General features: G+C 44.8%; 56 protein-coding genes (1 of these 56 only partly in view). 25 read left to right on the top strand and 31 right to left on the bottom strand.

Annotated features, from left to right (window positions below):
- On the bottom strand, positions 1-391 hold the 5' portion of the coding sequence (locus MP3633_RS01850; protein WP_176334247.1) for a leucyl aminopeptidase. 1,073 nt of this gene lie to the left of the window's left edge; 391 of the gene's 1,464 nt are visible here — the first part of the coding sequence; its start codon is at positions 389-391; its stop codon lies beyond the left edge, outside the window.
- 163 nt (positions 392-554) lie between these two features.
- Between MP3633_RS01850 and lptF the strand changes: the two genes are divergently transcribed.
- Complete coding sequence (gene lptF, locus MP3633_RS01845; protein ID WP_244959778.1) at positions 555-1,631, top strand: LPS export ABC transporter permease LptF; 1,077 nt, start codon at positions 555-557, stop codon at positions 1,629-1,631.
- 5 nt (positions 1,632-1,636) lie between these two features.
- Positions 1,637-2,698, top strand: coding sequence for an LPS export ABC transporter permease LptG (gene lptG / locus MP3633_RS01840; protein ID WP_176334245.1), 1,062 nt, complete (start codon positions 1,637-1,639; stop codon positions 2,696-2,698).
- A gap of 19 nt (positions 2,699-2,717) precedes the next feature.
- Here the strand turns inward: lptG and MP3633_RS01835 are convergent, their stop codons facing one another.
- The gene (locus MP3633_RS01835) at positions 2,718-3,884 is read right to left on the bottom strand and encodes an aminotransferase class I/II-fold pyridoxal phosphate-dependent enzyme (protein WP_176334244.1); all 1,167 of its coding nucleotides are present in this window, start codon (positions 3,882-3,884) and stop codon (positions 2,718-2,720) included.
- Positions 3,885-4,041: 157 nt separating this feature from the next.
- Here MP3633_RS01835 and dksA point away from each other — a divergent pair, with 157 nt between their 5' ends.
- The 12 genes from dksA (at position 4,042) to MP3633_RS01775 (ending at position 17,011) form a co-directional block, all read left to right on the top strand.
- Positions 4,042-4,476 (top strand): RNA polymerase-binding protein DksA, encoded by a 435-nt coding sequence (gene dksA / locus MP3633_RS01830; protein ID WP_112141493.1) that lies wholly within the window; start codon positions 4,042-4,044, stop codon positions 4,474-4,476.
- A 40-nt stretch (positions 4,477-4,516) separates the two neighbouring features.
- Positions 4,517-5,395 carry a tRNA glutamyl-Q(34) synthetase GluQRS gene (gluQRS, locus tag MP3633_RS01825; RefSeq protein WP_176336697.1) on the top strand — a complete coding sequence of 293 codons (879 nt, stop codon included), beginning with the start codon at positions 4,517-4,519 and terminating at the stop codon, positions 5,393-5,395.
- Positions 5,396-5,494: 99 nt separating this feature from the next.
- Positions 5,495-6,907, top strand: coding sequence for a sigma-54-dependent transcriptional regulator (locus MP3633_RS01820; RefSeq protein WP_176334243.1), 1,413 nt, complete (start codon positions 5,495-5,497; stop codon positions 6,905-6,907).
- A gap of 564 nt (positions 6,908-7,471) precedes the next feature.
- Positions 7,472-8,926, top strand: coding sequence for a polynucleotide adenylyltransferase PcnB (pcnB, locus tag MP3633_RS01815; RefSeq protein ID WP_176334242.1), 1,455 nt, complete (start codon positions 7,472-7,474; stop codon positions 8,924-8,926).
- Between the two features lie 14 nt (positions 8,927-8,940).
- On the top strand, positions 8,941-9,423 hold the full coding sequence (gene folK / locus MP3633_RS01810; RefSeq protein WP_217909076.1) for a 2-amino-4-hydroxy-6-hydroxymethyldihydropteridine diphosphokinase: 483 nt from the start codon (positions 8,941-8,943) through the stop codon (positions 9,421-9,423).
- Positions 9,424-9,426: 3 nt separating this feature from the next.
- Positions 9,427-10,254, top strand: coding sequence for a 3-methyl-2-oxobutanoate hydroxymethyltransferase (panB, locus tag MP3633_RS01805; protein ID WP_176334240.1), 828 nt, complete (start codon positions 9,427-9,429; stop codon positions 10,252-10,254).
- Positions 10,251-11,102 (top strand): pantoate--beta-alanine ligase, encoded by an 852-nt coding sequence (panC, locus tag MP3633_RS01800; RefSeq protein ID WP_176334239.1) that lies wholly within the window; start codon positions 10,251-10,253, stop codon positions 11,100-11,102. The genes panB and panC overlap by 4 nt, the downstream gene beginning before the upstream one ends.
- Before the next feature lie 27 nt (positions 11,103-11,129).
- A complete protein-coding gene (gene pgi / locus MP3633_RS01795) occupies positions 11,130-12,776 on the top strand; it encodes a glucose-6-phosphate isomerase (RefSeq protein WP_176334238.1) in 1,647 nt (548 codons plus the stop codon).
- Positions 12,777-13,106: 330 nt separating this feature from the next.
- Entirely contained in the window at positions 13,107-15,572 is a 2,466-nt protein-coding gene (locus tag MP3633_RS01790) for a P-loop NTPase fold protein (RefSeq protein ID WP_176334237.1), read from the top strand.
- 438 nt (positions 15,573-16,010) lie between these two features.
- Entirely contained in the window at positions 16,011-16,226 is a 216-nt protein-coding gene (locus tag MP3633_RS01785) for an addiction module protein (RefSeq protein ID WP_176334236.1), read from the top strand.
- Between the two features lie 213 nt (positions 16,227-16,439).
- Positions 16,440-16,718 (top strand): type II toxin-antitoxin system RelE/ParE family toxin, encoded by a 279-nt coding sequence (locus tag MP3633_RS01780; protein ID WP_148830867.1) that lies wholly within the window; start codon positions 16,440-16,442, stop codon positions 16,716-16,718.
- Positions 16,718-17,011 carry a HigA family addiction module antitoxin gene (locus tag MP3633_RS01775; RefSeq protein WP_176334235.1) on the top strand — a complete coding sequence of 98 codons (294 nt, stop codon included), beginning with the start codon at positions 16,718-16,720 and terminating at the stop codon, positions 17,009-17,011. The genes MP3633_RS01780 and MP3633_RS01775 overlap by 1 nt, the downstream gene beginning before the upstream one ends.
- 38 nt (positions 17,012-17,049) lie before the next feature.
- On the opposite strand, the gene MP3633_RS01770 is transcribed toward MP3633_RS01775, so the two are convergent.
- From MP3633_RS01770 to MP3633_RS01740, 7 genes are all read right to left on the bottom strand, one after another.
- Positions 17,050-18,186 (bottom strand): Fic family protein, encoded by a 1,137-nt coding sequence (locus tag MP3633_RS01770; RefSeq protein WP_176334234.1) that lies wholly within the window; start codon positions 18,184-18,186, stop codon positions 17,050-17,052.
- A 114-nt stretch (positions 18,187-18,300) separates the two neighbouring features.
- The gene (greA, locus tag MP3633_RS01765) at positions 18,301-18,777 is read right to left on the bottom strand and encodes a transcription elongation factor GreA (protein WP_112136128.1); all 477 of its coding nucleotides are present in this window, start codon (positions 18,775-18,777) and stop codon (positions 18,301-18,303) included.
- Positions 18,777-21,992: a carbamoyl-phosphate synthase large subunit gene (carB, locus tag MP3633_RS01760; RefSeq protein WP_176334233.1), complete on the bottom strand. Its 3,216-nt coding sequence runs from the start codon at positions 21,990-21,992 to the stop codon at positions 18,777-18,779. The genes greA and carB overlap by 1 nt, the downstream gene beginning before the upstream one ends.
- Before the next feature lie 33 nt (positions 21,993-22,025).
- Entirely contained in the window at positions 22,026-23,156 is a 1,131-nt protein-coding gene (gene carA / locus MP3633_RS01755; protein ID WP_176334232.1) for a glutamine-hydrolyzing carbamoyl-phosphate synthase small subunit, read from the bottom strand.
- Between the two features lie 262 nt (positions 23,157-23,418).
- On the bottom strand, positions 23,419-23,970 hold the full coding sequence (locus MP3633_RS01750) for a DJ-1 family glyoxalase III (RefSeq protein WP_176334231.1): 552 nt from the start codon (positions 23,968-23,970) through the stop codon (positions 23,419-23,421).
- A gap of 26 nt (positions 23,971-23,996) precedes the next feature.
- Positions 23,997-24,503, bottom strand: coding sequence for a GNAT family N-acetyltransferase (locus tag MP3633_RS01745; protein ID WP_176334230.1), 507 nt, complete (start codon positions 24,501-24,503; stop codon positions 23,997-23,999).
- 32 nt (positions 24,504-24,535) lie between these two features.
- Positions 24,536-25,447 carry a hypothetical protein gene (locus tag MP3633_RS01740; protein WP_244959776.1) on the bottom strand — a complete coding sequence of 304 codons (912 nt, stop codon included), beginning with the start codon at positions 25,445-25,447 and terminating at the stop codon, positions 24,536-24,538.
- A 105-nt stretch (positions 25,448-25,552) separates the two neighbouring features.
- Here MP3633_RS01740 and MP3633_RS01735 point away from each other — a divergent pair, with 105 nt between their 5' ends.
- Positions 25,553-26,341, top strand: coding sequence for a transporter substrate-binding domain-containing protein (locus tag MP3633_RS01735; RefSeq protein ID WP_176334229.1), 789 nt, complete (start codon positions 25,553-25,555; stop codon positions 26,339-26,341).
- 99 nt (positions 26,342-26,440) lie between these two features.
- Positions 26,441-27,247, top strand: a complete 807-nt coding sequence (locus MP3633_RS01730) for an amino acid ABC transporter permease (RefSeq protein ID WP_176334228.1) — start codon at positions 26,441-26,443, stop codon at positions 27,245-27,247.
- Between the two features lie 32 nt (positions 27,248-27,279).
- On the opposite strand, the gene MP3633_RS01725 is transcribed toward MP3633_RS01730, so the two are convergent.
- A complete protein-coding gene (locus MP3633_RS01725; protein ID WP_176334227.1) occupies positions 27,280-27,720 on the bottom strand; it encodes a DUF6314 family protein in 441 nt (146 codons plus the stop codon).
- A 488-nt stretch (positions 27,721-28,208) separates the two neighbouring features.
- Between MP3633_RS01725 and MP3633_RS01720 the strand changes: the two genes are divergently transcribed.
- Positions 28,209-28,490: a hypothetical protein gene (locus MP3633_RS01720; protein ID WP_176334226.1), complete on the top strand. Its 282-nt coding sequence runs from the start codon at positions 28,209-28,211 to the stop codon at positions 28,488-28,490.
- Between the two features lie 124 nt (positions 28,491-28,614).
- On the opposite strand, the gene MP3633_RS01715 is transcribed toward MP3633_RS01720, so the two are convergent.
- The 10 genes from MP3633_RS01715 to MP3633_RS01670 form a co-directional block, all read right to left on the bottom strand.
- Entirely contained in the window at positions 28,615-28,986 is a 372-nt protein-coding gene (locus MP3633_RS01715; RefSeq protein ID WP_176334225.1) for a VOC family protein, read from the bottom strand.
- Positions 28,987-29,076: 90 nt separating this feature from the next.
- Positions 29,077-29,358 (bottom strand): DUF4872 domain-containing protein, encoded by a 282-nt coding sequence (locus MP3633_RS01710; RefSeq protein WP_176334224.1) that lies wholly within the window; start codon positions 29,356-29,358, stop codon positions 29,077-29,079.
- 218 nt (positions 29,359-29,576) lie between these two features.
- Positions 29,577-30,587 (bottom strand): TIGR03842 family LLM class F420-dependent oxidoreductase, encoded by a 1,011-nt coding sequence (locus MP3633_RS01705; protein ID WP_176334223.1) that lies wholly within the window; start codon positions 30,585-30,587, stop codon positions 29,577-29,579.
- A gap of 100 nt (positions 30,588-30,687) precedes the next feature.
- Positions 30,688-31,380, bottom strand: a complete 693-nt coding sequence (gene npdG / locus MP3633_RS01700; RefSeq protein ID WP_176334222.1) for an NADPH-dependent F420 reductase — start codon at positions 31,378-31,380, stop codon at positions 30,688-30,690.
- A 67-nt stretch (positions 31,381-31,447) separates the two neighbouring features.
- Positions 31,448-32,221 (bottom strand): coenzyme F420-0:L-glutamate ligase, encoded by a 774-nt coding sequence (gene cofE, locus MP3633_RS01695; RefSeq protein ID WP_176334221.1) that lies wholly within the window; start codon positions 32,219-32,221, stop codon positions 31,448-31,450.
- Positions 32,214-32,915 (bottom strand): 2-phospho-L-lactate guanylyltransferase, encoded by a 702-nt coding sequence (cofC, locus tag MP3633_RS01690; protein ID WP_280526393.1) that lies wholly within the window; start codon positions 32,913-32,915, stop codon positions 32,214-32,216. Before cofC ends, cofE begins: the two co-directional genes overlap by 8 nt.
- Positions 32,915-33,874, bottom strand: a complete 960-nt coding sequence (gene cofD / locus MP3633_RS01685) for a 2-phospho-L-lactate transferase (protein WP_176334219.1) — start codon at positions 33,872-33,874, stop codon at positions 32,915-32,917. The genes cofC and cofD overlap by 1 nt, the downstream gene beginning before the upstream one ends.
- The gene (cofH, locus tag MP3633_RS01680) at positions 33,874-35,148 is read right to left on the bottom strand and encodes a 5-amino-6-(D-ribitylamino)uracil--L-tyrosine 4-hydroxyphenyl transferase CofH (RefSeq protein WP_176334218.1); all 1,275 of its coding nucleotides are present in this window, start codon (positions 35,146-35,148) and stop codon (positions 33,874-33,876) included. The genes cofD and cofH overlap by 1 nt, the downstream gene beginning before the upstream one ends.
- Complete coding sequence (cofG, locus tag MP3633_RS01675) at positions 35,145-36,284, bottom strand: 7,8-didemethyl-8-hydroxy-5-deazariboflavin synthase CofG (RefSeq protein ID WP_176334217.1); 1,140 nt, start codon at positions 36,282-36,284, stop codon at positions 35,145-35,147. The genes cofH and cofG overlap by 4 nt, the downstream gene beginning before the upstream one ends.
- Before the next feature lie 259 nt (positions 36,285-36,543).
- Positions 36,544-37,191: a TetR/AcrR family transcriptional regulator gene (locus MP3633_RS01670; protein WP_176334216.1), complete on the bottom strand. Its 648-nt coding sequence runs from the start codon at positions 37,189-37,191 to the stop codon at positions 36,544-36,546.
- Positions 37,192-37,587: 396 nt separating this feature from the next.
- Here MP3633_RS01670 and MP3633_RS01665 point away from each other — a divergent pair, with 396 nt between their 5' ends.
- From MP3633_RS01665 to MP3633_RS01650, 4 genes are all read left to right on the top strand, one after another.
- The gene (locus MP3633_RS01665; protein ID WP_176334215.1) at positions 37,588-38,829 is read left to right on the top strand and encodes a Zn-dependent hydrolase; all 1,242 of its coding nucleotides are present in this window, start codon (positions 37,588-37,590) and stop codon (positions 38,827-38,829) included.
- 121 nt (positions 38,830-38,950) lie between these two features.
- Complete coding sequence (locus MP3633_RS01660) at positions 38,951-40,429, top strand: NCS1 family nucleobase:cation symporter-1 (RefSeq protein ID WP_176334214.1); 1,479 nt, start codon at positions 38,951-38,953, stop codon at positions 40,427-40,429.
- Positions 40,430-40,593: 164 nt separating this feature from the next.
- Entirely contained in the window at positions 40,594-42,033 is a 1,440-nt protein-coding gene (hydA, locus tag MP3633_RS01655) for a dihydropyrimidinase (RefSeq protein ID WP_176334213.1), read from the top strand.
- A 359-nt stretch (positions 42,034-42,392) separates the two neighbouring features.
- A complete protein-coding gene (locus MP3633_RS01650) occupies positions 42,393-43,055 on the top strand; it encodes a DsbA family oxidoreductase (RefSeq protein WP_176334212.1) in 663 nt (220 codons plus the stop codon).
- An 86-nt stretch (positions 43,056-43,141) separates the two neighbouring features.
- On the opposite strand, the gene MP3633_RS01645 is transcribed toward MP3633_RS01650, so the two are convergent.
- The 7 genes from MP3633_RS01645 to ligA form a co-directional block, all read right to left on the bottom strand.
- Positions 43,142-44,446, bottom strand: coding sequence for a TRAP transporter large permease (locus MP3633_RS01645; RefSeq protein WP_176334211.1), 1,305 nt, complete (start codon positions 44,444-44,446; stop codon positions 43,142-43,144).
- Positions 44,443-44,964: a TRAP transporter small permease gene (locus MP3633_RS01640; protein WP_176334210.1), complete on the bottom strand. Its 522-nt coding sequence runs from the start codon at positions 44,962-44,964 to the stop codon at positions 44,443-44,445. Before MP3633_RS01640 ends, MP3633_RS01645 begins: the two co-directional genes overlap by 4 nt.
- A gap of 3 nt (positions 44,965-44,967) precedes the next feature.
- Positions 44,968-45,948 carry a TRAP transporter substrate-binding protein gene (locus tag MP3633_RS01635; RefSeq protein ID WP_176334209.1) on the bottom strand — a complete coding sequence of 327 codons (981 nt, stop codon included), beginning with the start codon at positions 45,946-45,948 and terminating at the stop codon, positions 44,968-44,970.
- Between the two features lie 167 nt (positions 45,949-46,115).
- Positions 46,116-46,580 (bottom strand): nuclear transport factor 2 family protein, encoded by a 465-nt coding sequence (locus MP3633_RS01630; RefSeq protein ID WP_176334208.1) that lies wholly within the window; start codon positions 46,578-46,580, stop codon positions 46,116-46,118.
- 6 nt (positions 46,581-46,586) lie between these two features.
- Complete coding sequence (locus MP3633_RS01625; protein WP_176334207.1) at positions 46,587-47,300, bottom strand: alpha/beta fold hydrolase; 714 nt, start codon at positions 47,298-47,300, stop codon at positions 46,587-46,589.
- 6 nt (positions 47,301-47,306) lie between these two features.
- Positions 47,307-48,161 carry a class III extradiol dioxygenase subunit beta gene (locus MP3633_RS01620; protein ID WP_176334206.1) on the bottom strand — a complete coding sequence of 285 codons (855 nt, stop codon included), beginning with the start codon at positions 48,159-48,161 and terminating at the stop codon, positions 47,307-47,309.
- A complete protein-coding gene (gene ligA, locus MP3633_RS01615) occupies positions 48,161-48,568 on the bottom strand; it encodes a protocatechuate 4,5-dioxygenase subunit alpha (RefSeq protein WP_176334205.1) in 408 nt (135 codons plus the stop codon). Before ligA ends, MP3633_RS01620 begins: the two co-directional genes overlap by 1 nt.
- Positions 48,569-48,775: 207 nt before the next feature.
- Here ligA and MP3633_RS01610 point away from each other — a divergent pair, with 207 nt between their 5' ends.
- A complete protein-coding gene (locus MP3633_RS01610) occupies positions 48,776-49,999 on the top strand; it encodes a LysR family transcriptional regulator (protein WP_217909036.1) in 1,224 nt (407 codons plus the stop codon).
- On the opposite strand, the gene MP3633_RS01605 is transcribed toward MP3633_RS01610, so the two are convergent.
- The 4 genes from MP3633_RS01605 to MP3633_RS01590 all read right to left on the bottom strand — a co-directional run bounded on the left by MP3633_RS01605 (position 49,979) and on the right by MP3633_RS01590 (position 53,502).
- The gene (locus tag MP3633_RS01605) at positions 49,979-50,572 is read right to left on the bottom strand and encodes a Crp/Fnr family transcriptional regulator (protein ID WP_176334203.1); all 594 of its coding nucleotides are present in this window, start codon (positions 50,570-50,572) and stop codon (positions 49,979-49,981) included. The two genes, MP3633_RS01610 and MP3633_RS01605, sit on opposite strands and share 21 nt — an antisense overlap.
- A complete protein-coding gene (locus tag MP3633_RS01600) occupies positions 50,547-51,521 on the bottom strand; it encodes a DMT family transporter (RefSeq protein WP_176334202.1) in 975 nt (324 codons plus the stop codon). The genes MP3633_RS01605 and MP3633_RS01600 overlap by 26 nt, the downstream gene beginning before the upstream one ends.
- A complete protein-coding gene (locus tag MP3633_RS01595; RefSeq protein WP_176334201.1) occupies positions 51,518-52,363 on the bottom strand; it encodes an arylamine N-acetyltransferase family protein in 846 nt (281 codons plus the stop codon). The genes MP3633_RS01600 and MP3633_RS01595 overlap by 4 nt, the downstream gene beginning before the upstream one ends.
- Before the next feature lie 155 nt (positions 52,364-52,518).
- Complete coding sequence (locus MP3633_RS01590) at positions 52,519-53,502, bottom strand: helix-turn-helix domain-containing protein (RefSeq protein ID WP_176334200.1); 984 nt, start codon at positions 53,500-53,502, stop codon at positions 52,519-52,521.
- A gap of 254 nt (positions 53,503-53,756) precedes the next feature.
- Here MP3633_RS01590 and MP3633_RS01585 point away from each other — a divergent pair, with 254 nt between their 5' ends.
- The 3 genes from MP3633_RS01585 (at position 53,757) to eat (ending at position 57,598) form a co-directional block, all read left to right on the top strand.
- The gene (locus tag MP3633_RS01585) at positions 53,757-55,178 is read left to right on the top strand and encodes an ethanolamine ammonia-lyase subunit EutB (RefSeq protein WP_176334199.1); all 1,422 of its coding nucleotides are present in this window, start codon (positions 53,757-53,759) and stop codon (positions 55,176-55,178) included.
- A complete protein-coding gene (gene eutC, locus MP3633_RS01580) occupies positions 55,175-56,104 on the top strand; it encodes an ethanolamine ammonia-lyase subunit EutC (protein ID WP_176334198.1) in 930 nt (309 codons plus the stop codon). The genes MP3633_RS01585 and eutC overlap by 4 nt, the downstream gene beginning before the upstream one ends.
- 99 nt (positions 56,105-56,203) lie before the next feature.
- A complete protein-coding gene (gene eat / locus MP3633_RS01575) occupies positions 56,204-57,598 on the top strand; it encodes an ethanolamine permease (RefSeq protein WP_112136075.1) in 1,395 nt (464 codons plus the stop codon).
- The last annotated feature ends 73 nt before the right edge of the window (positions 57,599-57,671 follow it).

Here is a 57,671-nt window from a genome sequence, read left to right as displayed (position 1 = left end):
ACTGTGCAACCAACGCAAGAACATCCGATTGAGAGCGACTCTTCAATACCAGCCCAGCGCTTGCTACCGCCACAGAGGCAAATGGCAAACCTTTAATTTGAGCCGCAACCGCCGCCATCACTTTGCGAGCATTCATATCGCTCAACTGTACATCTTTACCTATACCGACCAACAATACCGCCTGAGCAAAGTCTTGCGTCACACCCGGTAATAACAAGGTCTGCGCAACGCCCGCTTTAAATACGCCGGTTTCGCGTAATTGGGAAACTTGCCCATTGGCATTTTCATCTACCCAAGCGGTGGATTCAGAAAAATCCCCTTCGCTAGGAACAAATACAACAAGCAAATCAGCTTGCACTGTGGATAAGCGATCAAATAGCGCCATGTTCATGAAAAAACCCTCAAAAAATAACTTTTTAAAAAAAACTGGATAATGTCCTTCTTACCACGAGATAATGGGGGCTTTAGATGTGTAATCAACTCTACGCTTAAAAAGCAATATTCATCCAGAGGTGACCTTGAGACTATTCAGATACTTAGCGAAAGAAGTGCTAGTGTCAACAGCTGGTGTAACGCTAATACTACTACTCGTTATTCTAAGCGGTCGATTCTCCAACTATTTAGGGCGTATTGCCGAAGGTAAAATGACCTTTGAATTTTTATTCGTCATTCTTGGTTATCACATTCCCAGCTTCATTCAGATGATTTTGCCTTTGGCTTTTTTTCTCTCTCTCTTGCTGGCTTTTGGGCGTCTATACATAGAAAACGAAATGTCGGTGCTGTTTTCAAGTGGCGTGAGTAAAATCAAGCTTGCGGGTTATACACTAGGAATAGCCTGTATCATCAGCCTCACCAGCGCATCGATCAACTTTTGGCTCGCCCCTTTCAGCGAATACCGTGCAGCAGAAGCCTCACAGGAACAAAACCAACTGTCTGCCTTCGATTTTCTCATTCCCGGTCGATTTGAAGGTAATGGACAACGCACCATTCACATAGACAGTTTCACGCCGAATGAAGGCTGGATGAACCAAATATTTTTATCGGATGTGGTTCGCAAAAAAAACGTTAGCATTCCAACACAAACATTCGCCGCCTACGCAGAACAAATACGCGTCAGCTCAGAAGACAATCAAAACTACCTTATTTTCAAAAATGGCACCCGCTACGAAGGCAAACCAGGGACCGCAAATTATCGCATCACCCAATTCGATACCTATGCAGTCCGCATGGCAACCAAAGACAATAGCGTCATAGACGAGCCTTATACCAAAAGCACATTGAGCTTAATCAAAAGCACAGCCCTTTTAGACAAAGTAGAGCTGCAATGGCGAATTTCATTGGTTGTCGTCATTCCGATTCTTGCCATCATTGGACTGTCACTTAGCCAAGTTAACCCAAGACAAGGCCGTTTCTTTAAAATGTTACCCGCTATTATTTTAATGATTCTCTACATCGCCCTTCTAATCTGGGGTCGAACTGGTCTAGAAAAAGGCAAACTCCCCATTCAACTCGGCCTGTGGTGGATTCATGGCGTCTTTGCACTTATCGCGGCAGCACTGTTCATTCAATACAATCAAGTCTTTGAGCGTCGCAAAGCCAGACTTCCCGAAGTCACAGACTCAAATGAGTAACGGATATGAGTAAAATAGATAAATACATTGCCAGTAGCGTTCTATGGGCATGCTTAATTGTCGCGGTGGTACTGCTGGGGTTAGATTTTGCCCTGACATTTATTGAGCAGATCAAAAAAGTAAACGACAGCTACACGATTCAATCCTTACTACAAGTCATCATGTATCGCCTACCCGGAAAGCTGGCAGAGTACATTCCCATCGCATCACTCATAGGCACACTAATGGGCTTAGGCACACTTGCTGCGACCTCAGAACTCACCGTAATGCGAGCTGCAGGCATGCCAATTTGGCGCATCGGCTTCGCGGCCTGCCAACCAATTTTGGTGGTTTCTTTATTAGGTATGGGGATCTCTGAGTTTGTGGCACCGATGGCAGAACAAAAAGCCAATTTAATCGAAAAATTTCAAGGTCAAGAAAGTGATACCTTTTCTCTCACTGGTGGAGTATGGCTAAAAGCCGATAGCGATTTTGTTTACATAGACGCTGCCGACGCAACAGGAAAACTGTACGGGATACAAATTTTCTCACCAAACGAACAGCAATTAAAATACATAATAAAAGCCACCAGCGCACAGCATGTCGATGGTTCATTATGGCAACTCAATGGTGTAACGCAGACTATATTCGCGCCAGATCATATTGAAACAAACAAAATGAAACACGCAGACTGGAATGTGAGCATCAAGCCAGAACACCTATTTCTTGCTTCTCAAGAGCCTGACACATTGTCCCTTAGCCAACTAATGAGTTATCAACAGTACTTACGCCAGCAAAAACTCGATGCCTCGCAATATGAATTAGAGTTTTGGATCACCGCCCTTCGCCCAGTCGCATCCCTGGCTCTTGTTCTCGTCGCACTGTCGAGCGTGTTCGGACCGCTGAGATCATCCACTATGGGCGGTCGCATATTTTCAGGGGTTATTATCGGCTTGGCATTTCAAAATGCGCTAAACCTATTTGGAAGAATGAGTGTCGCTGTTAATTTCCCACCAATCATCGGTGTCAGCATCCCTATCCTCATCTGTTTATTAGCAGGCATAATATTAGTGAGGCGCAGAGGTTGACCCTTTCGCCTCACAGCAATTAAGACACGATAAAACGAGCAATCCTCGCCAAGGCTTCTTGCAATCTAGGGCCATCAGAGGTGTACGCAAAGCGCACATATTTATGCGCATCCTTGATACCAAAGTCGGCACCTGGTGTTAACGCCACCTTCTCTTTTTCAAGCAATGCCAAACACCAAGCCATGGCATCCTGAGTGACTTCCGACACATCCACATAGACATAAAAAGCGCCGTGCGCGGGTGCCACCACAGGCAATCCAATCTCCTGCAAACCTTCAAGTAGAATAAGTCTGCGAGCATTCATTGTTTGACGACGCACTTCACACTCAGCCAACACGTCCGGTAAAAACGCACGAACCGCAGCGTGTTGAGACACGCTTGGTGCAGAAATATACAAATTTTGAGCCAGTTTTGTGGCGCCTTCAATAGCCCATTCCGGCACAACCAACCAGCCTAATCGCCACCCTGTCATCGCAAAATACTTAGAAAAACTATTAATAACAAAAATATCGTCATCAATAGAGAGCGCCGAAAAATCCTCACCTTCGTAAACCAAACCTTGATAAATTTCGTCCACCAACAAATGGCCACCAAGCTCACGAACTTTTTCCCATGCCTCAGAAATGTAAGCTCTGCTTAACACCGCGCCCGTTGGATTAGAGGGCGAAGCAAGCCAAAGTCCTGCGGTGCTATCACTCCAATTGTCCGCTAAGGCACCCAAATCCATTTCAAAGCCATTACAAGCGTTAGTTTCAACCAGCTTAGCTTTCGCGCCAACTTGAATAAGAAAATGCCGATTACATGGGTAGCAAGGATCGGGCATCAGAACATCCTCAGCAGGATTCACCATGAGCGACGCCATTAACAACAAAGCCCCCGACGCACCAGGCGTGACAATAATTCGTTCCGGCGACACCTCAACCTGATAACGAGTACGATAATAATCACTAATAGCACATTTCAGCTCAGGCAGCCCTGTAGCAGAGGTATACCCAGTTTTGCCCTGTTGAATTGCCAACACTCCGGCGTCTGCAACGCCCTCTACCGCTACAAAGTCAGGCTCCCCTATTTCAAGGTGGATAACATCCTCACCTTGTGACGCCAACTCTTTCGCCCGCGCCAGAATCGCCATCACTTGAAACGGGGCAATTTGCCCAACTCTTTCTGCCAATTTATGCTTTTTCATCCCGCTTTCTCTACCTAATTCAAAATTTCGTGACATTTTGCGCAAAAAATGTGGTTAACCATCACATTATCTGGTAAGTTTCCGGCCGAAAATAAACCACCTAATTTTATCGTTTACAGGTTACCACAATGGAAACCTGCGAAGTGAGGCAATGCGTATGCCAAAAATGAACCCTGATTCATTAATGAAAGACTTCACTCCTTATGTTGCTAAGGATGGCGAAGAATACATGAACGAGAACCAGTTGGCGCACTTTAAGAGCATCCTACTCAACTGGAAACAAAACCTTATGGAAGAGGTTGACCGTACTGTTCACCACCTTAAAGAAGAGGCCGTGAACTATGCCGATCCAAATGATCGAGCCAGTCAGGAGGAAGAATTCAGCCTAGAACTTCGCGCTCGAGATCGCGAACGTAAACTGGTTAAGAAAATCTCTCAGACTGTAGAATTGATCGATGCAGACGATTATGGCTACTGTGAAGAGTGTGGCATCGAAATCGGCATTCGCCGCTTAGAAGCTCGCCCAACAGCCACCATGTGCATTGATTGCAAAACACTGGCTGAGATCAAAGAGAGACAAATCGGCGGCTGATGTTCAGTGCTTAACCGCAGTGTCTAATCACGCCAACCCGATGTATAGCCTCTATCGCGGCCGTTTTGCTCCTTCGCCAACCGGCCCACTCCATTTTGGCTCGCTAGTCAGTGCATTAGCGAGTTATTTGGATGCGAAAAAACATCACGGCAAGTGGATCATTCGCATCGAAGATGTTGATGGAACACGCTGTAAAACCAGTTTCTCCAAGCAAATCACCGACACCCTAAATAGTTACCACCTATTTTCTGACGAAACAGTTCGAGTTCAAAGCCAGCATACTGAAATGTATGAACAGCGACTCTCTGCACTCAGAAAACAGCAGGCGATATTTCCATGCAACTGCACACGCCAATCTCTCGCTCAACATAATGGCAATCACCCATTTGTGTGTGAAAGCTCGTTAGACCAGCCACACTCATGGCGATTAAAAGCCAGCCTGGCGACCTATCAATGCCAAGATAACATTCAGGGTACACTGCATTTTACTGACGATTTGAAAAACAACTGCCCTGTGCTAAAAAGAAAAGATGGCTATTTTTCTTATCAACTGGCTGTGGTAATCGACGATCACCAGCAAAACATAACTCACCTAGTCAGAGGTGCGGATTTAATCGACACCACCGCTCAGCAACTCCATCTTTACCATTTGTTTGGATGGACGCCGCCAAGCATCTGCCACATCCCTCTTATTACCAATCACTCAGGCGATAAAATAAGCAAACAGAATCACGCCAAACCGATTCAGGACAATAATTTATCGACACTTCTGCGCGCGCTGCATTATCTAAAGATCGACCTTGTATCACCACCATCCATCGCTGAGGCATTATCATTAGCTATCGAGGCATGGGATCCAAACAAACTGAAGAGAATGAAACACCTGTCTTTAGAAGAACAAGATCTACACTTCATCTAAACCACCTTTCTGCACTTCACAAAATTCAGTATCGGTACATCTCGACCAGCAAGCTTCTGTATGTATAATCGTTACACTAGTTACAAGAGGTGACAATTCATGCACAGCATTATGATCATTTGCCCAGATAATTCCCCACTTAAAGAGTCCGAAAAGTGGCTATCCCGGTATGGCTTTCAAGTAAACATCAGCAACACATTAGAACAAGCCAATAAATACTATGAACTGTCTGAGTTTCACCTACTCCTTATTGACCAAGAAGCTATCAATCATATAGAAGCCAGCAGCGCAGAGCTCCCTAGCGCCCCGCATCGCATTATCCTTGATGCAAAGCCTAGCCTTAGTATAGGAATCAACAGCATGGCGCAGGGGGCAGCGTATTACCTTCCCCTGCCAACTGATTCCGAAACACTACTCAAACACGTAGTAAATGCACTAGAACAAAACGACCACCCTGATCCAGCCTCCACTCAAGACCAAACACCACAGGTGTATTTTTCCAACACCGCAAAAGAAGAAAGATTAACGCTCGGCACACAAGGAAGCGGAATTATTGGGCAATGCCCTCCAATGCAAAGCCTATTTAGCGATATGAGAAAAATAGCAGGAACCGATGTAACGGTATTGATTCGCGGCGAGTCTGGAACAGGTAAAGAACTGGTCGCAAAAGCACTGCACAACTTAAGCCAGCGCCACAATCATCCCATCATCAGCGTTAACTGTGCCGCCATCCCCGAAAACCTCATTGAATCAGAGCTTTTCGGTCATGAGAAAGGCGCATTTACCGGCGCCAACTCATCCCATGACGGCCTAATTTACGCCGCTGACAAAGGCACCTTATTTCTCGACGAGATAGGCGAACTACCACTAGAAGCGCAAGCGAGACTATTACGCGTACTTCAAGAAGGCGAAATACGTAAAGTGGGTGCCACCCAATCAACCAAAGTAGACATTCGATTAATTACAGCAACCCATAGAAATTTAACCGACATGATCCAACAAGGGCTTTTTCGAGAAGATCTATACTATCGTCTTTATGTCATGGAACTACTACTTCCCCCCCTAAGAGACAGAGGTGACGACATCTCGATGTTAGCAAAAATACTCTTGGAGAAAGCCTGCCAAAAACACAGCAAACCAATTTGCAACTATACCAAGACTTTCGATAAAGCCATTCGCTCACATCGCTGGCCCGGCAACGTACGAGAGCTTGAAAACGCCATAGAAAGAGCCGTTATTCTCAGCCCTCCTGAAAAAATAGAAGCTGCCAATCTCAAACTTGCCAGTCAGCAACCCCCAAACAACACGACAAACCATTCACCAATGTCGGACACCGATAACAAAAACTTAGTGGGGACAACGCTAGACGATTACTTCAAACATTTCGTACTCTCGCACCAACACAAGATGACGGAAACACAACTTGCACATTCTTTGGGCATATCAAGAAAAAGTCTATGGGAAAGACGACAAAAACTCGCTATACCCAAAAAAGTAACAGCAGAAAAGTAACACTTGATACTAAAATACCCAAAAAAATAACGCAATATTGTAAAAAAAGTGTACAGTATTTTCTCAAACCTTAACAAAATCAGCACTTTATTGTTTTTGGCACAACAAATGCCTTATAGATGGTACAACGATAATAAGATTGACCAAGAATAAAAATAAGTTAATCGTCGTATGTAGGTTCTTAACAATAAAAATAACAAGTAGGAACACTGTGACCTCTTCAAATAAAAATAAAAATTTGAGGTCATGGATGGAAAATCGCTTTGGATAATTGATCTTTTTAGATATGCAAGCCTTAGGGCGATGAAAACGATGCAATAATAAAAATAAAACCTGAGTAGAACTGCAGAAGCAGCACCCACTTTGTTTTCGGAACTAGTATCTTCATGTATCCAAAGCGATTATTTTATTTACTGATAAGTAAATAATTAATCGCTTCACATTCTCTTCTACTTCAACACACCAAATTAGTTCATATTACCTCATACATGGCCATTATTCGTGTAACTTTAAGTCCATCACGTGTAGAATGTCTTTATCGTTAACTTTAAAATTTGTTGTCTAATGCTTACAGGATTAAAATCTCTGGTACGTAAAGCTACCTCTCTGTTTGCCTCACCACAGGCTCAGACTTACCCTATTATCATCCCTCGCAGCGATCACAGCTTATCTCGCCAAAATTTAAGCCCCAATGCCGTAAAAGTATTATATCGCCTAAATAAAGCTGGCTATGACGCTTACCTTGTCGGCGGCTGCGTTCGAGACCACCTCATCGGTATTGAGCCAAAAGACTTTGATGTCGTAACCAACGCGACACCCGAAGAAGTTCACACCATTTTTTCTAACTCAAGACTCATTGGTCGTCGGTTCAAATTGGTTCATGTGACCTTTGGTCGTGAAATTATTGAAGTCTCTACATTTAGAGCGGGCGCATCCCAAGACGATGACAGCGAAAAGCAGCAGCCACAAGAATCTCTAAAAGGTAAAGACTCCGCGCGATCTGCCCATGGCATTGTATTACGCGACAACGTGTACGGCAGTATTGAAGAAGACGCAGAACGCCGCGACTTCACTTTTAACGCGCTGTATTACAATGTTCAAGATTTCAGTATTCACGATTACTGCGGTGGCCTAAAAGACATAGAAGACAAACAGATTCGTATTATTGGTGACGCTCGTCAGCGCTATCAAGAAGATCCTGTGCGTATGTTGCGTGCGATTCGCTTCGCCGGAAAGCTCGGCTTTGAACTTGAAGCCAAAACAGCGGCACCGATCAAAGAAATGGCGCACCTGCTAGACCATATTCCGCCAGCGCGCCTTTTCGAAGAAGTGTTAAAACTTATGGGCAGCGGCAACGGTATCCAAACCTTTGCTTTACTCCGCCAATATGGTCTATTTCGTTATTTATTTCCCGACACTGACGCTTTACTTAAAAGCGGCTGGAAACGCGATGATATCGATCCGGAAGCCTTTATCCTTCAAGGCCTAAAAAACACAGACGATCGCATACAAAGCGGCAAAACGACAGCACCTTACTTTTTATACGCTGTACTACTGTGGCCAAGCGTCGCGTTACGCCATGATGAATTTCAAGCGCAAGGCATGCCAGCGACACCCGCACTGCACCAAGCTGCGAACATGGTATTAGACAATCAAGTCGCATCGACCGCCATTCCACGACGATTTTCAACACCCATGCGTGAAATTTGGGACATGCAATATAGACTCCCAAAACGCTATGGGAAACGTGCCTTTTTACTACTAGAACACCCTCGCTTCCGCGCTGGATTTGATTTCTTATTAATCAGAGAACTCAGCGGCACAAAATTGGATGGCCTAGGTGACTGGTGGGAAGCTTTTCAGCATGGTTCAGAAAGCCAGCAAAGAGAGCTCATCAAAAACATTGATACTCACGCCAACGACAAAGAAGGCCCAAAAAAACGCCGCCCACGTCGTCGCAGAAAAAGTAATGGCAATAGCATAAGTGCAAACACGCCAAGCGAAACATCTGACGAATAAGAGGATGCGCTGTGATACAAGCTTATATCGGCCTCGGCAGCAATCTTGACAACCCAATGGCGCAACTTGATCGCGCCATTGAAACCCTAAAGAAGCACGATCGCTTAAACGCTTTTCGTGTTTCTTCTATTTACGGCAGCAAGCCCGTTGGTCCTCAAGATCAACCAGACTACATTAATGCCGTCGCATCATTCGAAACCGACCTAACCCCTATTGCTCTACTCGACATATTACAAAGCATAGAACAAGCTCAACGCCGAGTAAGAGAACGCCATTGGGGTCCGCGCACCCTTGATTTAGATCTGTTATTGTACGGGTCAGAAAAAATACAATTACCTCGACTAACTGTACCGCATACCCACATGCTAGAAAGAGGGTTTGTCATCAAACCACTCAACGATCTTGCACCTAAGATGCGCTTAGAAAATGGCAAAACCGTTACCGAGCAGTTACACCAACTTGATACCAGCGATTTGGTTCTTATCAAAGAAGAATAAACTATGTATTCAGATAACTCACAAAGAAAGCTTACCAAGCCAGTTACTTTATCTACTCTCAAAAAGATGAAAATTGATAAAGAAAAAATCACCTGCCTCACATCCTATGACGCGTCATTCACCAATGTCATGAATGTTGCTGGCGTTGAAACCATTCTTGTTGGTGATTCCTTAGGCATGGTCATACAAGGCCAAGACAGCACGCTTCCTGTTACTATTGAAGACATGTGCTATCACACAGCGGCCGTGAAACGAGGCAACACCAATGCCTTCATCCTAGCCGACATGTCGTTCATGAGTTACAGCAAACCTGAGCAAGCACTCGACAATGCCGCAAAACTCATGCAAGCCGGTGCGAGCATGGTCAAACTAGAAGGCGGAAGCTGGCTTGCCGACACTATAAGACTATTAAGCCAACGCGGCATTCCAGTGTGCGCCCACTTAGGATTAACCCCTCAGTCTGTGCATAAATTTGGCGGCTATAAAGTTCAAGGCAAAAGCCAAGAATCCGCTGATTTATTACTGAAAGAATCTCTTGAACTGGTTGAAGCAGGCGCTGACATCTTGCTTTACGAATGCATCCCAACCGAACTTGGTAAAACACTAACCGACGCCGTTCCTGTACCGACCATAGGCATAGGCGCTGGACACCACACTGACGGCCAAGTTTTGGTAATGCACGACATGCTCGGCATTAACTTAGGCCACACACCAAAGTTCGTCAAAAACTTCTTAACCGATGGCCGTAATGTCACAGAAGCCTTTGAAGCCTATGTTAAAGAAGTCAAAGACACGACATTCCCAGGACCAGAGCACGGATTCAAACAATGAAAACTTTTCACACCATCGCCGAACTTCGTGCTGCCCTGAAAATAGAGCGCCTACAAGACAAAAGCATTATTTTTGTGCCGACCATGGGCAACTTACATGACGGACACATGTCACTGATTCGTCGTGCTACCGAAGAAGGCGATGTGATCGTTTCCTCTATTTTTGTTAATCCAATGCAGTTTTCTGCAAACGAAGACCTAGAGCGCTACCCAAAAACGCTTGAAGAAGACAAACGCGTCTTACAAGCAAATGGCTGTCATTATCTATTTGCACCCGATGCCCTAGAAATGTACCCAGATGGCAAACGTAGCCAAACTCAAATTGAAGTCATTGGCCTATCCGATATCCTTTGTGGCGCATCACGCCCAGGGCATTTTGTTGGTGTCTCTACCGTAGTGACCAAATTGTTTAACATTGTTCAGCCAGACTGTGCCATATTCGGCAACAAAGACTTTCAGCAATTAAAAGTCATTGAAGACATGGTTCGAGACCTAAGCTCTAACGTACGAGTGATCGGCATCGATACTGCGCGTAATGACGACGGCCTTGCTATGAGTTCACGCAATGGCTATTTAACCAAAGAAGAAAGGCACATCGCACCGACGATGTACCAAACCTTGTTATGGGCGAAAGACGCCCTAATAACAAACAGTGCGAGTCACGAGGACATCCGCGAACAAGCTCTACAGAAGCTTGAAGCGGCTGGATTCCGTCGTGATTATTTCGAGATCCGCGCACAAGATAATTTGCAAACACCGTCAGAGGAAGAGAAAAGCCTAGTCATTTTGGCTGCGGCATACCTAGGAAGCGCACGCTTGATCGATAACTTGCGTGTAGAACTTGCTTAACTCACTTTAAGACCGAGGGAGATTGTAATGCGCTCACCCACAGAACTAACAGCTTGGAAAAAGTTGGCCGACCACCAACAAGAAATGAACTCTGTTGATATGAAATCCTTGTTTGAAGCAGACCCAAAACGTGCTGAGAAATACACCACTCACGCGGCAGGCTGGACTCTTGATTACGCCAAAAACCGCGCCAACGAAAAAACCTTATCTCTACTCACAGATCTCGTAAAAGAAGCAGGACTAGAAAATGCCATCAAAGGTATGTTCAGCGGCGCGCACATCAACAACACAGAAGACCGCTCTGTTTTGCACATCGCCCTTCGTGCTAGCCAAGCTCAAGAATCGCTCATGGTGGATGGCGTTAACGTCTTAGAAGAAGTCCGTACCACACTAAAACAAATGGAAAAATTTGTTGCGCAACTGCACAGCGGCGAATGGAAAGGCCATAGCGGAAAAACCATTACGGATGTAGTTTCTATCGGCATTGGCGGCTCTTACCTTGGGCCAAAAGTGGTTGCAGAAGCTCTGACACCGTACAAAAAAGACGACATCAAAGTACACTTTGTTGCCAACATCGATGGTTCTGACATTACCGGCAAGCTAAAACAGCTGAACCCAGAAACCACTGTTTTTGTTATCTCATCGAAAACCTTTGGTACATTAGAAACCTTATCTAACGCCAACGCAGCACGTGATTGGTTCCTAAGCAATGGCGGGTCTGAAGCGTCAGTAAGCAAACACTTCGCGGCCGTTAGCTCGAACGTGAAAAAAGCCGTTGCCTTTGGTATGGCAGAAGAAAACATCTTCCCAATGTGGGATTGGGTTGGCGGACGTTACTCACTTTGGTCAGCGATTGGCTTGCCAGTAGCAATTGCCGTTGGCATGGACAACTTCTATGAATTGCTAGACGGCGCTCACCAAATGGATGAGCATTTCCGTACCGCACCGTTTGAAGAAAACCTCCCCGTTATCATGGGCGCACTTGGCGTGTGGTACATCAACTTCCACAACGCACAAACCCATGCCTTGATCCCTTACGATCACTACCTACGCGCCATGCCAGCTCACATACAACAGCTCGACATGGAAAGTAACGGTAAATCTACACTATTGAATGGTGACGGTGTAGAAACCGACACCGGCCCCATCATTTGGGGTGGCGCTGGCACCAACGGCCAACACGCTTACCACCAGTTATTGCATCAAGGCACCCGCCTTGTTCCTGTGGACTTCATTGTCCCATTGGCAAGCCACAACCCAATTGGCGAACACCACACACAATTGTTTGCTAACTGCCTAAGCCAGTCGCAAGCCTTGATGGTCGGTAAAACCCTTGAGCAAGCACAGCAAGAACTTCGTGATGCCGGTGCAACAGCTGAGCAAATCGCCAAGATTGCACCGCACAAAGTGATCAAAGGCAACCGCCCAAGCAACACCCTACTAACGGATAAAATGACACCAGCGGCCGTTGGTGCCTTGATCGCCCTCTACGAGCACCGTACTTTTGTACAAGGCACGATTTGGGGCATCAACTCATTCGACCAATGGGGCGTCGAACTTGGCAAAGTATTGGGAACCGACATCTTCAACCACCTTGTTAGCGACAGCGACAACAGCGCACTGGATGCTTCTACCCAAGCACTGATCCAAGCGTTCAAGAAAGCTCAAGCTTAACAGCTCAACCTTTCATACAGCGCCAATAAAAACACCAGCCTCGGCTGGTGTTTTTGCTTTCTCTGTTCCCTCCCCTTCTCTCTTCAAGGGGAGGGTTAGGGAGGGGTTATTGAAAGCGAAGCTTTCATGTAAGTCACGGCTTCAGCCCGACAACCTCTCCACATGGCACCAAGCCAAGTATCGTTTCTCTCTCGAAACTACCGCCTACCTCATCAAAACGCCGCTTGGCTTTTTACCCAAGTATCGTTAAAGTGTCTTTAAACTCAAATATATTAAAAGACCCATTCATAATAGCATTAGGTATTTATGAGTCATTCTGAGAACTAAATAATGAAAGATTTTATCAAAGAGCTACTAGAGCGTAATTCACATTTAACACTTCATAATGCCAACGAAGCAGAAACGAGAAAAAAATTAATAGATAAAATTATTGAAGAAGTTTTAGATTGGAAAGATTTTGATATTTCATATGAAGAAAGGGTATCGGAGGATGGAAATACAACTTTTGCGGACTATATAATAAGAACTGCAGATATATCAATATTAATTGAAGCTAAAAGGATCGGAGATTCATTCAACACAATACCAAATCAAAAGAGAGTGAAACTTTCTGGTCAAATTATGGAGGGTAAGACTGGGGATGCTATAAAACAAGCCAGAAATTACTGCAGAAAAAAATCTATACCTTTTGCAGTTGTTACAAATGGTAGCCAATGGATTCTCTTTCCTGCTGTTCGAACTGACCAAGTTAGTTTTTCATCGTCTTACGCAATAGTTTTCGACTCTCTAGAAAGAGTCTTAGGTGAAGAATCTGAATACTTTAAAAGTCTCTTATCTAGAGATGGAGTCATTGATGGTAATTTGGCAACCGAACTTATAGGGAGAAATACAGATCAATTTGAAGAACGAAGACTGAACAGATTTTTTAAAGGGTCTGGGACAAGATCAACAAACCCGATATACCCCCTAATAGAAAACGAAGTTATAAGTGCTTTTTCAGACTCAATAATAAATTCAGATAAAGATCTGCTCGAAAAATGTTATGTAAAAAATGCAGATAGACAAAAATTTGATAACAGAATAAAAATGCACTTACAGAAGAGAGAGCCTTTATTTTCATCTCAACCTAAACGACCTATGAGAAAAAGAGAGTCAGCGTCATTATTTAACTCTATTACTGCCGCCTCTTCAAATTCTCGCCCTTTAGCAATATTGATTTTAGGTACTGTAGGAACGGGTAAAACTACCTTTTTACAATATACAAGAAGAGTTGCATCAGAGTCATATTTTGAAAAATCTAATAATGAATTATATCCACATTGGATTGATATAGATTTTAGAAACTTCTCGCAAAATGAATCACCAATAAATTTCATATATTCCTCATTATTCGAATATATTAAAAATGATGATTATTTTAGTGATTATAATAGGTCAATTAAAAATGCTTACTCAGAAGATATTAAAGCATTAAAAAGTGGCCCTATGTTCCTTCTTTCTAAAAACCAAGACAACTTCAATGAAAAAATCACTGAAGTTATTATGGATGATTACAACAAGGTTGCTCCATATGTCGACAAATTAATAAAATACGGCGCAGCACAGAGCCCAGTTTTTTTGGTAATTGATAATATTGACCAATTTGAAGATGACGAAACACAGTCTAATATTTTTTCTGATGCAATAGCACTGGCTGGCCGGTTAAATATTAATTTAATCATTGCTATGAGAGAGTCGACTTATGTAGATCATAGAAACTCACCTACATTTGATGCTTTTGACTTCGATCCGATTCATATTGAGCCTCCAGAGATCCCAGCGGTACTTTCAAGACGCTTTTTCTTAACCGGACAAATGTTATCTGAAAAGAAAGGAAGTTTCACTGCTTTAAATGGTGCAGATTTCAAGGTAGATGACCTATCTGTATTTATAGATATAGTAAAAAGCTCAGTACTTGGAACCGAAATAGGCGATAGAATTGATGTTTTATCTAATCATGACGTTCGTCTTGCATTAAGAATGACTCGAGAATTTTTAGCTAGAGGCTATACTGACCCTGCAAAAGCATTACAAACATTCGGGTCAACAAAAAAATATACTCTACCTAAGCAAGAAGCTTTTAGATCAATACTGTTAGGAAATCAATCTGTATACAGTGAAGAATATTCTGTTATTGGTAACCCTTTTGATTCTAGACTAGGGAGATCAAACGGAGAATTACTTCGTATGTTTGTGCTTGGCGCATTAGTTAAACACAGTAGCAATACTGGAAGTGGATCTCTTGATGGGCCAACTATCAGAGATAATTTAAAAGCTATAGGGTTCTCTGAATCAGATACAATCGATGTATTATCCGATTTATGTGAAAAGAGGTTTATTCATACTAAATCACATGGAAGAGCAGATCTTTCTAGTAGTTATTTTGCGAGTAGACTTGGTGGTCATATAATAAGAAGTTTACTTTCTGACTTTACCTTTGTAGAGAATATATTAATGGATACGTTCATTTCAGATAAAGCAGTTTGGGAGGTATTAAAATTACTCTCTCAGCAGATTACAGATGAAAGGAATGTTGTAGATAGACTTAAACTCAGAGCATCTAGGTGCAGAAGTTTTTATTCTTACATGATCACTCAATATAAACCTCTACTGGAGGAGGCAACCAGAAGAAGTCTTGACCCTACGTGGCTAAGCAACCCATTGGAGGAAATGCTTAAAGAACTGGAAGACAATATGCAGAAAGCTATTGATTCTGCTGAACGTAATTACGGAAATAATAAGCCTAAGAAAGCTTAAATCACTATTCAAATAGTGTCTAAGTCGGTCAAATAAACTATATATAAAAGATTCAACACTTTTACAACAGATCTAATAAAAAAGGACGGCTCCCTTAACTCTTCGACGTAATAAAAATTAAAGACCAAAGAAAAAAGTGCGAAAACTAAAACCTCAACCCATATCTCGCATTCCTGCCGTCACCTCCTAAGCGACATAAACACTCTTTCTCAACCAAGCCAACAAGATCACGAGTTGCGGTGGCTTTGGAGCTACTGGTGATGCCCATGTATTTTTATCGATATTGAGCCAATTATGCTGTTATTCGGCTCAATATATGGTGATTTTTTGGCCGAATAAATTAGATTTTCTAGCTCAATCTTCTTTATTCAGTATTAGGGTAGATACAGCTCCCCTCCTTTCAGTGCTATTCTTTCACTTAATCGAGGAGGACATACAATGACTCAAGTAAACAGAAACATCGTTGAAGATGCATTATCACTCTCAATGAACGAACGGGTAGAGCTTGTCGAAAAGCTACTTGAAAGCTTAGATACACCGAATGCTGAGCTAAACGCTATTTGGGCGCAGGAGTCAGATGCTCGCATTGAAGCGTATGATAAAAAGCAACTTAACTCTAAACCCCTCTCTGAAGTGCTAAGCAAATATAAATGAACGTGGAATTTTTAAGCATTGCTAGAAAGTCACCTGTTTACATCAATTTCAACCCATATCTCACATTCCTGCCGCCGCCTTCCAAGCGATATAAGCAATTTTTCTCAACTAAGTCGACGAGGTCTCGGGCTGCGGTGGCTTTGGTTCTTAGGCTACCGCCAATAACATGATTTTCTCATTGAGTAGTGATGCGCATCACGCTACACTTCACTCATGATTAAATCATTTAAACACAAAGGCCTTAAGAAGTACTTTGAAACAGGCAGTGCTTCCGGTATTCAAGCAAAACATAAAAGTAAGTTACGTATGCAACTTACTGCGATTGATACCGCCCAAGAAATTGATGACATCAATTTACCCGGTTTTAAGTTACATACCTTAAAAGGTGACCGTGATGGGATTTGGTCTATTACTGTAAACGGTAATTGGCGCATTACTTTCGAGTTTATTGATGGCAATGCTTATATTCTAAACTATGAGGACTACCACTGATGAGTATGCATAACCCTCCGCACCCAGGTGAATTCATATATGACGTCTACCTTGAACCTTCAGGCCTGAGTTGTCGGTATTTAGCCAAACAACTGGATGTTGCTTCTTCGACCTTGAATCGAGTTTTAAAAGGTCAAAGTGCTGTATCACCAGAAATGGCTCTGCGTTTATCAAAAGCATTAGGCAGGACTCCCGAAAGCTGGTTAGCTATGCAAGACAATTATGATCTTTGGCATGCAAAGCAGCATCTAAATTTAGCCAATGTCCATGAAGTGAATTTCGCAATGACTTGAAACCTAAAAGGCTAGAACCCTTTGCTCGATTTGCTAATTCAAATAGCCACCCCATATCTCGCATTCCTGCCGCCACCTTCTAAGCGGCACAAGCACTCTTTCTCAACCAAGTCGCCAAGATCACGAGTTGCGGTGGCTTTGGAGCTACTGGTGATGCTGATGTATTTTTTTGCGCTTAGCCCGCCTTCAAAGCCGTCAGAGCCAGCATTGAAAAGCTTATTGAGCACTTTCTGTTGGCGTTCGTTCAGTTCGGTATGTTTATGTTTTTCCCAGAATTTGGCTTTCTTCAATGCAAAGTCAACTTTCTGAGCAGCTTCTTGTTGCGCCAGCAGAACCGAGTCGACGAACCATTTCACCCAGTCGGTAATGTCTAAATTGAACTGGCTGGCTTTGTTCAGTCCGTTGTAATAGGCGTTTTTGTCTTTCTCTATGATGGTCGACAAGCTAAGTAATGGCGGTCGATTCAGGTCTTGAGCCAACGCCGTTTCGGCAATCGCTCGCCCTACTCGGCCGTTGCCATCATCAAATGGGTGAATAGTTTCAAACCATAAATGCGCAATAGCCGAACGTACTGGCCCAGAAAGAACGATATCTCGCTCTACTTTTAATGGGTTAGAGCGGTTAAACCAATCTAGAAATCGGCTTATTTCTGCATCGACTTGATTTGATGGTGGCGCTTCGTAATGCACTTTTTCATAACCAATCGGACCAGAGACGATTTGCATAGGCTCTTCGGAATCTCGCCATTGACCAACTTTTAGGTTACGAGGCAGTAGACTATTTTCTTGTTGTAGAAGAACTAATTGATGCCAATGAAACAAAGTAGATTTTATGAGTTCGCCAGCAAAGCCATTACGCACGTCGACCATCAAGGCCGCCACTCCTTCTGCCAGCGGATCAGCGACTCGTGTTGGAGGATTACTCAAGCCTAAAAAGTTTTTGATGGAGGAACGCACGTCTTCACGATTCAAACGCTCGCCTTCTATCTGGCTGGTGTTGATGGCTTCGCTCACCATGAGATCGATATACGCATCATACTGCAAAGTATTTTCAAGCTGACTCATTCCACCAGACAAACGCCCAGCCTCTAACGCGTACCGATACAAAGCGTCTCGACATTGCGTGTCATCAAAGGTGAAGTTTGGCCAATCAGGGTGCCGCCAGCTGTATTTCATAGTATGAGCCGAATAAAGTAATTATTCGGCTCATACTTTTACTCCACATTTCTCAGACATAAAAAAACCACGATGTTTTCGCATCGTGGCTTTTAGAAGTCAGTCTAGTATCAATTACAAATACTGAACTTTCTCAATTTCATACGTCGCTTCGCCGCTTGGAATTTTGACAACAACTTCGTCGCCTTCTTCTTTCCCAATAATGGCTTTTGCGATAGGTGAAGCGTAAGAGATTTTCTTAACCTTCACATCCGCTTCGTCGTCGCCGACTATTTTGTACGTTACCGTGTCTTCAGTATCAACATTAAAAAGTGTGACTGTGGTGCCAAAAATCACTTTAGACGATGCTGGTACAGATTTCACATCAATAACTTGTGAATCAGACAGCTTGCCTTCGATCTCTTTAATACGACCTTCAGCAAAGCTCTGTTCTTCACGAGCGGCATGATATTCTGCGTTTTCTTTTAAGTCGCCATGCTCACGAGCGGTTGCAATATCTGCAATCACGCGAGGACGAACTACAGTTTTCAGGTGGTTCAGCTCGACTCTAAGGCGCGCTTCACCCTCTACTGTCATTGGTACTTTTTTCATTATTTCCCCAAGTGCAAATCTTGCAATCTTCTGACTTTCGTTTCGCCAGTTAAGCCAATCGCCAAGCTAGTCGCCTCTGCGCCAGCCAATGTTGTAGTGTAACAAACCTTACGCTGTAATGCTGTACGACGAATCACAGAAGAATCTGTAATCGCTTGCGTACCAGACGTGGTATTGATGATGTAATCAATCTCGCCGTTCTTCATCATATCAACAATGTGTGGACGACCTTCGTTCACCTTGTTGACTTTACGCACAGCAACACCGTTTTCAGTTAGGTATTTCGCGGTGCCTTCGGTGCCGACCAAGTCAAACCCTAGGTCCGCTAAGCGACGAGCAACTGCAACCGCGCCTTCTTTGTCCACATCACGAACACTGATGAAAGCACAACCAGACGTTGGTAATACCGTACCACCACCAAGCACGGCTTTACCAAAGGCTTCAGCGAACGTATCGCCAACACCCATGACTTCACCGGTAGATTTCATTTCAGGCCCAAGGATCGGATCGACGCCTTGGAACTTATTGAATGGGAAGACGGCTTCTTTCACGCTGTAGTAAGAAGGAATAATTTCTTTAGTGAAGCCAAGCTCTTCCAGTGTTTTACCCGCCATAACCAAGGCAGCCACTTGCGCCAAAGAACGACCAATACACTTAGAGACGAAAGGTACTGTACGTGAGGCACGAGGATTCACTTCGATCACATAAATTTCGCCATCTTGCACTGCAAGCTGAGTGTTCATCAAGCCAATAACACCAAGTTCAAGCGCCATGTTTTTAATCATGTCACGGATGTCGTTTTGAACATCGTCGGACAATGAGTAAGGTGGCAAAGAACACGCCGAGTCACCAGAGTGAACGCCCGCTTGTTCAATGTGCTGCATGATGCCGCCGATCACGACTTGATGGCCATCAGAAATACAGTCGATATCGATTTCAATCGCCGCATTCAAGAAGTGGTCAAGCAATACTGGACTGTCATTAGACACTTTAACAGCGGTTGTCATATAACGATTTAGATCTTTCTCGTTATAGACGATTTCCATCGCCCGGCCGCCCAATACATAAGAAGGACGAACCACCAGCGGATAACCAATCTCAGCCGCTTTCACAGCCGCTTGTTCAACACTGCGAACCGTCGCGTTATGTGGCTGTTTGTAGCCCAAACGCTGAATCATGCTTTGGAAACGCTCACGATCTTCTGCACGGTCAATAGACTCTGGCGTTGTACCAATGATTGGCACGCCTTCATTTTGCAATGCGCGAGCAATTTTAAGAGGTGTTTGACCGCCAAATTGTACGATCACGCCTTTTGGTTTTTCTTTACGGACGATTTCTAATACGTCTTCTAGCGTGACTGGCTCGAAGTACAAACGATCAGATGTGTCGTAGTCCGTCGATACCGTTTCAGGGTTACAGTTCACCATAATGGTTTCGTAACCTTCTTCGCGAAGGCCTAATGCTGCGTGGACACAGCAGTAGTCAAATTCGATGCCTTGACCAATACGGTTTGGGCCGCCACCAAGGATGATGATTTTGTCTTTATCCGTTGGCGCCGCTTCACACTCATCTTCATAAGTGGAATACATGTAAGCCGTGTTGGTCGCAAATTCCGCTGCACAGGTATCCACACGCTTGTAAACTGGGTGGACGTTCATCAAGTAACGACGCTCACGCATCGATTTTTCAGTCACACTCAATAAACTTGCAAGACGTGAGTCAGAGAAGCCTTTACGCTTCAATCGACGAATCACATCGTACGTCATGTCCATCAGACCTTTGTCCGCCAATCCGGCTTCTTCTTTGATCAAATCTTCAATCTGTACCAAGAACCAATGATCAACACCGGTCGCTGCGTAAATTTCATCAACCGTCATACCGGAACGGAAGGCGTCACCGATGTACCAAATACGATCTGAACCCGGAGACTGAAGCTCGTAAGAAAGCTTTTCTTTGCTGTTTTCTTCAGAAAAATCCAACTGAGGATTGAAGCCATCAGAGCCCACTTCCAAACCACGCAAGGCTTTTTGCAAAGACTCTTGGAAAGTACGGCCAATCGCCATCACCTCACCAACCGACTTCATTTGCGTCGTTAAACGATCGTTCGCTGTCGGGAATTTTTCGAAGGTAAAACGCGGAATCTTCGTTACAACGTAATCAATTGCAGGCTCGAAGCTGGCGGGTGTTTGACCGCCCGTAATGTCGTTCTGCAATTCGTCTAGCGTGTAACCAATCGCCAATTTCGCGGCGATCTTGGCGATAGGGAAACCCGTTGCTTTGGACGCCAATGCCGATGAGCGAGACACACGAGGGTTCATCTCGATAACCACCAAACGGCCTGTTTTTGGGTCCATACCGAATTGTACGTTTGAACCGCCAGTCTCGACACCGATCTCACGCAATACCGCCAAAGAGGCGTTACGCATGATTTGATATTCTTTATCCGTCAAGGTTTGCGCTGGCGCCACAGTAATGGAATCACCGGTGTGAACGCCCATGGCGTCAAAGTTTTCAATCGCACAAACGATGATGCAGTTGTCTTTTTTGTCGCGGACAACTTCCATTTCGTACTCTTTCCAACCGATCAAAGATTCATCGATTAGTAATTCGTTGGTTGGAGACAAGTCCAAGCCACGCGTACAGATTTCTTCAAACTCTTCCATGTTATATGCGATACCGCCGCCGGTGCCGCCCATGGTGAAAGAAGGGCGAATAATACAAGGGAAACCTAAATCCGCTTGTACCTTGACCGCTTCTTCCATGTTGTGCGCGATGCCAGCACGTGGACAATCAAGACCAATCGCCTTCATCGCTTTGTCGAAGCGATTGCGGTCTTCCGCTTTATCGATCGCGTCGGCTGTCGCGCCGATCATTTCAACATTGTATTTGGCAAGCACGCCGTGACGCTCAAGATCCAACGCACAGTTCAGTGCCGTTTGGCCACCCATGGTTGGTAGCACGGCATCTGGACGCTCTTTCTCAATAATTTTCTCAACCGTTTGCCACTCAACCGGCTCAATGTACGTTGAGTCCGCCATCGCTGGATCTGTCATGATAGTGGCTGGATTTGAGTTCACTAGGATAACGCGAATGCCTTCTTCTCGAAGGGCTTTACACGCTTGGGCACCAGAGTAGTCAAATTCACAGGCCTGACCGATAACGATAGGACCTGCACCTAAAATTAAAACGCTCTTTATGTCAGTACGCTTTGGCATAGTGTTTCGTTCCGCTCCTATTTAGGTTTTGGGTTAAGCTTTAGAAGCTTTGATGTTTTCAATGAACTGATCGAACAAAGGCGCAACGTCGTGCGGCCCTGGGCTCGCTTCCGGATGTCCTTGGAAGCTGAACGCGCTCTTATCAGTACGGGAAATACCCTGCAAAGAACCATCGAACAAAGATTTGTGAGTCATCACAAGATTAGCTGGTAATGTGTCTTCATCCACCGCAAAACCATGGTTTTGGCTGGTGATCATCACGGTACCTTTTTCAATTGCTTGTACTGGATGGTTAGCACCATGATGGCCGAATTTCATTTTTTTCGTTTTCGCGCCAGACGCTAACGCCAACAACTGATGACCAAGACAAATACCAAAAACAGGAATCTGTGTGTCTAAAATTTCTTTAATGGCTTGAATCGCATAATCACATGGCTCTGGATCACCAGGGCCGTTAGAAAGGAATATGCCATCTGGATTCATTGCCAATACATCGCTTGCTGGTGTTGTCGCCGGTACAACCGTTAAGCGGCAACCGCGCTCAACCAACATGCGAAGAATGTTCCGCTTCACCCCATAGTCATAAGCAACAACATGGAATTCAAACGTCTCTGGTGTCGTATGGCCTTTCACAAGATCCCAAGTAGACTCCGTCCACTCATACGCTTTTTCTACCGTCACTTCTTTCGCTAGGTCCATGCCTTTCAGGCCAGGGAACGCTTTAGCCGCCGCAATAGCCGCCGCTTCATCTAGGTTTTCACCTGCCATGATGCAACCCGCTAGCGCGCCTTTCTCGCGTAGGATTCGAGTAAGCTTACGAGTGTCGATATCCGCAATGCCGACGACGCCTTTGCGTATCAGGTAAGCGTCTAATGACTCTTGTGAACGCCAGCTGCTCGCGACCAAGGGAAGATCACGAATGATCAGACCGTCACACCAGATTTTATTGGATTCTTCATCTTCAGAGTTAACGCCAGTATTCCCAATATGGGGATAGGTCAAGGTGACCATTTGTCGAGCATAGGAAGGATCAGTAAGAATTTCTTGATAACCAGTCATCGAAGTGTTGAATACCACCTCGGCTGTTGAGGAGCCATCTGCCCCGATCGACACGCCTTTAAATACAGTGCCGTCTTCCAGAGCTAGAATCGCTGATGTTGCCAAAGGAACCTCCCATTTAGAGCCTATCAGGTTGCAAAAAAGCGAGAAGAGCCAATAGCCCATCTCGCTTTTAAGATATTGCGTTTTTGCCGTCCATCTATTAATCGATAATTAATAGATCTCGCGTTCAAAAAATCTGCCCAATTCTACTCCGATACGACTTTTGCGTCCACCGAATTGCCAAGAAAACAGGCAAAAATACGGAGGTTGCGCGTATTTTTTCTTGACTTCTTAGTCAAGAATAAGGAAGCCGTGGCAAAGCCAATTAGCACAACAATCCATCCGCTACACTTTGCGCAGTTTCATAGCCTTTTAAGTTACCTAGCACGGTCAATGAAAAGACCATTGCGGCAGCAGGCCCTTTGCCCGTCAAAATATTACCATCCATCACCACAGGTTCATTAGCAATGTATTCAGCGCCGCTCAAACCGCTTTCAAAACCGGGATAGCAGGTCGCTTGTTTATCAACGAGAAAACCATGCGTACCAAATACCACCGCAGGCGATGCACAAATAGCCGCCAAAAGCGTGTCTTGAATGTCATGTTTTTCCAGCATATCAATCAGCAATGCACAGTCGCGCAGATGCTCAGCGCCCGGCATACCACCTGGCAATACAATGGCGTCAAACATTTGATCCGCCACGTCCGTTAACAAAACATCCGCTTCTAGTTTAGAACCGTGTGCCGCCACTATATGTTTGGACTCATGCACACTCGCCACGGTTACCGTTAAACCACCACGGCGCAGTACATCGATAATCGTAATGGTTTCAATATCTTCATTGCCATTGGCAATAGGAACCAACACCTTACTCATAATTACTCTCCTTATTAGGATAGAATTCAAACGTTCATTTTTAACGTGAACAAACAGGCCGCTTCGTGGCCTTGTTCGGTTTGTCCTTTTTTTTCTATTTGATAATAATTTTTACGGCGCCCGACCAACTCAAAGCCCAAAGACTCATATAAAGAGATCGCACCAAGATTCGACTCGCGCACTTCCAATAACAGTTCACAGGCTCCTTGCTGCGCGGCGGCTTGCAACCAAACTATCATCAACTTTCTTGCTAGCCCCTGTCTACGGACAGCCGAATCAATCACAATTAATTCTAATTCAGACTGATCAAATATCGCCGACGCAGTGAGCCAGCCCAGCACATTATCAGCGGGACTATTAGCCGACGTATTAACGGATTCGCTGGCAGGTTCAATGACCCAGTTTCGCCGTGTCTGCAACGCATCAACGACCAAAGCCTCGCCCCAAGGGTAAGGATTAGACAAGGCATCAAGTCGAATAATAGAAGGCAAATCAGACGCAAGCGCCTGACGAATAAAAACGGAAGGAGTCATAAAATTCAGTGCCAAATTAGCCGTGAGCGAGGTTAACGAAAAAGACAAGACTGCATGACTTCCCATGCGTCTTTGCGTAACTCAGGAATACGATGCAGCTCAGACAAACTCACGATACACGCGGTAGGATAGTGTTTCAATGGGCTTTCTGGCGGCAAGTCTTCCACCATCTGAGTAATCTGCGAACCCGCAAGCACCAACATTGGCGTATCAGGAAAACCTTTTACCAACCGCGCCACATAGCTTTCTAACGCACCAAAAAGCCAATCTGTACGTCTTAGAAAATGCTGATTTCGTAACGCACCCGGCCAAGAAAATGCACTACCCTGCCATTCATCTATCGGTTGCTTTAAAAGCGCCTGACCCATTTTCAATGCAAGACGCTCAATCTCTTCTTGCTGTGAAAATACCGCTGGTACATCACTTAAAATCAACAATTTATTCGACAAAGCATAAGCGCGGATATCAAGACGAGTTATTTGACTGGTAACTGCAGGATCGGGTTCAACTACAATATCCACAGCCAGTTCTTCAATTGGCTGTAAATCTTCAACCACGATTTCCGGTCCTGCGTTCAACTGTTCGCGGAGATGATTCACTAACGGATCTTTTGTGTCCATCAACAACTTAGCCACAGGAACAGGTGCAGGCTCCGCCGCTTTAAACCCCGTAGAATAAGGGTCAACCACGGTATCGGTGGAAGAAAAAGTCGCTTCTATCTCGGTTTCTATGTACCAAGGCTGAACCGGCATATAAACCGTACCTGACACACTGTCCGTCGAAGACAACCAAGACACCACGCCCATTTGCGCTAAGCAATGAGTTTGAAAAGCCTGTTGAGGAGGTAATTCGCGGGACATAAGAACCTTAAGTAGTAGCCTTGAATGCGAGCATTCAGCGGTTTGAATATGAGAAAGTAAATATACTCGTTTACGCTTCGACATGCCACTTGATGACCACAAGATTGCATGGTCTAGTCTTTATCGTCTATGTATAATCTCTACCATCTTGAGCAAACTCAAAAAACGTCTTTTAAAAGGTAAACACCCATGATTTCTTTGTTATCTCGTTTGATGGTTATCGCCGCTATTTCTATCAGTAGCGCCAGTTTCGCCGATAGTTTACCAGACCTTAAAGGCCGCACTATTTTAGCCGTCACCGAAAACGCCTACACGCCACTGAACTTTGTGGACCCTGCAACAGGTGAAGGCATTGGCTGGGAATACGACGCCATGAACGAAATAGGCAAACGCCTAAACGCCAAAATAGAATGGCACTTAAGCAGTTGGGACGCGATGATTCAGGCGGTCAAGCAAGCACAATACGATGTTGGTATGGATGGCATCACCATTAATGAGGAACGCGCACAGCAAATCGATTTCACTGTTCCCTACCTGACATCGCAACAGTTCATGTTGGTTCGTGCCGACGAAAAGCGCTTCACTGATGCCGAGTCTTTTGCCGCCAATGACGACTTTCAATTTGGCGCTCAAGCTGGCACCACCAACTTTTATGTCGCTGTTTATGACGTATTGGATGGCAGCGAAGATAATCCTCGCATCACGCTACTCGAAACGTTTGGCACGTCAGTACAAGCACTTAAATCTGGCGATGTAGACAGTGTATTAATGGATGCCGCGTCGGCCCGTGGCTACATTGGCGCCAATCCAGGTTCATTCAAAATCATCGGCGGCCCGTTAGGTTCCGAAGATTTTGGCTTTATCCTAACACCAGGGTCGGACCTTCTTAAACCAATAAATGCTGCGATCAACAGCATGAAAAAAGACGGCACACTTGATGCACTCAATAAAAAATGGTTTTTCGACTACAACCAATAACGCGTCACTAATAGCCCAACTTGGTAACGGATCCTCTAATTAAAGGCGATCCGTTTTTTATTGATATCGACCAAGGAATGGTCCAGCTATGAATCGATTATGCCCTTTAAAAAAACCTTAGAACGCACGCCATGGTGGTTAGTCACCATCATCATTATCGCTCTTGTTCTGTTATGGAACATGGTGGCAGAGCAAAGCTACCAACGCATAGCGAATGCACTGAGCGAAGGACTGCTGACCACCGTCGGCGTCACCTTTATGGCTTTTATTCTAGCCAGTCTAATCGGCTTATTAATCGCGCTGGCTGGATTTTCTCGTCATCGTATTCTTCGTGAATTCGCGCGTTTTTATGTAGAAGTATTCCGCGGTGTTCCCGTTCTTGTGCTGCTGTTTTACATCGCCTTTGTCGGCGCACCAGAAATGGTAAAACTCTACAATTGGGCATTACAAATACCAATTGAAGCTGGCTGGCTAGAAACCGCCAGAACTCGAGACTTCACCCTTCTGTGGCGTGCCATCTTTGCTCTCGCCATCAGCTACAGCGCGTTTATTGCAGAAGTGTTTCGTGCCGGTATTCAGGAAGTAGGGAAAGGACAAATAGAAGCGGCAAAAGCATTGGGATTGTCTAACTGGCATCGATTTCGCCTTATCACCTTGCCCCAAGCCATGCGGAAAATTTTACCGCCACTGGGCAACGACCTCGTCGCCATGATCAAAGATTCAGCGCTCGTATCCGTACTCGGCGTTCAAGACATCACCCAACTAGGCAAAATATACAGCTCATCGACTTTTCAGTTCTTTGAAACTTACAATGTCGTTGCCTTTATGTACCTTGTTCTTACCTTAAGTTTATCCTTGTTAATTCGTGCCTTTGAAACACACTTAAGGCGCAATGATCATCATTAACTAAAGACACTATTCACTAGATAAGTGAGCAACTAAGCTCTAATGAAACGCGTTTGAATCGAGTAATCTTTTTTCGGGCCGACCACGGTAAAACTCAGTTCAAATTCATCGTCTGATAAGAATACAAACTCGGCGTCGTAATGGTCTTGTATGCACAGATGATGGGACGTAAGTATGCTAGCTTGGGCAAATACAAAGCTCAAAAACAGCTGACCTTTGGTCGCGCCGTCAGAGAAGAATATATCAAAGCCAGCGTCTGTCATCCGATATTCATACTCTCGAAAGGCATTGGCTTTTTGCTCACCTAATCTGGGTAACATGACGGCTTCTTTATAATCGAGACGCTGATCACTTTCGCCATTAAGGCGAAACGTTGCCCGCCCTGTTATTTCGCCAAATTCAGAAATCACTCGATGCATTTCCCAATCTCCCAGAAAATACGACAAAACGGCTTTTGCTTCTATTGCATACATTTATATAAGCGCTCTATTTACCATAATGATTAACCACTCCAAGCATAATCAGCATTCAGACGACATAAAAACGGCGTCAAAATAGATTGTCACACAAAGAATTCTCCAACAGAGCATTTTATTCATAAAAAACATTGTGCAAGAGGAAAATTTTTTACTCGATATCCATGGCTCTTTTGAGCCCTTATATCAATTTTATTGATTTGAATAATGTGTTTTTTAGAACGGTTCATTCTTACTCTTCAACATAGTTCGTTGAATTTTGAGCTTTCCATCCTCATTTCAAAAAAATGACCTAATTCATACTTAATTCACTAAAAATCTGCATATTTAAACGATTATGGACGCACAAAGTAGCATTCGGCAAAGACAATGGAAGCGTCTTAAATACTATTTCAATCTAATTTTTTTCCTCTAATATGAACTCCATCAGACGGGGCTTGCTCGGCGGGCTTCACTTTAAACGAATACTTAAAAGGTACATTATTATGAAAAAATTAACCGCTATTGCAGCCACTCTTATTACCGCTTCTGTTTTATCAACGTCAGCGTTTGCATCCGACGATGATAACGCTTCCGATCGCTTTCAAAGTGCTCGTGGTGGCGTTCAAGCATTGACCGTTACCTTAGAAAACCTAGGCGCAACAGTCGATAAAAGTGTTGATTTGAATGGTGCTTACACCTACAGCCAAAAAGAAGCTGTTTACAATGCTAAGCATGCAGATCTTCAGGCACAATTTGATGAATTACGAGCGAATTCTGCAGAGTAATCCCCTCGCAGCTTAATTCAATATTTGCTCGATAAAAAGCGTCAATGTTAAAATAACATTGACGCTTTTTTCGTTTAGTGCCCCGTCCTAAAAGAGGTTTGCTTAGAGAGAAAGAAGTCATCGCTTAGATGTGTTGATCAATGAGAATCATATTTCCATCAGGGTCTTGTAGGGAAATATGCGAGGGACCACTTTCACCATGAATGGATTTATCGACTATATTAATGCCTTGCGACTCAAACTCTTTTAAAAGATCTCTAACGTCAGTAAATGATTCTAAAGTGTTACGGCTTTGATCCCAGCCAGGGTTGAATGTCAGCATGTTCCCTTCAAACATACCTTGAAACAATCCGATTTTATGATCACCATTTTGTAGTATTAACCAATTTTGAGATTGATCCCCACCCACTGCCTCAAAACCCATTTTTTGATAAAAGACTTTCGATACTTCAATGTTTTTAACCGATAAACTGATTGAAAATGCCCCTAATTTCATTTTACACCTCATTATTTAATAACCACATTCACGCTAAATAAGCTTAGTGGAAAAATAAAATTTGGCTGGAGTACCTACTGCAAGAGCATTCTATGCGATTTTTTCCAGTGTTTTCATGGCTAAGTACTCTTTACTCGACAATTCAACCAAAATATCAGACGCTTTATTCACAAGACATTCGTCATTATGCTTCCCCGCGCGATCCAATAAACTTGCCACATCGGTCCATAACTCAGCGATCTCCACAAACTGCTCATACGCATCACTAATAGGAGCAAGCTTGGTAAGCTCGTAAGCTTCTTTGAGGAAGTCACGGTACATATTTCTAAAAATAGCGATTGAATTGGGCGGTACTTGTGAAGGCGAACCCAATCAACGGGGACCTGAATTTTCTGCCTATGTGAGAGATTTAGATAAAAATGAAATAGTCTTTTCTGCGTGAAAAATTGGACTCTTCACAACCTTAACGTTTCGATTAGTTAGTGTTTAAAAACATGTAGAACTTGATCCACTGACGTATAGTTCCTTCCCCTTTCTCCAATTAGGAAGGAACTATAGATAGATTTTTATCTATTTATCAGTCATTCAGATTACTTCTCACCATTAAATACGGGAATGATTTCTCGGCCGTATTTGGCAATAATTTCTTCTTCATCACCGTTGTCTAGGTAGATATTAAATTGCGTTGTACCAGCGGCTTCTAGGTCTTTGATTCGAGTAATGTGGTCTTCAACCGTTCCCAGTACACAGAAGCTTTTGATAATGTCTTCTGTGATGAAGTCTAGGAATGGGTTATCACTTTGGCCATGTTTCGAGTAGTCGTAGCCTTTACGGTTTTCGATATAGTCTGTCAGGCTTTTTGGCACCAGACCAGAATCCGCTCCGTATTTTTCGACGATATCGGCAACGTGGTTACCCACCATTGCTGGGAACCATTTAGTGTGTTCGATGCAGTAATCCATGTCACCAAAGTAAGCCGGCGCTGCGGCTTGTACTTTGAAGTTAGACATATCACGACCCGCAGCTTCACCTGCGGCAACCGCTTGGTCTCTAAACCATTTTACCAAAGCAGGATCACCTATTTGTAGAATCAAACCGTCACCTACTTCTCCTGCCGCCGCTAAGGCTTTTGGTCCGTACGCGCCAATCCAAACAGGCAGTTCATAGCCTGTTGCCCAAGGTAATTTCACTGGCTCTGGGCATTCGCCGTATTCTACTTCGTCACCCCGAACCATGGCTTTTACCTTGGTGGTGAATTCCGTAAGGCGCGCGATGGTTGCCGGTTTCTTGCCCATAACACGCATAGACGAATCACCACGTCCAAGGCCAATGTCAAAACGCCCCTTACTTTGATGCGCCAAGCTTGCGTATAAGCTGGCAGCCAATGACCAATCGCGAATGTTTGGGTTGGTGACACAAGGACCAAAACGCATTTTTGTGGTGTGTTCCATACACATTGCCATCGCAACAAAGGATTCGCGCCATAAAATGTGTGAATCGTAAAACCAGCAATAAGTAAAACCGGCGGCTTCTGCCTGACGAACCAAGTTACGAGCGCGATCTGGGCTTACAAAACCCTTAAACGTGATACCAAATTCCATGATGTGTTCCTCTTATGATTATACTTTTAATAGTTTTCTAATTTTTAAAACAACCGAATAACTAAACAACTTGTCACGATGTGCCGAGCACAGTGGTTAATTAATGCTCGTCTGGAGGACAAATACGTATACCCGCATGACTGAACGGCACGTCTTTCGAGATATTCAAACGAATCAGAATCGGCGTTAGCGCTTCGATACAACGAGCACTTTCTGCAAGGCCTGCGTTATAAGCTTTGGTGCCCATTTTTTCGATCAATGCCATCACTTGCTTCTTCGCATTTAGGTCATTGCCGCACACCAAGATATCGCAATTAATAGAACGAGAAAGATCGTTCAAGGTAATCGCCGACACGTTATGCAACGCACCCACGACAGGTATAGCATCGCCCAATAACAACTGAGCCGATTCCGTTACCGAACCTGCTTCTGGCATGACCACGGCTTTCGGATTACCCGGTGCCAAGGGTACGACAATGTCGACCAAGACTTTGCCGACCAGTAAAGGCGCAAGCTTAGTCAATGTTGCGTCGTGACCTGCATAAGGAACCGACAAGATGACAAGACTGTCTGCGGCGTTGGTCGCGTCTTCCATCGACATACCCGTAATGTCCGCCTGACAATCCAATTCTGCCAAGGTACTCACCAATTGCAGCGCGGTTTCTTGTGCTTTCGCTGGATCACGAGAACCCAACACCACACTCACGCCAGCTTGTGCCAAACGCAGTGCAAGACCTTTGCCTTGTGGGCCCGTTCCGCCAATGATGGCGACTTTATTTGTAGCGTCATTCATAGTTTTTCCACCATTTTTCCCATTGATTCAGTCATTGCTGTTTTGATCGCTTTTTTCATCGTTGCTTTCATCGAAAGAGATCCTCATTGTGAGCACGAATAAGATCGCGGCTGGAGCTGTCTGTTTTTGGCCAAGATAAGCCACGGAAAATAATCACCGGAGATTTAGCGCTTTTCTCCATCAATAAACCCGACGCGGCGGCGAGCTCGTCGGCGAACGCAGGCGCGGTCACACTCAAAGGTCGTCCAAAGGCGTCTTCTTCGCCCAACATGTACATCACCCCAGGCACATTGGCTAAACCAATCGCTACGTTGGTTTGCCCCAGTCGCCAAGGACGACCAAAGGTATCGCTGATCACCACCCCTAACGCACAGCCAAAGTGTTTTTCTAAGACGAGGCAAAGTTCACGCGCGCTTTTGTCAGGGTCTTCGGGTAATAAAATAAGCTGTCCTGGATGATCCGCATTGGATTCATCCACCGCTGCATTGGCGCAGATGTAACCGTTTTTATGCTCGGCGATCAGCACGCCTTCTTCTTGATCAGGTCGTTTCATCGCTCGAACTATGCGATTAGACTGAGATAAAATGACTTCCACTTTACGTGGGTCTTTATTAACAGTTTTTGCCAGTTCGATCGCTTCTTCACTGGGTGTGATCTCGTCTAAATAGGCGCAAGCCCCTTCGCTTTTAGAGACCACTTTGTGCGCAATCACCAAAATATCACCTTCCATAAGGGTTTGGTTTTGCGTGATTAAGGTGTCAATAATGCTTTTCGCTAAATCATCGCCTACTTGAAAATCCGGTAATCCCATTAGACGAAACATGCTCATAGAATCAGGCATAATGATGCTCCTTAATGGGTAATAGAGAAGGTTCTTTCCATGCTTTAAACCGCTTAGGTTGGCGTATCACCGCCATTTGAAGGTCTTCGCTGTGATCAATATCCAAGGCAAGGTTGTCGAAATGTAAACTGCGACAAACCAAACGATTATTCAGCGCATTGGCTTTGTGGGCCGACGCCGATTCATAACCGTATTGAAAATCGATGGCATCAGGTGGCGAGGTCAACAACGCATTCGTGCCACCATCTTTGGCTACTGCAATCACCACTTGCGCCTCATTAATCGCGGCGATTAACGAGGTAATCTCTTGATAATCTAGTACTGCAATATCACTGGGCACAATAAGTTGACTGTCGTATCCAGATTGCTTTACCCAATCGCAAGCAAAATCCAGCGCGCCGTTTAACCCTTTCGATCCGTCATCAAACAAAGTATTTGTTTCATAGGATTGAGCAAGACTAAGCACATCAAGCGATTCGCTCACCACCAGCACATCCAGCATTGGAAAGTGCCGCTTAAAAAATGCCAAGGTGTTTTGAAACAAGGTCAAAGACAGACTTTCGCGAGACGAATCCGACAAACTACCGACCAAACGTTGTTTAGAACGCGTTGGTGATTTCATTGGAATCACCACACAAAGCTTATCGATCAGATGATGGACGTTGGGGTGATTAGAAGTCGAATGCTTTATCATTAGGCGGCTCTCTGTTTCTGGGAAGCTAAGGCAAACTCAACTACGCGAGACATTAAGTCTGTTTTTTCCTCTGGGGTTTTCATCAACGTCGGCGTCACCAACACATCCAACCCCTGCTCTTTCAACCATGTTGTGTCTTGCTGGTCTTCTTCGTCGATTACCATGGCGTTCAAAAAAGTGTAATAACAGCTATAAATCCCTTTCGAATCGATACTTTTACCCGCGCTTTCAAGCATTTTATCCGCGGGCCCTTTCACCGTTTTGCCGCCAATTAATGGCGATACGGCGATGACATAAGCGCCGCTGTGCTCAATCGCTTGTTGAATTTCAGGTACGGCGAGAATGGCGCCGATGCTCACGATTGGATTGCTCGGCGCGATAATAATCACGTCGCTATTAGCAATTTGGTCCAAGGCAGCTTGAGTTGGTTTGGCGCTTTCAATACCTTGATACTCGATGTCGATCACGTCCAGCTGACAATGCTCGCGCACAAAAAATTCTTGGAACGACAACCAACCTTTTGACGTCTTTACTCGAGTTTTCACCACATCGTCGGTTGGCAACAAAATCGGCAGAGTCACACCGTGTCGCTTTGCTAAACGTTGAGTTATCTCGCTGGCACTGACACCTTGATGCTTCAGATTGGTACGATAAATGTGCGTGGCTAAATCCAAGTCGCCTAAGGTCATCCAAGTGTCTTGCCCCAAGGCATTTAGCTCACTTAAGACTTGATGCGTTTCGTGTTTTCGGCCCCAACCTTGCTGTCTATCAATCTGATCACCTAGAGAATAAATCAGCGTATCAATGTCTGGTGAGACCCAAAGCCCATGAAATTCGTCATCATCGGCAATGTTGCCAATGATCTTAGTTGAGTTAGCGTAATGGCTTTTAGCCAAGCCTTCGGCCGCTTTTGCACCGCCTACGCCACCGGCCAATAAAGTGATGTTTAACCCAGTCATTACGCCACTCCTCGAATCGCAATGCGGTCCGTTAATGGCGTTTTTGCGCTGTTTTCTTCAACAACGTAGGTTCTCACCACCTCATATTTCGTACTACGTTGCACCGCGTTCAGACCGGCGGCTTGAATGTTTGCCACCATGTCTTCAGGAAACACTTCTTGGCCGTGAGTCGCACCGGCAGCACGAGAAATACTTTCGTTCATCAAGGTGCCACCCAGATCATTCGCGCCAGAGCGCAGCATTCTGGTTGCCACTTCTGGGCCCATTTTCACCCAAGAGGCTTGAATGTTATCGATGTGACCTTGCAACATAAGTCGCGCAATGGCGTGCATTTTGAAATGCTCGTCTTGCGTCGGTCCAGGACGAACTTTGTCTGGGTTATCGTTATACAAACGTGTTTCATAATGGATAAAACCCAGCGGCACGAACTCGGTAAAGCCACCGGTTTCTTTTTGAATATCACGCAATAACGCTAGATGGTTTGCCCAATGAATCGGCTGATCTACGTGGCCGTACATGATGGTAGAGGTTGTCGGCACACCCACAGAGTGCGCGGCTTTAATGATTCGTACCCACTCTTCTGTGGTGAGTTTGTTCTTGGTCAATTTTTTGCGAACTTCGGTGTCCAGAATTTCTGCTGCGGTGCCCGGCATGGACCCTAAACCCAGCGCTTTTAATTCAGTCAAAAACACTTCTGGCTCAAGGCGCCCTTTTTTACAGCCATACCAGATTTCGAAGGGTGAGAAGGCGTGAATGTGAATCTCTGGCACGCGTTTTTTCACCGCGATAATTAATTCTCGGTAATAATCCGCGCCTATGTCTGGGTGTAATCCGCCTTGAATACACACTTCTGTCGCACCACGAGCCCACGCTTCTTCTGCTTTGTCTGCTACTTGTTCAACGGTTAAAAACTCCGCCTCTGCATCGCCTTTTTCTTTGGCAAAATTACAGAAACGACAGCCCATATAGCACACGTTGGTAAAGTTTATGTTTCGCGTAATAACAAAAGTACCTGTGTCACCAACTCGTTTTTCACGCACCTTGTCGGCGGTGTCTAATACCGCTTGAGCTTCTGCACCTTGCGTTGCAAAAAGCACGCACGCGTCTTCTACATTCAGCTCTTCTCCCAGCAGAGTTTTTTCCAGTATTGCCTGGACTGGAGCACTAACGAGCTCATTACATTGAGTAGAATGAAGCGTATCTAATGAAGAAAAATTTTCTGACGCGGCATTGCTTGACGTTGCTTTTGTTGACGTTAAAGACGATAGATTCATGCGATGTCTCCCTGTAACTGACGACTGGCTTGAGCGGCACGACTCATAAGTGACGCGACTCGTTGCGTTAAATTGGGTGTTAAATATTTGTGTTCTTGATGCTGAAAGCGGTCATAAATGGTGAGGCGTTCTGCCAACGAATAGCCCAGACCTTCGCACGCTTGCGCCACGCTGCTGATCTGCGGCCATGCTCTTTCTGGGTTAATGAAATCTTTGGTGAGTGGCGAGATACCACCCCAGTCATTGATACCGGCATTGATATAACTGCCGTATTCAACTTCTAAATTTGGCGGCGCTTGAATACTGATGTCATCCGGTAAGATCAAACGCGCCACGGCGATGGTGCGTTTCATGTCGTCTAGATCCGGTTCTTGGCAACCCGCCATGGCGGTACCCGCTTTGGCGCGAAAGTTTTGAATAATGACTTCTTGGACATGCCCATAAGCAAGATGGCGATCACGAATGGCAATCAGGCTAAGCACTCGCTCTTCCCAACTTTCGCCTATGCCGATTAAAATACCGGTGGTAAAGGCGATATCAAGACGACCCGCTTGCTCGATAGTATCGAGTCGACGTTTTGGCGTTTTGTCTGGGCATGCATAATGCGCTTGCCCTTTTTTGAGCAATTCATTGGAAACATTTTCCAGCATCATCCCCATACTGGCGGCAACAGGCTTTAGTCGTTTCAACTCATCAAACGACAATGCACCGGCGTTCACGTGTGGCAATAATGTAGTGTGTGTTAAGACGCTTTCACATTGGTCATGCAGATAATCTAACGTGTTGTCATAACCTAATGCCGCCAGCAAATCTCGTGCTTTTTGATGACGTTCTTCTGGTCGTTCGCCCAAACTAAATAACGCTTCTTTACAATCTAACGCGGCGCCTTCGTGTGCAGTTTTCAGCACTTGCTCCGGTGTCATGTAATTAGAATGAATAGAATCTGGGGACTGTACAAAGGTGCAATAGCCGCAAGAATCGCGACACATATTCGTTAATGGGATAAATACTTTTTTAGAAAAGGTTAACTGCATACCCCAAGCGTTATCACGTGCGCTAGCGGCTTGCTGGCAGAGTGCATACAAGTCTGGCCCAGTAGCAAATTCATAAGATATGGCTTCAGAAACAGAGATCATATTTACTCCACGTTTTAATGATTAAATTAACTTTTTTACCATTTGGTATAAAAATTAATAGCAGTCATTTACGAAGGAGTAAATTGTTTTTTTTGGTTCAACGCTCGCACTAAAAAATAACACAGTTGTTAAAGCTAACTTAACTAAATGCTTAACTAAAGAGTTAAGACTATGAATATATAGATTTTTTTAGTTAATCATTATCAATAATCACGCTACTTTTAAGAAATAAAGAAAGGAAATTGGAGAGGAATTTATTTTAAATATTTTTTTTAGCACCAAGAGCGCGCACAACAAATTCGGTTACCGCGTTTTCAGCCCGTTCGAAATCCGTTTGGTCCAAACTGGTCTTACCTAATAGAATTTCCATTTGAATAGAAAAATCGGCATAGGTTTGAGTTGCAGCCCAAATAGTAAAAAACAAATGTTCAGGATCAATATCGTCTATTAATCCCTTATTTATCCATGACTTAACCAATTTTACATCACGGTCAAATTGAGGTTTAAGGTGGCTTAAAAGGTAGTCTTTTAAGACTGGAGCGCCGCTGATAACCTCATGAGCAAAGACTTTAGAGCCATTAGGGTACAAACGTGAAAGTTGCATTTTTTCACGCACATAACCACGTATTACGTCTTCTGGCGTAGCACCATCACTTTCAAGTAAAGACAGCTTTTCAATCCAAATATCGAGTATCTCTTTCAACACCCTTTTATACAGTAAGTCTTTGTTTGGAAAGTAATAAATTAAATTCTGCTTGGATATTTTTGATATCTCTGCAATACGTTCCATAGATGCGCCACTAAAGCCCTTAGCCGCAAAAATGATCTCTGCAGAGCGTAATATACGTGATTCTAACACTTCTCTATTCATCGATTGCTTGGTACGTCTTACTCTTTGATCAGCCAAACTGTATGCCTACTCTCATTGAAAAAAATTATATTGATAAACCACTGTTTTTGCTTACTTTTACGGCTTTTATCAGGCGTTAAAATACCATAAGAAAGCCATAGGAACGAGTCAAATTAAAATAAAGTATAGAAAGTTGGCCTATTTATTGCTGACCAAATAGACAGCATCTATATTTTTTTCTATTTAAATCACGATTCAGTATGAGAGTAATACATTCTATTTTTTTATGAATGGACAAATGATTGGCTTTTTTTAAAAAAAGGTTTTACCTTTTGGTCAATATTCATTCAAAACAAAAATCATTAATGAATATTTATTTCTCTTTGATAAATACTTATTTCAATAAATAGTTAAGTATTTTCAAAGAGATATAAATTATATTGGGAGAGAATTATGCAAGACCTTCGTATCAACGAGAAACGCCTTTGGGACACATTAATGGAAATGGGCGATATTGGCGGAACGAAAAAAGGCGGTTGTAATCGTCTTGCTGGAACGGACTTAGATAAGCAATCTCGCGATCTTTTCGTTTCTTGGTGTAAAGCTTGTGGCTGTGACGTAGAGGTCGATAAAATCGGAAACATCTTTGCTCGTCGTCCTGGAAAATACAACGACTTACCCGCCGTCGGCACCGGAAGCCATCTTGATACGCAACCCACTGGCGGTAAGTTTGATGGGGTCTTTGGCGTACTTTCCGGTGTAGAAGTTTTGCGCACCCTTCATGACAACAACATTGAAACCCCAACCGCCATGGAATTTTCCGTGTGGACCAACGAAGAAGGCTCACGCTTCCAACCTGCAATGCAAGGTTCCGGCACTTATGTTGGTCGTTTTGACCTAGAAACCGAACTAAACAAGACCGACGTAAATGGCATTCGTCTTGGCGACGAGCTAGAACGTATTGGTTACTTAGGTGAAATGGAACTGGGCAGTCGAAATATGGGCGCCTTTTTTGAAGCACACATAGAGCAAGGTCCCATTCTTGAAGACGAAAAGAAAGCCATTGGCATCGTCAGATTAGGCCAAGGTATTCGCTGGTACAACATTGAAGTTATAGGCCGCCCTTCTCACTCTGGCACCACGCCAATGCACTTGCGTAAAGACGCCATGTTAGCGGCGGCTTCGATCGTTACAGAAATGAACGCCATCGCGCTTCGCCATGAAAATGGCTTAGGGACCGTTGGTTTCATGCAAGTATGGCCAAACTCTCGCAACACGATTCCGGGCAATGTGAAATTCAGCGCGGATCTTCGCAACCCACGCCCAGACATTTTATTAACCATGCATGAAGAACTGATCGCCTTTTGTGAAAAAATCGCCAAAGAACACGATTTAGACGTCAATATTGACCCTTTTTGGTATTTCGCCCCAGTGGAGTTTAATGCTTCCGACGATGTGAAAGCCGCCACTGAAAAACTCGGCTACAGCCACATGGACATTTACGCTGGCGCCGGTCACGACGCTTGTTACATGGCGGACTTAGTCCCTACCGGCATGATTTTCACACCCTGCCTAAACGGCATCAGCCACAACGAAGCCGAATACAGTTCGCCTGAAGAATGCGCTGCCGGAGCCAACGTGCTGCTGCATACTATGTTAGAAGCCAGCGAGCGCATTGCTAAAGAACATCAGTAACAAAATAAACGAATACAAGAGAAGAAAAAACGAGGGCTGTGAATCATCAAGCGGCTCCAATCGAATGAAATAGCTCCTATTAAATAAAAGCTATCAACCCACAATAGAAGAGGTGGTAAATATGACCAGTAAGTCCGTTAAACAAGGTGAGTTTTATGAGTTGGAGGTCGATACCGACCTTCAACAGAGTTCAGCGTATAACGACGATTTAGCGCCAACAAAAGTAAAAGATCGTACTTGGAACAAGTGGAACATTGCAGCATTGTGGGTTGGTATGTCTATTTGTGTACCTACTTATACTTTAGGTGGCGTATTAACGGCTTACTTTGGTCTTTCTGTGATGGAAGCCTTATTCACTATTCTTATCGCTAACGTAATTTTATTGGTGCCACTGACTTTAAACGCGTATCCGGGCACTAAGTTCGGCATTCCTTTTCCGATATTACTGCGTTCTTCATTCGGCATGGTGGGATCTAATATTCCTTGCTTGATTCGTGGCTTTGTTGCCTGTGGTTGGTTCGGCATTCAAACGATGTTTGGTGGCCTAGCAATTCATTTGTTTCTATCCGCCATTTCTTCTGACTGGGCAAGCTTAGGTGGCGTCGGCGAAGTCATCGGCTTCTTCCTATTTTGGGCTATCCAAATGGTTGTGGTGATTCGTGGTGCTGAATCTATTAAATGGTTAGAAACACTATCGGCTCCTCTATTGTTGATCGTTGGTATTGGTTTAATGCTTTGGGCTGGCGGGAAAGTGTCTTTCACTGAAGTACTCGCCATTCCTGCAAACCGTCCTGAAGACGCTAATTTTTGGGGGTATTTCTTTGGTGGTTTAACCGCGATGGTTGGTTTCTGGGCAACCTTGTCTTTGAATATTCCCGATTTTAGTCGTTATGCAAAATCTCAAAAAGATCAGATTATTGGTCAAATCATCGGCTTGCCTGCGACCATGTTCTTCTTTGCTGCTTTGGGTGTGGTTTTGACGGCCGCTTCGACAAGCTTGGTTGGTGAAACCATTTCTGATCCCATTTCTTTGATCGGTAAAATTGACAGCCCTTTCTGGGTTGCTATTGCCATGGTATTGATCGTTATCGCCACAATATCCACCAACACCGCAGCCAATATTGTTTCTCCTACTAACGATTTCCAAAACATTGCACCTAAACTCATTAACCACACTCGTGGTGTGTTGCTTACAGGTATTGTGGGTATTGTTTTAATGGGTTGGGAATTATTGAAAAAAATGAGCTGGATCGAATCCGATGTCAGTGTTGAAAGCATGTATTCAAACTGGCTCTTAGGCTATTCAAGCTTATTGGGTCCGATTGCCGGCATCATGATTGTCGATTACTTCTTAATCAAACGTCAGCATTTGGATTTGGTCGCGCTTTACAAAGAAAACAGCTTATACCCAGCATTTAACCATGCAGGTTTAATCGCTTTTGCTGCGCCTGTAGTGCTTACTTTAATCGCGCTAAATGTGTCTTCTTTTAGCTGGTTCTATAGCTACGGTTGGTTCACTGGAGCCTTTACCGGTGCCATTTTGTATTACCTTCTTGCTAAATCACAAGCCGATCCTGTCAGTGAGACAGAAACAGCCTAGTTGAAACATGAGTTGCTTTACCTGCTGGCGATGCCTTCTGCATCGTCAGCATTTTTTCTTCCATTATTTTATGAGTGTAGGTAGAAGCGCATCCATACTGTTTTTTTTGATGTTCTTTTGATCCGCACTTACTGTTTATTTTTTCTTAGAAAAAGGACGAAATCATGAGTTTATTAATTAAAGGTGGGACGATCGTCACTCACGAAGAAACCTTCAAAGCCGATATTCTTTGTAAGGACAACAAAATCGTCGAAATCGGTGATATCAGCGAACAACCAGAAGACGTTGAAGTCATTGATGCTACCGGCAAACTCATCATGCCTGGTGGCATTGATCCACACACTCACATGCAATTGCCTTTTATGGGCACCGTCGCGAAAGACGATTTTGCTTCTGGCACCGCCGCCGCACTGGCCGGCGGCACGACAACCATTATCGATTTCGTCATCCCCAACCCTCAGCAGTCGCTCTTAGATGCCTATCATCAATGGCGTGACTGGGCGAAAAAAGCCCACTCAAATTACAGTTTCCATGTAGCGATTACTTGGTGGGATGACACTGTTGCCGAAGAAATGAACATACTGGTCAAAGACCATGGCGTAAACAGCTTTAAGCACTTTATGGCGTATAAGAATGCCATCATGGCGACCGATGATATTCTGGTGGCGAGCTTCACCAAATGCTTAGAACTCGGCGCGATTCCAACCGTCCATGCAGAGAATGGCGAGCTGGTGTATCACTTACAAAACAAACTCATGGCAGAAGGCATGACAGGACCAGAAGCGCATCCGCTGTCTCGTCCCTCTTCCGTTGAAGGCGAAGCCGCAAACCGAGCCATCAGCATTGCCAATACGCTCGGTGCGCCAATTTACCTTGTTCACGTCTCCACAGAAGAAGCTGTCGATGCCATTCGCTACGCTAAAGACCACGGCCAAACCGTATTTGGTGAAGTCTTAGCGGGCCACCTAACCGTTGATGAAAGCGTCTATCAAAACCCAGATTGGGCCACCGCAGCAGCGCACGTTATGAGCCCTCCTTTCAGACCCAAACATCACCAAGATGCACTCTGGAAAGGCGTACAAGCCGGTACACTGCAAACCACTGCCACCGACCATTGCGCCTTTTGTGCCGAACAAAAAGCCATGGGGAAAGACAACTTCACGCAAATACCCAACGGCACCGCCGGTGTGGAGGAACGCATGATGGTGTTATGGGAAAAAGGCGTTAACCAAGGCAAGATCACCATGAACGAATTTGTCGCTTTAACCTCAACCAACACCGCCAAAATCTTCAATATTTACCCGAGTAAAGGCTGTATTCGCGTTGGCGCAGACGCAGACTTAGTGATCTGGAACCCAGCGGCCACAAAAACGATTTCCGCGAAAACGCATCACTCGAAAATTGAACACAGTATTTTTGAAGGAATGGAAATTCATGGTGTACCTGAAACCACTGTTTGTAACGGGAAACTTGCATGGCACAACAATACCTTGATGGTAAAATCGGGAGAAGGAAAATACGTAGATCGCCCTACTTATGCGCCGTTTTACGAAGCGTTAAGAAAGCGTCAGGAATTAAATAAACCCGTCGCCGTAAAACGCTAGGACAAGTTTTTTACAGGTGTTTTTTCAGCGTTAATAACCACAGATAACAAATCTTAGTGTCAGGGAATAAATGCCACTCGCGCGCGAGCACTACCTGATCCGTTATTTGTGGTTTTTTTATAGAAAGACAGAGGTTTAACCGAGACTAGGGAAGATGCGAACAAGCCCTCTTGGCTCAGCATCTGAGATAAAAACCTACTATTTGAGGTGAGTGCCGAATGTGAATTCGTGTACCTATTTAAAAACCGCATAGATTATGCAAATTACAAGAAACGACCGAGTTTTCCGCTTCATGTCCTTTCATTTTCAATCATTGCCCATAAGAATGTTATTCAACGACATCATCAAGGTCATTATTTATGAAAGAGTCACTAGACATTCAATTTGTTTCCGACATCATGTGCCCTTGGTGCGTCGTCGGTCTTGGCAATCTCAATAAAGCATTAGACGAACTAAAAGACACCGTTAGTGCAGATATCACCTTCCAGCCATTTGAGCTCAATCCAGAGATGCGCCCAGAAGGACAGGACTTTAGCGAACACATCACAGAAAAGTACGGCATTACCAAAGCGCAATCAGACGAAAATAGAGTCATGATTCAAGCCCGCGGCAAAGAAGTCGACTTTGATTTCAACTTCACACCGGAAAGCCGTATGCGCAATTCTTTCGACGCGCATCGCTTATTGCATTGGGCAAATTTAGAAGGCAAACAAGCTGAGCTTAAAATGGCGTTATTTAAAGCGCATTTTACGCACAACCAAGATATTAGCGATTACAGTACGCTGGCAAATCTAGCAGCCAGCGTAAACCTTGATCCAGCGGCGGCCAAAGGTATTTTAGAAAATGGGCATTTTATCGATGAAGTGCGTAAACAAGAAAAAATGTGGCAACAACATGGCATCACATCAGTTCCCACTGTCATTATTAACAACAAGTACGCGATTTCTGGCGGGCAACCTGCGGAAGTCTTCAAAAACACCATAGAAGAAATTCTTAAAAAAGAGGCGGAGCAAAAGGCTTAACGCAACAAGCCTTTTGCTCTCACAATATCCCCCCATGTTAATGACAGCATGGGGGGATACGCTTTTTTATGTTCATAGCACTAAAATCAACCAAACATAGCGTTAGGAAGAAAAAGAACAATCTGCGGGAAGATAATTAGCAAAGCGACCGCCAAGATCATCATCAACCAGAAAGGAAGCACTCCTTTGAAAATGTCGCCTAACTCCACGTTCGGTGCGACAGATTTGACGATGAAGACATTAATACCAACAGGAGGAGAAATTAAGCCCATCTCAAGAGTCAGAACCGTCAGCACGCCAAACCAAATCGGATCTATACCAAGTGACATAATGATAGGGAAGAAAATCGGCAAGGTCAGAACCAGCATGGCGAAACCTTCAAGAAAGCAGCCCAGCACAAGGTAGATTGCAAGGATAAGAATAAGCGTTCCCGTTACTCCCAATCCCAATCCAGACAACAATTCCCCTACTGCCGAAGGAATATGACTAAGCGCCATAAATGGGTTGATAAGGTGAGCAGCAATCAAAATTAACATCACTGTCGCCGTGGTAACAACCGCGTCCCTAGACGCATGCCAAAGGGCTTTTAGCGATAAAGATCGCGTTACAAATCCGACTAAGATCACAATCCCTGCGCCAACGGCAGCCGCCTCAACAGGTGAAAATAATCCACCATAAATGCCACCAATCGTCAGAAGTATCACAGCAACAATCGGCCCAGCACCCAACAAGGCTTTGCCTTTATTACGCCAGCTTGTCGCAGGCCCAGCAGGCCCTAATTCTGGACGAAACCAACAAACTACCGTGATCACTAAAATGAACAATAGCAGCAACATAATGCCTGGCAGAACACCGGCTAAAAACAATCGTCCGATACTTTGCTCGGTGAGAATCGCGTAAATAACGAATCCAGTCGACGGTGGAATGAGTATCCCCAGTGTGCCACCTGCAGCAACCACGCCAGTAGATAGCCTTTTATCGTAATTGAAACGATCCATCTGCCCTAACGCGACCTTCCCCATAGTCAATGCTGATGCAACCGACGAACCAGATAGCGCAGCAAAGCCGCCACAACCAATCACCGTAGCCGAAGCCAATCCGCCACGTAACTGGCCTATGATGGCATAAGCGGCGTCGTATAGTTTCTGACTCATTCCTGTGATGGAGGCGACATTCCCCATCAGAATAAACAGCGGGATAACAACCAATTCAGGCGACGAGGCTAAAGTGAAGGTTTCCGATGCCAGTAAACTGAATGCGGATCGGCTGCTGTCAAGCACCGTAATACCCACAAATCCCACAGAAAACATGGCAAAAGCCACCGGAATACGCAACACCAACAGACCGAACATGATCAAGATGCCAACAAAACCAATCATTGATGCACTCATGCAGCGTCTCCTTTGTCCGTGTCTACTTTACGAATGTCACGACCTGACAAGGTTAATTCAACAGCACGTAATGCCATTCCAGCCGCAGTGATCAAAGCAAAGATAGAAAGCCCATTTTGGAACCACGCCTTAGGTATAAGCAAAAGATTGGTCGAAAGGTTCAACATAGTTGAAATTTTAGCGCTTTCATTTACCGCATAAGCAATGCCTACAAAGATGACAGTGCCCAGTAACGCGGAAAAAACATCGATTAAGCGGTTAAGCACCGCCGGATAGCTTCGTTCGAAAAGATCAACCGAGATGTGACCGCCCTGACGGTCACACAGTGCCATTGCACCAAAGAGCAGAATAACCATGGTCATGGTAACTATGTCCTGCGATCCATAAAGTGGTGATCCCATCGCACGACCAATGACATCCGCGAGAATAATGATCACCTCGAAGATTAGGCCTAAAGCACCCAAGGCGGCGGACAGGGAAATAATCCCATCCGCCAGTTTACGAATAATGACAAGCATGGGTTACTTGCCTTCCATTGCCACAAGTGTCGCTGCGCCATTTACGCTTTTTACATAAGACTGAACCACACCAGAAACCGCCTTGGTAAACGCAGCTCTTTCATCATCAGTTAGGTCCGTTATTGTATTTGCACTATCGCCCCGAGCCACTTCGAGCGCTTCTGTAGCCGTTTTCAGCCAAGCGTCTTCCGCATTTTTAGACAGCCCAACACCACTTGCTGCGTCAACGGCGGCCTTTTGACTCGCACTTAGCCCATCATAAACTCTGCCATTAAGCACCGTGTAAAAGACAAGACGACCTAGTGGAGCGCCCAAAGTAAGGGAATCAGCCACTTCGTCAAGTTTAAAGTCTATTAGGGTTGATGCTCCTGTAATAACACCATCAATCAGGCCAGTTTGCATGGCATTATAAATCTGACTGGCTGGCATTTGCACAGGGGTTGCACCTAAGGCACTCGCGACTTTTGCGGCAGTTGCACCAGCAACACGAATTTTAAGCCCCGCTAAATCTGCAGGTGTGCGAATCACTTTATTACGCATGATGAAAATATTAGGCTCGGAGGTCCACAATGCCAGTGGTTTAGTACCCGGAAACTCACCACTCAAATGTTTATCATACGCCCGCCATAACGCTTCGTAACCTGGCATATCTTCAGGAATTGCGCCAGGTAATTCCGCTATCATGGTTTTACCAAACTGTGACGAGGTATAACCAGGTAAACCCCAAGACATATCCGCTGCACCTTGCAAAACACGCACATACTGTTCCGCAGGTCCTGCACCTAGCTCTCCGCCATGATAGCCGCGCACGGTCAAAGCACCATTAGTCGCTGCCGATAAATCAGTATTCAACTTTTCAATCACCGACGCATTAATGGTATGAAACGGTGGAGTGAAGCTAGCGAACTTTAGCTCCTCAGCAAAGACTTGAGTGGATAATGTGATAGCCGCTGAAGCAGCAATAATGAATTTATTGAATTTCATATCTGTTCTCCCAATGTTGCTTTAGTGCCTTGCTTGAAGGCTTTATTATTTTTTTATAGAACAGACCGAATCACGGAATGTCTTTTTTATATATAAACTCTACTCTCAATCATTTGCCAAGATTTCAAACGACTCTTTTCCTCGCGACTCCTTTTGCTATTTAACAGCTACTCTGTTTTGTCTGAAGTTCCTTTGTAGTGCAGTTCAATCGAGCCCTGTCTTTTGGCTATTAGCCATTCACCATTTACGTTTTTAATTTCATCCACGAAACGACCAATAAAAATGTCCGCATTCGCCTGCACCATGCTTTCGATGCCTTCGGCCTTTTTATTCGCGGCAAACAGCACCACTCTCGACGTTACGACGACAAGACCTTGATCAATAATATTAGCTTCTATATTCGTCAGTGCATGACACGTTTCTTTTGCTGGACGCGAGGTAAAAGACTCAAGAATCGAGTCGCGTCCTTCAATTTTTACGGTCGGTGCACTCGGGCGATATAGTTCGCCATCTTCGGCATAGCAATTTGCCAATTCTTGCCAACGTCCTTGATCTAGCAAGTTAATGGAACGAGTTACCAGCTTTTGGCACTGCCACTCAATCAGCATATTTTCGATCGTTCGATTGCTCATAATCCCCTACTTTTTCTGTAACCATGTGTGCAGTGCCGCTGCGACATTTTCTGGATCTTCCGCCGGTGCCATGTGTCCAGCGTCGTCGATCACGACAAGTTCACTACCAATAATTTGTTGTTGAATGGCCTGATGCTGAACCGCTGGACTCCAAGTATCTTGCGAGCCGGAAAGCAGTAAAGTTGGCACTGATATCTGTGAAAGTAGCGCTTCGGCATTGGGGCGATTTATCAATGCATGAATCTGCTTTTCAAAATCTTCAACCGAGTAAGACTCGACCATTTTTGTCAAATCAGCCATCAACTTTGCGTTATTTAATCCTTTTGGAGACATCATGGGGATTAGCCATTGCGCTGCTAACACTGAAATGCCACTCGTTTTCGCGGCTTCAATCAAGCGCATACGCCCCGGAATTTCTTTGTCTGACTTGGGATGAACACCTGTATTTAAAAGCGCTAGACGCGTTATCCGCTGCGGTGCAAGACGATATATTTCCAGAGCTACTCGTCCTCCCATAGAGTGACCCGCCAACGCAAAATTGCCTTCGATATTGGATAACACAAACCGAGCCATGTCGGTCAGATCATCAAAACCAGCAAAGCTAATAATTTCAACGTCGGCGTCATTCTCTAATTGAGCTGCGACGTTTTGCCACATTCGTTGATCACATAGCAAACCAGCTAAACAAACCAATTTGGGTCTAGTTATGCGCACATTCATTGTGATTTACTCTCCCTTTTCATCAACATTTTCGTATATCAGATGACCCAGCGCCGTATTAGAAACAGGCACATGGTAATGACGATGTATTTCGTTAACCTGATGATTCAGCGCACCACGCATGATCAACCACATCACCATTTCAGCCCCTTCTGTGCCGGATTCGCGGATGTATTCAACTTGAGAAATCGCCCCTAGCTTCTCATAATCACTCTTTAAATCGTCCAGAAAGGCGAGGTCCCACTCTTGGTTAATCAAGCCAGCACGTTCGCCTAATAGTTGGTGACTCATGCCACCGGTTCCCCACACTTGAACATTTATGTCTTCTGGAAATTGCTCTACTGCGGCTCGAATCGCTTTACCCAAAGCTAGGCAGCGATCTCCCGTTGGTGAGGGATAAACCACGGTATTGACGGCCAAGGGAATAACTTGGCAAGGCCATTCTTCCACTTCCCCAAACACCATAGATAAAGGCACAGTAAGACCATGATCCACGTCCATTTCATTGACAATCGTCATGTCAAAGCCTTGCTTTATCAAAGACTCGGTAATGTGCCAGGCCAGTTTAGGCGCGCCTTTTACCGTTGGAACAGGACGTGCACCATAACCTTCATCAGCTGGGTGATATTCTTCCCCACAGCCAATCGCAAAAGTTGGAATTACTTTCATATCAAACGCTGTCGCGTGATCGTTGTAGACCAAAATGACAACATCTGGTTTTTGCTCACGAATCCATTTTTTAGTGAACTGATAACCATCAAATATTGGCGCCCACTTCTCATTGCCACTATCGCCCTTATCAATAATATGTCCAAGCAACGGAATATGAGAGGTACCTAATCCACAGGTGATTTTGGCCATTATTGTTTCTCCTCAGATGTGTTACTTACAACATAACGATTCCCTTCCGGTGAACGGCCACCACGGCGCATCATATCGATGTATTCATCAACGGATAAATTGGTCATGGTGGAAACGGCTGCCGCCACGCTTAGTCCATCGCTCGAACTGATTTTGACAAGATAATAAATGTTGCCACCAAGGGCGATAAGCTGACTAAAATCCCGAGCAATCACGGCACATTTTTGCGCTTCCGTCATGGGCCATTTGTCTAGATAGGTACGTTCATTTTGCTTAAACGCCGTTCGATTAGATTCTTGCATTAAGGACATACAAAATTGATTGAGGTGAAAGCCTATTCTGGCCATATCGCCGTCGAACACGGTCGTGCCAGGAATATCACTGTAAGGCTTATTGTTATTATTCATTCGCGTCTTACCTTCGCTCGCTTCTTACCCTCACTAAAGAGGAATTAACTAAGTAGAACTTATTTAATTAAAGGTACACAGAAAAAACCAACCTTACATATGCACAATCAAAAACATGGCTAAAATTCTGGTTATATCATAAATTATAGATAACGAGCTTTTACTTACCACGACCTCACCAAACGACTTGTTAAAAGGACACCAAGGATGAGCAAACCTAATTTAAACTTTCCACTGACACTCAAACAATGCCGTGTTATCAGGGAAATAATGAAGAAAGGTACCGAAAAAGAAGCAAGCTCGTCGTTAAACCTAAGTCAATCCAGTGTCTCGCGTTCACTGTCACAAGCCGAACAAGCATTGCAGGTGGATATTTTTACGCGCGGCTGGAGTGGGGCTGAACCAACGTCAGCAGGGGAAGTGGTGATCTCGTCTTGCAATAGCATTTTACAAGCGATCTCTGGCACAGAGTGCCAATTACAAAGCAACGTTACTGCCTTACTAAAATTAAAAACCTACGTTGAGTGGCGACATCTACTGATCGTTGAAGCCGTCGTAAAAGTTGGCAGTGCCTCTGTTGCCGCGCAAACGCTTGGCATGACACAACCAGCGGTCAGCAAAACATTAAAAGAAATCGAAAATATGGTACAGCAGCCACTATTCTCAAGAGCGCGTCGTGGTCTGATCCCGCAAGCTGCAGCCAAACAACTGGCTTCGTTATTCCTAAGAATTTCACCTGTGGCTCAATCGCTACAACACAGTCTTCAATCACTGCCAAACGAGTTAACCGGCAGATTGTCCGTAGGAATGCTGTCTTTTTCCTGCCAAGATATTGTTCCCATTGCGTTTGCTTCTATATTTAAGCAACATTCAGGGATTCGTCTGCAAGCCATGCAAGGCCCTTATCACATGCTGGCAAATGCTCTACGACAAGGTGAAATAGATTGTTTTCTGGGTCTCATGAGAAAAGGCCCGATTCACCCAGAGCTAATTGAGCTGCCATTATTACCAGCTCAATACGCTTTGATAGCTCGTGCCGATCATCCGATACACAACGACGCAAAGACACTCAATAATCTGGTTAATGAACGCTGGATTGTAGCGCGTCACGGCACGCCGATTCGGGATTATTTCGAAAGCCTGTTCCATAGCATAGACAACAAACCGCCCATTCAAGCACTGGAAATGCTGACCTTCGCCTCTTCAGAAGAGCTGGTTATCCACAGCGACGCCATCGCGCTGTTATTCTATGACGATTGGAATATCAGCAAACTCAACCCTCGCCTAAAGCAAATTTCTATTCCACTCCCAAACCCAGAATGCACCATAGGTATAACACTGCATCGCGAAAGACAATCCGCCATTATTCAGACATTTATTGAAGAGTTGAAGTTAACCATTAAGCATAAGTCACCCTCGACTCAGCTTTAACCTCTGCCGGATTCGACTCAATGCCACTGGAGTGATACCAATATAAGTCGCAATTTGCTGCTGTGGAATAGAATCTTTTAACTCAGGATAGGCAGTACGAAAATCTAGATAACGACGTTCAGCGGAATGTTTTACAAAGGCATTTTCACGCTCTTCTTTGACAATAAAGATGCGTTCAAGGAATTTAGCATAGCACTCTAAAAAACCAATATCGTGGCGCATTTGAGCATAAAAATCTTGCCAAGGATAAGAAGAAACCATGCTATCTTCCAAGGCCTGGATACCGAATAAAACTCGTGTCTCGGTCACCATCGCCTTGGTTGAGCCAATGATTCTCGGGCTCTTCGCAAAGGTTTGCGTGAACTCTTTCCCATCATCGGAAACACTTACATAACGCACCAATCCAGAATGTAAAAAATACAAACGATTCGCAAAGTCCCCTTGCTGAAACAGGTAATCACCTTTGCGAATCACATGGACATCCATTGGCACCGTCAATCTTTGCCAACCAATCTCGTAACCTAATTCGTTAAAATAGGTTTCAAAACTATTTTTCAGTTGAGTTCGATCCATCAGTGATTTTCACCTTGCTTAAATTACCATCAATAAGAAACAGTGCGACACTCAAAAACACAATACCAGAAGCAAAAGGCCAATCCACCAAGCTTAATAAACGCGACTGAGTGAGCGCGGTAAATAAAGCGACCCAAACTGGTATCGTATAAGAAAATGCCAACAACCGACTGGCCCCTGCGGTCATCACCAAACGTTGCTGCAGTACAAAGGTAAACAGCGTTGTAAACACCGTCAAATACAAGATGGTCACCCAGAAGTCTTGCGACAACCATTGCACCTGACTAAGCTCACCCCATATTAAAGCGACAGGCAACAACCAAAGTGTACCAAATAACATAATCATAAAAGCACCAGACAACGCGCCTAAAGATCGCCCCCACTTTTGTACCGACACCACATGTAAGGCCAATAAAAAACACGCACCAACAAAGATATAGTCACCGGAATGCCACTGAAATCCGTCGATGCCTTGTGTAGAAAAGCCTTGTGTAGAAAAGCCCTGTGTAGAAAATAACACTGTCATCGCGCCGATTGAGCCAAGAACAAAACCAATTACTCGCCACAAAGGCGCGATTTCTTTAAGCCAAACCCTTGTAATAAGCACACCGATTAAGGGAACCAAGGTATACAAAACAGACGTATTCAATGGCGTGGTCGATTGCAACGCCACAAACAAACCAATAAAAAATCCCACCAGAGCGCCGCTTATCACCACATAATGAAAAAGCCGCTGACGAGAAGCAAACAACGCCTTAAACTGCTCAGCTTTACTCAATCCTGCACGCTGCCAACTAAATAACAACACCGGAAACAAAATCAATAACGCCAATAAAAAACGAAACGCCGACGTCGCAATCGGGCTAGCAAACGCCTCCATATAACCTGATACAATGAAAGACGACGCCATCAGCCAAGCCCACAGCAACAAGGTAAAAAATGAACTCATGACGTTGCCCCGACTTCATCCGCGGCCAACATAGGCGCCAAAAAGCGGATAAAAAGATGCTCAACTACAGCAGGCTCAAGGACAATATCAAACTCAGAGTCCAAAATATTACCAAGTAATTCGTGGCTTTCAACCAACTGTTTTCGCTCTCCTTGCTGATCTCTCGTAATAAATTCAGCATTCACCAAAGCAACCGTCTGATCCGCTTTTTTCAAAGTCACCATAAGATTCTTTAAAAATACGGCCTGCGGATTTTTATGGGAATAAAAATGCCCTAGCGCACAATCTGCATCCGTGTAAGCCGCACTATCAAAGCGATAAAGAGTGAAATAGTCATCTCCCTTACATACCTGCAAATCATATTCACCCTTACCTTTAGCCAACATACGATAGCGGTCTAAACCAACCACTTGTTGCGTGTTTATATCTAACCGTAATGGTGCAATAGGCCCATTACCACCAAAGCCGGTATCAACCAAATAGCTCACACCTTCCAGCGTTAACAACGTCACTCGATGCGTTCTGCCCGCTTCGCGCTCGAAGTTATTATTCAATACTCTTGCCAACTTAAGCTGTACGTCATAACCCAAGGCTTTTAATAGCTCAAACGTCAGCTTGTTGTGTTCAAAGCAATAACCGCCCAAACCACGAGTCACTATTTTCTGGCTGATCTCTTCAAGATCCAAAGAAATCTCTTCACCCAACACCACCGCCAAACTATTAAAACTATAACGAGCCACATGCTCAGCCTGCAGAGCTTGAACAAACTCAATAGTTGGCTGTTCTGGTACAACCAACCCAAGATCAGATAAGTAATTTTGTAAACTAGATGACAACGACATACTGCGCCCCTTTAAAATAATCAACAGATACGGAATACAACCAAGATTACCGGAGTCAGAAGAGTAAAGAATTAACATAGGTTAAGAGAGGTATTTTGATTTCGGGATCAAATTCCCTCCCCAATGCCATCTTTTCAGGGTTTGGGGAAGTGATATTAAAATGAGAAATGCGTTTTTGACTGGCTCCGCCATTCGAGCGTTTGCGATGGTCGCTCCCCGAAGAGCTGCTTATAGTCTTTGGCGAATTGACTCAAATGCCAAAAACCCCATTGTGCAGCGATGTCGCTTACCGATTGACTACTTGGCGCTTGAACCAATGCACGGCGTACGCCGTTTAATCGACTAATACGCAGATATTGAATGGGACTGATGCCAAGAATACTGTCAAAACTGTATTGTAAGGTTCGTCGACTCACATTAGTGATTTTACACAATTGTGTGACGGTAACCGGCTCATCCAAATGATGGTCTAAAAACTGACGAGCGCAATCGACCACCTTTTTACGGTGTTTATAGCTCTGTGTTGTCGCCGGTTGCGGCGTTTCCACTTTGAGCACTTCAAGCAGAGCCATCATGACAATATCATGCTGCAACCGCGATGGTGATTCCTTGCTTTCAACTAAGAGCAAGCGCCCTAACAAAAAACGCACTTCCTCCAATATTTTATCAGGCACCCCAAGACGACCATGTTCTGTCAATTCTTTCCAATTCAAATCTACGCCATGGATCAACGCCATGTCCGTCAAAGTCGACTTATCTACGACTAAACCATACAAATCATAATCTGGCGGGGTCGACAGCTGAAAATCACAACCACCAGGTCGGCACATAATCGTGTCTTGATGGATAGTTAAGCCATTGATTCGACTACTTTCTTGATTCGCATGTGGAATGCCTAACCAAACCGAGTCCGGCCACACCACACACTTTTGTTGTAATGCCTGACTGGTATGCTCACAAAAAACCTGTAAGCCATTAAAAGGCAGCTCTACAATACGACCATAAAAACCACCTCGGCTTGTTTGATCGTACTCTTGCTGCCACCCTGTAAGATTACCAGCGTGTAAATCCGCATCAAAAGCCTCCGACACTCGAACCAAAGAGCCCTTATTTGGTGCATCGATCCCTGAATTCAACATAATCCTCCCCTAAAAAAGATGCGTTTTAAGCCGGTTTTTAAAATAAAACAAAACAAGCATTTGATATATATGGCTTTTTCATTTTTGCCATTATTCGATAACGACAGTTTATGGATTTCCGTAAGGTAAACTTACATTCAAATTTCAAACCTTGGACTCAGATCTTAAGTCCAAATAAAAGTTGCAATATCTATGCCCTTTTATACTTTGCTTTTTGGGGCCAACACAATACTAGTAAAGCGTGAGAGACGGTTATGAGCAACCCACAATCTACTTTTCAATTTCGTCACATCGTGGGCGAACAAACTTTTGGCTTCGTCGACCTCGCCGATTTAATGGCTAAGGCCACGCCAGCTCGATCTGGCGACCGGTTAGCGGGCGTCGCGGCACGCACAGCTGAAGAACGCGCCATCGCACAAATGACGCTGGCTGATGTACCGCTGTCACTTTTCCTTGAGCACGCCCTTGTTCCTTACGAAAAAGATGAAATCACGCGGCTAATACTAGACGATCATGACAAAATGGCCTTTTCTATTATTTCGCATCTGACAGTCGGTGGTTTTCGAGACTGGTTATTAAGCGATTTGGCGAGCAGTGACATTCTCATACAGATCCGCCCCGGCATCACTCCCGAAATGGCGGCAGCGGTGAGTAAGATCATGCGCAATCAAGACCTCATTCTTGTCGCCAAGAAATGTCATATAAAAACCGCTTTTCGTAACACCATCGGTTTACCGGGACACCTTTCAACACGCTTACAACCCAATCACCCAACCGACGATCTAACCGGAATCGCGGCCAGTATGCTAGACGGTTTACTCTACGCCAATGGCGATGCAGTGATCGGAATCAATCCAGCGACCGACAACGTGCAACAAGCCACACGTTTGATCAAAATGATGGACGAAGTAATCCAGCATTATGAGATTCCCACGCAATCTTGCGTGCTGACCCACGTGACCAACACCATTGAATGCATAGAACAAGGGGCGCCAGTGGATTTGGTTTTCCAATCCATCGGCGGCACCCAAGCCACGAACGACAGTTTTGGTTTTAATCTCGCCAATCTGGCCGAAGCCCAAGATGCGGCCTTGTCGCTGAATCGCGGAACAGTCGGTAATAACGTCATGTATTTTGAAACTGGCCAAGGCAGTGCGCTGTCTGCCAACGCGCATCACGGTTTGGATCAACAAACGTGCGAAGCCCGGGCTTACGCGGTAGCTCGTAAATTCAATCCCTTGTTGGTTAATACGGTTGTTGGCTTTATCGGCCCCGAGTATCTGTACGATGGGAAAGAAATCACCCGCGCGGGCTTAGAAGACCATTTTTGCGGCAAGCTGCTTGGTTTGCCCATGGGTTGCGACGTGTGCTACACCAATCACGCTGAAGCCGATCAAAACGACATGGATAATTTACTGACTCTTTTAGGTGTCGCCGGCTGTACATTTGTAATGGGCATTCCCGGTTCCGATGACATCATGCTGAACTATCAAACGACCTCATTCCACGATGCGCTATACGCTCGCCGCGTGTTGGGTTTAAAACCCGCGCCAGAGTTTGACATTTGGCTAGCCAAGATGGAAATCTTCAAAAACAACGAGAAATTCATCCTCAACCACGAGTTACCAGACGCATTTCATAAGTCTCTCCACCGCATGATTGGAGGTCATTCATGAGCACCGATAAGTCCTTTCCGACCCATCCGCATGCGCCTATTACCACTGGAAAAGAAGAACCCGTCACTGAAAACATAGAGCCCGTGACTGAAAATGCATGGCGTAAACTCAACGCATTCACAGACGCGCGCGTTGGTCTAGGACGTTCTGGCATCAGCGTACCAACTAAACACCTGCTGGCATTTCAATTAGCCCACGCACAAGCCATTGATGCGGTTCATACACAACTCGACTCAGAGTCTTTGGCAAAAGACCTTATGGCACAAGATTGGGCGCCACACAGCGCGCCCCTCATACTGCACAGCCGCGCAATAGACCGCGCCTCCTATTTGCAACGTCCAGATTATGGCCGACGACTCGACGAAGAATCCGCCAATACACTAGACGAACACAGAGCCGCCACGTCACAACACTATGACCTTGCCATCGTGGTGGTGGATGGCTTGTCTTCTCTAGCAATTGAACAAAACACCTTGCCATTTTTAGAGGCGCTTTTCAGTTATATCCACATTCAGCAAGAGCCCACACAGCAAAATACAAAAAACAGCCATAAAAACGATTGGAGTCTAGCGCCGATTTGTTTTGTGAAACAAGGTCGCGTTGCCATTGGTGACGATGTATGCGAGCGCCTAAACGCTAAATGCGTATTAGTGCTGATCGGTGAACGCCCCGGCCTTAGTTCACCGGATAGCTTAGGTTTGTACCTGACATGGGGCGGTAAAGTCGGCCTTACTGACGCCTTTAGAAATTGCATATCCAATGTTCGTCCGGCCGGTTTGGTTTATCAAGAAGCAGCGCGCAAAGCGTTCTATTTATTAAACGAAGCACGCACTCTCAAACTGTCTGGCGTAAAACTGAAAGACCGATCAAACGATGACTTAATCATAGACACCAGTAAAGAATCTAAAAACTTTCTCATATCTTAACCATGAGAAAAAAGAAAAAGTAACCATAAAAAATATAAGCCCATCCGGGTAAAAAATGACTATAAAAACCACAATTAAAAGAGAACAAAGGGAACTACTATGTCTGATCAAATGAATAAGGAATATCTGGCTAAACGCCAGCTTAAAAGAGGCTCCGCTGGCTGGGTTTTGCTAGCGGGCTTGGGCGTATCCTACGTAATTTCCGGTGATTTCGCGGGCTGGAACTTTGGTATTGCGGAAGCGGGCTGGGGCGGTTTTGCCATTGCAGCAGGACTAATGGCTGTGATGTATTTTACCCTTGTATTGGCCTTAGCTGAAATGTCAGCCGCCATTCCTGCGGCAGGTGGCGGTTATAGTTTTGCTCGCCAAGCCATGGGACCAACTGGCGGTTATTTAACTGGCTTAGCGGTATTAATCGAATACGCACTGGCGCCCGCCGCCATTGTTATTTTCATCGGTTCTGCGGTGGAAGCCTTATTGGGTTTTAATGGGCCTTGGGTCTACGCCGCATTTTATATTGTCTTTATCGGTATTCATTTAGCCGGTGCTGGCGAAGCATTAAAAGTCATGATGGTGATTAGTGGTTTAGCGGTCATCGCGATTCTAGCTACCGCCGTCGCATTGATTGGCGATTTCGATACAAGCCGTTTATTTGATGTGCCTGTGACGGATGCTGTTGGTGCAAGTGAGTTTATGCCAATGGGTTGGTACGGTATTTGGGCCGCTTTGCCATTTGGTATGTGGTTGTTTTTGGCCGTCGAAGGTGTGCCATTGGCCGCCGAAGAAGCCAAAGACCCAGCCAAAGATGTACCAAAAGGCATCATCGGCGCGATGGTTTTCTTGTTGTTCACCGCTTTGTTAGTGGTGTTTTTATTGGCTGGTGCTGCTGGTGCAGACGCTATGGGTAAAAGCGCGGTTCCATTGGTCGATGCGCTAAACTTTGCAGGACATGAAACACTGGGTACGGCGGTCAACATACTTGGACTCGCTGGATTGGTCGCGTCTTTCTTCTCGATTATTTACGGTTACAGTCGCCTAGTATTTGCCTTATCTCGTGCTGGTTACATTCCACAAAGTTTGTCTGTCACGGACAAGCGCAAAGTGCCTTCACGCGCATTGATCGTTCCAGGTATTTTGGGGTTCCTTGCTTCTTTGACCGGCGAAGGTGACCTAATGCTGGCCATGGCGGTTGTCGGTGCAACCGTGTCTTATGCCTTGATGGCACTTAGCCACATATTGCTGCGCATAAACCATCCAGACATGCATCGTCCTTATAAAACACCTGGCGGTATTTTCACTTCATCTATTGCGTTTGTTTTATCATTGCTGGCTCTGACGGGTGTTTACGCATACGACCCTCGCGCGTTTTTTTACACCCTAGTGCTATTCGCCATTGGCGCAGCGTACTACTTCTTGTATAGCAAAAACCACCTTGTGGCGAAAACACCAGAAGAAGAGTTCGACATGCTGGCGGCAGCAGAAGCAGATCTCTAGCCACTTCACCTTAATGCGCTTCTAACATGTTGTAATTAGTCGATTAAGTTCGCTAAGAGAGCCCCGCATTCTT

The organism is Marinomonas primoryensis (assembly GCF_013372285.1).
Taxonomy (GTDB): domain Bacteria; phylum Pseudomonadota; class Gammaproteobacteria; order Pseudomonadales; family Marinomonadaceae; genus Marinomonas; species Marinomonas primoryensis.
Note: the sequence above shows the minus strand (reverse complement) of the source record. Positions and strands in the feature narration are given on the sequence as shown.

Bases quoted from the DNA above. Each gene is read 5' to 3' on its own strand.
- MP3633_RS01650 (WP_176334212.1), top strand. From the start codon at position 42,393: ATGAAAGAGTCACTAGACATTCAATTTGTTTCCGACATCATGTGCCCT.
- MP3633_RS01610 (WP_217909036.1), top strand. From the start codon at position 48,776: ATGAGCAAACCTAATTTAAACTTTCCACTGACACTCAAACAATGCCGT.
- pcnB (WP_176334242.1), top strand. From the start codon at position 7,472: ATGCTTACAGGATTAAAATCTCTGGTACGTAAAGCTACCTCTCTGTTT.
- MP3633_RS01705 (WP_176334223.1), bottom strand. From the start codon at position 30,587: ATGGAATTTGGTATCACGTTTAAGGGTTTTGTAAGCCCAGATCGCGCT.
- MP3633_RS01600 (WP_176334202.1), bottom strand. From the start codon at position 51,521: ATGAGTTCATTTTTTACCTTGTTGCTGTGGGCTTGGCTGATGGCGTCG.
- pgi (WP_176334238.1), top strand. From the start codon at position 11,130: ATGCGCTCACCCACAGAACTAACAGCTTGGAAAAAGTTGGCCGACCAC.
- MP3633_RS01750 (WP_176334231.1), bottom strand. From the start codon at position 23,970: ATGAGTAAGGTGTTGGTTCCTATTGCCAATGGCAATGAAGATATTGAA.
- hydA (WP_176334213.1), top strand. From the start codon at position 40,594: ATGAGTTTATTAATTAAAGGTGGGACGATCGTCACTCACGAAGAAACC.
- MP3633_RS01735 (WP_176334229.1), top strand. From the start codon at position 25,553: ATGATTTCTTTGTTATCTCGTTTGATGGTTATCGCCGCTATTTCTATC.
- ligA (WP_176334205.1), bottom strand. From the start codon at position 48,568: ATGAATAATAACAATAAGCCTTACAGTGATATTCCTGGCACGACCGTG.
- MP3633_RS01660 (WP_176334214.1), top strand. From the start codon at position 38,951: ATGACCAGTAAGTCCGTTAAACAAGGTGAGTTTTATGAGTTGGAGGTC.
- MP3633_RS01665 (WP_176334215.1), top strand. From the start codon at position 37,588: ATGCAAGACCTTCGTATCAACGAGAAACGCCTTTGGGACACATTAATG.
- panC (WP_176334239.1), top strand. From the start codon at position 10,251: ATGAAAACTTTTCACACCATCGCCGAACTTCGTGCTGCCCTGAAAATA.
- MP3633_RS01770 (WP_176334234.1), bottom strand. From the start codon at position 18,186: ATGAAATACAGCTGGCGGCACCCTGATTGGCCAAACTTCACCTTTGAT.
- greA (WP_112136128.1), bottom strand. From the start codon at position 18,777: ATGAAAAAAGTACCAATGACAGTAGAGGGTGAAGCGCGCCTTAGAGTC.
- panB (WP_176334240.1), top strand. From the start codon at position 9,427: ATGTATTCAGATAACTCACAAAGAAAGCTTACCAAGCCAGTTACTTTA.
- dksA (WP_112141493.1), top strand. From the start codon at position 4,042: ATGCCAAAAATGAACCCTGATTCATTAATGAAAGACTTCACTCCTTAT.
- cofD (WP_176334219.1), bottom strand. From the start codon at position 33,874: ATGACTGGGTTAAACATCACTTTATTGGCCGGTGGCGTAGGCGGTGCA.
- lptG (WP_176334245.1), top strand. From the start codon at position 1,637: ATGAGTAAAATAGATAAATACATTGCCAGTAGCGTTCTATGGGCATGC.
- eutC (WP_176334198.1), top strand. From the start codon at position 55,175: ATGAGCACCGATAAGTCCTTTCCGACCCATCCGCATGCGCCTATTACC.
- MP3633_RS01640 (WP_176334210.1), bottom strand. From the start codon at position 44,964: ATGCTTGTCATTATTCGTAAACTGGCGGATGGGATTATTTCCCTGTCC.
- MP3633_RS01775 (WP_176334235.1), top strand. From the start codon at position 16,718: ATGAGTATGCATAACCCTCCGCACCCAGGTGAATTCATATATGACGTC.
- MP3633_RS01605 (WP_176334203.1), bottom strand. From the start codon at position 50,572: ATGGATCGAACTCAACTGAAAAATAGTTTTGAAACCTATTTTAACGAA.
- MP3633_RS01635 (WP_176334209.1), bottom strand. From the start codon at position 45,948: ATGAAATTCAATAAATTCATTATTGCTGCTTCAGCGGCTATCACATTA.
- MP3633_RS01835 (WP_176334244.1), bottom strand. From the start codon at position 3,884: ATGAAAAAGCATAAATTGGCAGAAAGAGTTGGGCAAATTGCCCCGTTT.
- npdG (WP_176334222.1), bottom strand. From the start codon at position 31,380: ATGAATGACGCTACAAATAAAGTCGCCATCATTGGCGGAACGGGCCCA.
- MP3633_RS01790 (WP_176334237.1), top strand. From the start codon at position 13,107: ATGAAAGATTTTATCAAAGAGCTACTAGAGCGTAATTCACATTTAACA.
- gluQRS (WP_176336697.1), top strand. From the start codon at position 4,517: ATGTATAGCCTCTATCGCGGCCGTTTTGCTCCTTCGCCAACCGGCCCA.
- MP3633_RS01725 (WP_176334227.1), bottom strand. From the start codon at position 27,720: ATGTATGCAATAGAAGCAAAAGCCGTTTTGTCGTATTTTCTGGGAGAT.
- MP3633_RS01720 (WP_176334226.1), top strand. From the start codon at position 28,209: ATGAAAAAATTAACCGCTATTGCAGCCACTCTTATTACCGCTTCTGTT.
- cofC (WP_280526393.1), bottom strand. From the start codon at position 32,915: ATGATAAAGCATTCGACTTCTAATCACCCCAACGTCCATCATCTGATC.
- MP3633_RS01620 (WP_176334206.1), bottom strand. From the start codon at position 48,161: ATGGCCAAAATCACCTGTGGATTAGGTACCTCTCATATTCCGTTGCTT.
- MP3633_RS01730 (WP_176334228.1), top strand. From the start codon at position 26,441: ATGCCCTTTAAAAAAACCTTAGAACGCACGCCATGGTGGTTAGTCACC.
- MP3633_RS01740 (WP_244959776.1), bottom strand. From the start codon at position 25,447: ATGTCGAAGCGTAAACGAGTATATTTACTTTCTCATATTCAAACCGCT.
- MP3633_RS01590 (WP_176334200.1), bottom strand. From the start codon at position 53,502: ATGTTGAATTCAGGGATCGATGCACCAAATAAGGGCTCTTTGGTTCGA.
- MP3633_RS01780 (WP_148830867.1), top strand. From the start codon at position 16,440: ATGATTAAATCATTTAAACACAAAGGCCTTAAGAAGTACTTTGAAACA.
- cofH (WP_176334218.1), bottom strand. From the start codon at position 35,148: ATGAATCTATCGTCTTTAACGTCAACAAAAGCAACGTCAAGCAATGCC.
- cofE (WP_176334221.1), bottom strand. From the start codon at position 32,221: ATGCCTGATTCTATGAGCATGTTTCGTCTAATGGGATTACCGGATTTT.
- MP3633_RS01645 (WP_176334211.1), bottom strand. From the start codon at position 44,446: ATGAGTGCATCAATGATTGGTTTTGTTGGCATCTTGATCATGTTCGGT.
- MP3633_RS01715 (WP_176334225.1), bottom strand. From the start codon at position 28,986: ATGAAATTAGGGGCATTTTCAATCAGTTTATCGGTTAAAAACATTGAA.
- MP3633_RS01785 (WP_176334236.1), top strand. From the start codon at position 16,011: ATGACTCAAGTAAACAGAAACATCGTTGAAGATGCATTATCACTCTCA.
- MP3633_RS01745 (WP_176334230.1), bottom strand. From the start codon at position 24,503: ATGACTCCTTCCGTTTTTATTCGTCAGGCGCTTGCGTCTGATTTGCCT.
- MP3633_RS01630 (WP_176334208.1), bottom strand. From the start codon at position 46,580: ATGAGCAATCGAACGATCGAAAATATGCTGATTGAGTGGCAGTGCCAA.
- MP3633_RS01595 (WP_176334201.1), bottom strand. From the start codon at position 52,363: ATGTCGTTGTCATCTAGTTTACAAAATTACTTATCTGATCTTGGGTTG.
- cofG (WP_176334217.1), bottom strand. From the start codon at position 36,284: ATGATCTCTGTTTCTGAAGCCATATCTTATGAATTTGCTACTGGGCCA.
- MP3633_RS01820 (WP_176334243.1), top strand. From the start codon at position 5,495: ATGCACAGCATTATGATCATTTGCCCAGATAATTCCCCACTTAAAGAG.
- carB (WP_176334233.1), bottom strand. From the start codon at position 21,992: ATGCCAAAGCGTACTGACATAAAGAGCGTTTTAATTTTAGGTGCAGGT.
- MP3633_RS01585 (WP_176334199.1), top strand. From the start codon at position 53,757: ATGAGCAACCCACAATCTACTTTTCAATTTCGTCACATCGTGGGCGAA.
- MP3633_RS01625 (WP_176334207.1), bottom strand. From the start codon at position 47,300: ATGAATGTGCGCATAACTAGACCCAAATTGGTTTGTTTAGCTGGTTTG.
- eat (WP_112136075.1), top strand. From the start codon at position 56,204: ATGTCTGATCAAATGAATAAGGAATATCTGGCTAAACGCCAGCTTAAA.